The organism is Streptomyces sp. NPDC127108 (assembly GCF_042677545.1).
Taxonomy (GTDB): Bacteria; Actinomycetota; Actinomycetes; order Streptomycetales; family Streptomycetaceae; genus Streptomyces.
The window spans coordinates 115510-167964 of sequence record NZ_JBHXTE010000022.1 but is presented as its reverse complement, the minus strand read 5'-3'; the positions used below and the strand labels follow the sequence as shown (position 1 = coordinate 167964).

Sequence of the window (52455 nt, the reverse complement as noted above, 5' to 3'; positions counted from 1 at the left end):
GCGGGGACAGGATTTGAACCTGCGACCTCTGGGTTATGAGCCCAGCGAGCTACCGAGCTGCTCCACCCCGCGTCGGTGAACCCAACAGTACGCCAGGCCCACGACCAGCGCAAATCGCTTCCTGAACCTACGCCGTGAGCTCCTGCCGCAGCGCCTCACGCAGCCGCGCGGCGCGCTCGGCGACCTCCGCGGGCCCGAGCTCCACGGCCCGCGACGCCCACCGCTGCCCCTCGGTGAGCTGCCCCCGCCGCGCGTACAGCAGCGCGAGCCGCAGCGCCGCCCGCCCGTGCCCCGCGTCGGCGGCCCGGGTCCACCACAGCGCGGCCTCGGGCTCACTGCCCTCCCTGGCGAGCAGCAGCCCCAGGTTGAACGCCCCGTTCCGGCTCCCCGCCTCCGCGGCGAGCCGGTACCAGCGCGCGGCCTCGACCACGTCGCCCCGGCCCGCGGCGAGCATCCCGACCCGCACCTGGGCCCGCCGGTGCCCCTGCTCGGCCGCGCGCTCGTACCACTCCTCGCACTCGGTCTTCTGTGCGGCGGGCTCCCCGAGCGCGGGCGGCCCGGCGGGCGGACGCCGCGCGTCGAGCACGGTGCCGAGCCGGTACGCCGCCTCCGCGCTGCCGCCGCCCGCCGCGCACCGCAGGTGCCGCTCGGCGTCCCGCTCGTCGCCGTCGCGCAGCCGCGCCGTGCCGACCTGGAGGGCGGCCTCGGTGTGCCCGGCCGCGGCGGCCCGCTCGTACCACTTGAGGGCCGCGGTGTCGTCACCCCGACTCGCGTACAGGATCCCGAGGTTGAACGCCGCGTCCACGCTGCCGGCCTCCGCGGCCTTGGAGAACCACGGCTCGGCACCGGCCGCGTCGCCGCCCTGGAGCAGCAGCACGGCGAGCGCGTTGGCCGCCTCGCGGTGCCCCGCGTAGGCGGCGCGGCGGTACCACTGGTCGGCCTGCGCGGTGCGCTTCTGCTCGGCACAGAGCAGGCCGAGGTTGTACGCGCCGTTGTTGTCGCCCGCGTCCATGGCCGCGCGGTACCAGCGCTCGGCGGTCTGGGTCTCGCCGCGCTCGGCGTGCAGCGCGCCCAGGGCGTTGGCGGCGTTCCCGTCGCCGTCCTGGGCGGCCCGCAGCCACCACACGGCGGCGTTCTCCTCGTCGCCCGCGTCGCGAAGCAGGAAGCCGAGCGCGCAGGCGGCGCGCGCCTCGCCGTCCTTGGCGGAGGTCAGGTACCAGCGCCCGGCCTCCTTGAGGTCGCCGCGCCGCTCCAGGATCGCGCCGAGGTGCAGGGCCGCCCTGCGGTGTCCGCGCGCGGCCGCCTGGCGGTACCACTGCTCGGCCTCGTCGGTGAGCGAGAGGCCGCGGTCGCCGCCGCGCCGGGCGTCGGCGCCGCCCGCCCGGACACCGTCCTTGCGTCCGTTGTCAGAGCGCGCGTCACCGGAGCGCGCACCACTGGCAGGGCGCATGTTCCCGATGCGCGCCCCCATGTCGGGGCGTACGAGACCGGGCTTCGAGCCGTCGATCCGCCCACCCGCGCCGGGGCGCGCGGACTGACCCGGCTGACCCGGCTGACCGGAGACCGCGGACAGCGCGGGGCGCAGACCGGTCCCGGTCCGGACACCGGACTCCCCCGGCCCTTCCCGCTCCGCGCGCTTGTCGAGCACCCGCGCCAGGCGGTACGCCGCCTCGCGGTGGCCGCGCTCGGCCGCCGTGCGCATCCAGCGCTCCGCGCCCACGTCACCGCGGTGTTCCAGGAGGTCGGCGAGGGCGTACGCCCCCAGCGTGTGGCCCTGCTCGGCGGACTGCCGCAGCCAGTACTCGGCGGCGGGCTCGTCGCCGCGCTCGCGGTGGTGGCGGCCGAGCGCGTGCGCCGCCGCGGCGGAACCGGCGACGGCGGCGATGCGCCACCATCCTGCCGCTTCATCGACATATCCACGCTGATGCAGAAGGACGCCGAGGTTGTTGGCGGCGGCACGGTCACCGGCCGCGGTCGCGGCCCGCAGCAAGGATTCGGCACCGTCGAGATCACCGCGGCGCAGCAGCAGGCTGCCGAGAACGCTCATCGCGTCCACGTCTCCGGCCTCGGCCGCGAGCCGGTGCCGCATCTCCTCAGCGGCCGACCCGGGATCCTCCCGTTCGGCCGGCTGCGCAAACCGCCCACTCTCCAACAGAGTTGCCTTGTCCCCCATAACGTCCATCGTCGCACCACCTGCAACCTGGGTACACCTGGTATACCGCAGCCATTGAGGTCACTTCAGCGTTTTGTCGACATGCCCACAGAGAGATAAGTGAAACACAGCTTTGCTCAACTCCCCCCGCCCGGACCACTCTTCGCACGAACCCCACACCGATGGCATGGGCCACGGGTATAGGCACTGATCGCGCCGGGACCGGACCGGCACATGACGAAGGCCCGGATCCTCTAGAGGATCCGGGCCTTCGTTTCAGTAGCGGGGACAGGATTTGAACCTGCGACCTCTGGGTTATGAGCCCAGCGAGCTACCGAGCTGCTCCACCCCGCGCCGTTGTGTGGCAACCGTACCACGGCGCGAGGTGGGGCCCGTGCGCTGCCCGCGCGCTACGACTTGGTCTGGGCGTCCTCGGCCCGCTGCAAGGCGTCCTGCAGCTTCTGCTGCGCCTTGCCGTAGGCCTCCCAGTCGTCGTTCTTGAGGGCCTCCTTGCCTTCGTCGATCGCCTTCTGGGCGTCGTCGATGGCCTTCTGGAGACTGGCGTTCCCGGTCTTCGGTGGCTTCTCCTTGTCGGGCTTGTCAGGATCCTCGCCCTTGTCCGGTGGCTCGGTGGGCGTCTTGGCATCCGTACCGAAGACCACGTTGAGCGCCTTGTCCAAGGTGTCCTCGAAGGCGATCTTGTTGCCGTAGGTGACGAGGACCTTCTTCAGGAGCGGATACTTCAGCCCGCCGCCCTTGACGTAGACGGGCTCCACGTAGAGCAGTCCTCCGTCCAACGGCACGGTGAGCAGATTTCCGTAGTCGACTTCGGAGTCGCCGCCCTTGAGAAGTCTGATCTGTTCCGCGATCGCTTCATTGGAGTTGAACTTGCTCTGGACCTGTTTGGGTCCGTCGACCGTCGTACTCGACGGCATCTTCAGGATTCTGATCTTGCCGTAGTCATCGGTCCCCGCCTCGGCGTTGACCGACATGAAGGCACTCAGGTTGTCCCGGCCGTTGGGATTGAAGGACGTCGTCAGCGAGAAGTCCTGCTGCTTCTGGCCGGGCATCTTCATGCTCAGGTAGTACGGCGGGACGGCGCTCGACGTCTGGTTCGTCGGGTCGTCCGGCACCTGCCACACCTCGCTGCCGCTCAGGAACGTCTCGGCGTCCTTCACGTGGTAGCGGGTGAGCAGTTCGCGCTGCACCTTGAACAGGTCCTGCGGGTAGCGCAGGTGGTCCATCAGGTCCGCGGAGATCTCGCTCTTGTCCTTGACGGTGTCCGGGAACGCCTTGCGCCACGTCTTGAGGACGGGGTCCTTGGTGTCCCACTCGTAGAGCTTGACGTCTCCGGTGTAGGCGTCGACGGTCGCCTTCACCGAGTTGCGGATGTAGTTGACCTGGTTCTGCTGGGCCACCACCGCGCGCTGGTTGTTCTTCGCCGTCAGCGAGTCGGCCGTGGTGTCGCCGAGCGTGGTCCGCGAGGCGTACGGATAGCCGTTCGTCGTGGTGTACGCGTCGACGATCCACTGGATCTTGTTGCCGACGACCGCCGGATAGGCGTCGCCGTCGATGGTCAGCCAGGGGGCGACCGCTTCGACGCGCTCCTTGGGCGTGCGGTTGTACAGGATCCGCGAGCCCTCGCCGATCGCTCCGGAGTACAGCATCTGCGGTTCGCCGAACGACACCGCGTACGCCGCCCTGTTGAGCGGGTTGGAGAGGTTGACGCCGCTCTTGCCCTTGTAGCTGGTCGTCTTCTCGCCGTCGTCGTCGGAGTAGTCGATCTCCTTCTGGGGACCGCCGACGATCGAGTACTGCGTGGTCTTCTCGCCGTAGTAGATCCGCTGCTGGTACTTGCCCAGGTTGCCCTTGGACGGCAGATCGGACTCGGTGAACTTCGGCCGGCCCTGCTCGTCGGCCTCGGTGCCCTTGGCCGCGACCACTCCGTACCCGTGGGTGTAGCGGAAGTGGTCGTTGATCCAGTTGTTCTTCGGGATGCCGTCCAGGTTCAGCTCGCGCAGACCGATGACGGTGTCCTGCTCCTTGCCGTCCTTCGACTTGTACCGGTCGACGTCCAGGTTCGACGGGAAGCCGTAGTAGTTCTTCATCTGCTGGAGCTGCTGGAACGTCGGCGAGACGATGTTCGGGTCGAGCAGGCGCAGGCTCGCCGCGCCCGCCACGTCGTCGCGCAGCTTCGTCTTGTCGGTGGTCCGGCTGACGCCGGGGTACTCCGTGACGTCGGTGCCGCCGATGCCGTACGCCTTGCGGGTCGCCTCGAGGTTCTTCTCGACGTACGGCGACTCCTTGGCCTGCTCGTTCGGCTGGACCTGGAACTTCTGCACGATGGCCGGGTAGAGACCGCCGATGAGGATCGCGGAGAGCACCATCAGGCCGAAGCCGATGACCGGCAGCTGCCAGGTGCGGCGCCACAGCGTCGCGAAGAACAGCAGCGCGCAGATGACGGCGATGCAGAACAGGATGGTCTTCGCCGGGAGGTAGGCGTTCGCGTCGACGTAGCGCAGACCGGTCCAGTTGCCCGTGGCCTTGAAGTCACTGGACTTCACCGCGAGGCCGTACCGGTCGAGCCAGTACGCGACCGCCTTCAGGGCCACGAAGATGCCGATGAGCACCGAGAGGTGACCGGTGGCCGCGGCCGTGGCCCGCCCGCCGGGGCTGGTGATGCGCAGCCCGCCGTACAGGTAGTGCGTCAGGGCGGCGGCGATCACCGAGAGCACCGCGGCGGCGAAGCCGAAGCCCAGCAGGAAGCGGTACCAGGGCAGGTCGAAGGCGAAGAAGGACACGTCCAGATGGAACTGGGGGTCCTTCTGGTGGAAGGGGACGCCGTTGACCCACATCAGCCAGGTGCGCCACTGGCCGGCTGCGGACGCGCCCGCGATCAGGCCGACGAGAGCGGTGATGCCGATCAGCAGCCACTTCTTGTAGGGCGCGATCGCCATGCGGTACCGGTCGAGGCTCTGCTGCTCCATCGACATGGCGCTCAGCGGCGGGCGCAGCCGGTGCGCCAGCCAGATGTTCACGCCGACTGCGGCCGCCATGATCAGACCGAAGACGAAGAACAGGCCGATCTTGGTCCACAGGGTCGTGGTGAAGACGGAGGAATAGCCGACGGAGCGGTACCAGAGCCAGTCCGTCCAGAATCCCGCGAACATGACGAACGCCATGGCAAGGACGGCCAGGACGCCGAGCGTCATGAGCAGGGTCCGGACACGACGGGACGGTCGGCCCACTCTGATCCGTGGCCCCGTCGGGCCTCCGCCGCGGTCCGGCATCTGGAAAGCCAAGGTGCGCACCTCGAAGTTCGCTGTAGCTGTTGCTGTGGCTGGCTGAAACGGGCCCCGCGATCGTAGAGCCCACTCATGCAACTTACCGACGCTTTACTCAGTTCCCGTTCCCGGGTCCGAACGAGGCAGGATATTGGGCATGCCCAACGTTTCCTCCTCCGGCCCACCGATGGCCGCGAGTCCCCTCACCCGTGCAGTGCTCGAAATCGACGACTATGTGGCCGGTCTCGGCTGGGATCAGCCCGCGCGGCTCTTCGCGCTCGTCGACACCGCCCGGCTCCGCGTGCAGGAGCCGACCCTCGCGGACCGCCTCGGCCTTGCCGACGCCGCTGCCGCCGCGCCCCTGACCCCCATCGAGCAGGAGGAGCTGCCCGCGGGCTCCCCCCTCGACGAGTTCCTCGGCACCATCGCCTGGCCCGACTCGGTCGCCGGCTGCGCCCTGAGCGTGGAGCGCCTGATGCTCCCGCCATCCGCGGAGGCGTCCGTTCCGGACGGTATGAGCGAGAAGCAGCTCGCGAAGTGGGTGGCCAAGCACCCCGAGCGCCAGGAGGTCCGCATGACCGTCGCGGTGCTGCGTGACGGCGCCCGCGAGTCGGCGCTGCGGCTGCGCGAGAAGGACGCGGCGACGGACGTCCTCACGGGCTCGGACCTGGTGCCGGGTCTCGCGGAGGCGCTGGCGGCGACGTTCGCGGAGTAGCTTCCTGATCCTGTTCGCACGTCACGTGGCCGGGGCCGGCGTCCGCCGCCCCGGCCGCGGCCGTCGGTCAGCTCTTCGTGGTGCACTTCGGCAGGTCGGCGGTGTCGCCCTTGCTGATGGCCTTCAGTGACTTCACGGCGTCCTCGATGGTGTTCACCTTGACCAGCGTGAGCCCGTCGGGGACGTCGCTCGCGGCGGACGCGCAGTTGTCCTTCGGCGTCAGGAAGTACTCGGCGCCCTTGTCGCGCGCGCCGACGGTCTTCATCTCGATGCCGCCGATGGGACCGACCTTGCCGTTGTCCTCGATGGTGCCGGTGCCCGCGACGAACTTGCCGCCGGTGAGGTCGCCCGGCGTGAGCTTGTCGACGATGCCGAGGGCGAACATCAGCCCGGCGCTGGGCCCGCCCACGTCGGCGAGCTTGATGTCGATGGTGAACGGGTACGTGTGGTCGGTCCCGGCCTTGATGCCGACCATCGCGACCTTCGGGTCGTCTTCGGCCTTCGTCGTGGTGATCTTCACTTCCTCGGTCGCGGCCGGCCGCTTGTCGGCCTTCTCCGCGGCGGCCGCCTCCTTGACGGGGACGATGCCGAACACGACCTGCTCGCCCGGCTTGTGCTTCCTGACGAGCTGGGCGACGTCCGTGAACTCCTTCACGGGCTTGCCGTCGACGCTCCTGATGACGTCACCGGCGTGCAGCCTGCCCTCGGCCGGGCTGTCCTTGTAGACGGTGGAGACGACCACCTGCGACTTCACGGGGATGTTCAGTTCCTTCAGGGCGGCGACCTTGGCGCTCTCCTGGGACTGGCTGAACTCCTCCGCGTTCTCCTGCGTCGACTGCTGCTCGGTCTTGCCGTTCGGGTACAGGGTGTCGTGCGGCACCACGATGTTGTCGTGCGCCAGCCAGCCGTACACGGCCTCCGGGAGGTTCATCTTGTAGTCGGCGCTGGTCACCCTGACCGTCGTCATGTTCAGGTGACCGCTCGTCGGGTACGTCTTGCGGCCCGAGATCTGCAGCACCGGCTCGCCGTCGTGGTCCCCCAGGGTGTTCACCGTCGGCCCCGGTGACATCTCCGAGTACGGCACTTTGATGAGCACTCCGGCGCAGAGCAGCGCGATCAGCATCAGGGTGGAGGCGAGCATCGTCGCAGTGCGGCGTGGCATGGAACGACAGTACGGGACGGTCCTGTGGGTGTATCCCTGGGGCGTCCGTACGGGATCGGGCACCGGGTCCGTACGGAATCAGGCAGGGGTGTCGGAGCCCGAGTGGGACTTCTCCATCGCCTCGCGGAAAGCCGCGTAGCCGTTCAGCTCGCTGATGTCACCGGTTCTGCCGCTCTTGCGGTTCCGATTGGCCCAACCGGCCCACAGACCGGCCCCGACCGCCGCCAGAAGCGGAATCAGCAACCAGGCAAGCGACGCCATGTCGACCTCCCGACCCCATGAGCGACCAAAACTGACTGATCAGCAGATTAACCATCCGCTCCGTCAACGCTCACGGCAGGGGTCGGGTTACGCAACCGGAGCCCCTTGGCCTACGCCTCATCTACGCTGTCGCACCCACCCACTCCTCCTGGCCGTCGGAGAACCGCTGATGCTTCCAGATCGGCACCTCGTGCTTGAGGTCGTCGATCAGCTTGCGGCAGGCGGCGAAGGCCTCGGCCCGGTGCGGGCAGGACACCGCGACCACGACCGCGAGGTCTCCCACGGCGAGATCACCGACCCGGTGCACGGCGGCCAGGGCGCGCACGGGGAAGTCGGCGACGACCTTCTCTGCCACCCGGCGCAGCTCGTCCTCGGCGCTGGGGTGGCTGGAGTACCCCAGCTCGTCGACGTCCGCGCCGCCGTCGTGATCGCGAACCGTCCCGACGAACAGCGCCGTCCCGCCCGCGGAGGCGTCCCCGACGGCCTGGAAGACCTCGTCGAGCGAGAGCGGGGTGTCCCGGATCGCCAGCAGCCGAATCGGCTCGGCAGCAGCCTGCTCACCGGGGTGGTCCATCGGATTACGCGCCATGACCCCATCGTGCCGCACACCACTGACATCCAGGAATAGCCGTTTCCCCCGTCCCCGCCACCCTCCACTTGGACGTCCCTACAGACTGCCGGTGCCGCTACCGCTGCGGGCACCGGGGGCGGCGCCCAGAACCAGCGGAGCGCTAGAGCCGTCGCCGAGCCTTCCGAGCCCGCCGCACCAGGGCGGCCGTACCCAGCAGGGCGACCGTCGCCCCCGCGGCCCCCGCGGCGGTGGCGTCCTTGCGCCCGAGTCGCCGCCCCGCGACGGTCCGCCGCCCGGCGACCTCCTCGAGCAGCTCCGCGAGCACCTCCTCGTTGGTCCACTGCGGCCGCCACCCGGCGTCGTGCAGCCGGCTGACGCTGACGACCCACGGGTACATCGTGTAGGCGAGGTCTCCCGCCGGGGACGGCGTGAGCCCGATCCGGTGGAGGCGGGCCGCGGCTCCGAGGGCGACGGCGGACGGCAGCTCCATGCGCCGGATCCCGCTCAGCTCCTCGACCTCCTCCTGCTCCAGCCACCCGTCGCACCCGACGGCCAGATCCCCGTCGACCTTCTCCACGACGGCGTACTCAAGGGCGCTGCACAGATCGTCGACGTGGCAGAACTGCCACGCGGGCCGCGACCCGGCCACGACCAGAAGCCGCGGCGACTCGAAGTACCTGGTCAGCGCGGTGTCGGTGCCGCCGACGAGGATCGCGGGCCGCACCACGGTGACGTTCAGACCGGGATGCGCGCGGGGCGCGCGGCGGGCGAGCCGCTCGATCTCCAGGAGGTCGCCGACACCCGTCGCCTCGGCGGTCGCCCGCAATTCGGCGTCTTCGGAGAGGGGCAGCTCGTTGTCGGACAGTGCTCCGTAGACCATCGCCGAGGTGCACAGGACGACCCGGTGCACGCCCGCGGCGGCGGCCGCCGTGAGGACGGTCTGTGTGCCGCGCACGTTGTACGCGGTGCGGGCGGCGGCGTCGGTCTCCAGGTCGAGGTCGAGCGCCAGGTGCACGACGACGTCCACGCCGCGCAGCTTCTCGGCGATCGCCGGGTCCCGGACGTCGAGGATGTGCCACTGCGCCCGCGCGCACTCACCGCGGCGCTCGTCGATGGCCACGACCTGCTTGATCTCCTCGGACGCGGCCAGGCGCTCGGTGAGCTGCGCGCCCACGCCCGTGGCCGCGCCGGTGACGGCGACGACGGGGCCGCGCGAGGAGGCGGACGAGGAGCCCTCGCGCAGCGGCGCCACCGAGGGTGGTGCCTCCTCCGCCGGCTCGGAGTCCGGCCCTCCGCCCGTCTCGGGCGGCGTCGGGTCTTCGGGGTTTCGCGCTGCGCGAACCTGTGGATCTGGGGAACTCACCGGGCGTCTCCAGCGGTTGTCTTCAGTACAGACGCACACTGACGCGTACGTACCAGGTGGCACCATCCTGCCGCAGCCCCCGAGGCGGCGGAGCACCGAGGCCCGAACCCGCCGCGGTGTCTACGCTGGGTGGTGTTGTCGGGCAGCCGCCGCCGGACCCAAGATCCGGTGGCCTTACGAGCCGAGGAATCCCGTGAGTGACACCCCATTCGGATTCGGCCTTCCGCCGGAGGAGCCGGAGAACGGCGACGAGGGCAAGAAGAAGGACACCCCCGGAGGGGGACAGGGTTCCGGTGGCCCTGCCAACCCGTTCGGCTTCGGGCCGCTGGGAGCGGGCGGCGCGGGGGGTGACAACCCCTTCGCCGCGATGTTCGGATCGATGAATCCGAACGACCTGGGCGCCGCGTTCCAGCAGCTCGGCCAGATGCTCTCGTACGAGGGCGGTCCCGTGAACTGGGACATGGCCAAGGACATCGCCCGCCAGACCGTCTCGCAGGGCACCGCCGACGGCACCAAGGACGCGAGTGTCGGCCCCGCCGAGCGCTCCGCGGTCGAGGAGGCCGTGCGCCTGGCGGACCTGTGGCTGGACGACGCGACGTCCCTGCCGTCCGGCGCGGGCAGCGCCGTCGCCTGGAGCCGCGCCGAGTGGGTCGAGGCGACCCTCCCGGCCTGGAAGGAGCTCGTCGACCCGGTCGCCGAGCGGGTCGGCCTCGCCATGGGCGACGTCCTGCCCGACGAGATGCAGGCCATGGCGGGCCCGCTGATCGGCATGATGCGCTCCATGGGCGGCGCCATGTTCGGCCAGCAGATCGGCCAGGCCGTCGGCGTCCTCGCGGGCGAGGTCGTCGGCTCCACGGACATCGGCCTGCCGCTCGGCCCCGCGGGCAAGGCGGCGCTCCTGCCGGTGAACGTGGAGGTGTTCGGCAAGGACCTGGGCGTGCCGATGGAGGAGGTGCGCCTGTATCTGGCCCTGCGTGAGGCCGCCCACCAGCGGCTCTTCGCGCATGTGCCGTGGCTGCGCTCGCATCTGTTCGGCGCGGTCGAGGGCTACGCGCGCGGGATCAAGGTCGACACCTCCAAGCTGGAGGACGTCGTCGGCCAGTTCGACCCGCAGAACCCGGAGCAGCTGCAGGAAGCGCTCCAGCAGGGCATGTTCCAGCCCGAGGACACGGCCGAGCAGAAGGCCGCCCTCGCCCGCCTGGAGACCGCTCTCGCGCTCGTCGAGGGCTGGGTGGACGCGGTCGTGCACGCGGCGGCCAAGCCCCGCCTGACGTCCGCGGACGCCCTGCGCGAGACGCTGCGCAGGCGCCGCGCCACCGGCGGCCCCGCCGAGCAGACCTTCGCCACGCTGATCGGCCTTGAGCTGCGCCCCCGCCGCCTGCGGGACGCCTCGCGCCTGTGGGCCTCGCTCACGGACGCGCGCGGTGTGGACGGCCGCGACGGCCTGTGGGCCCACCCGGACATGCTGCCGACGGCGTCGGACCTGGACGACCCGGACGGCTTCGTGCACCGCGAGCAGCTGGACTTCTCCGAGCTGGACAAGATGCTCGGCGAGGCGGCGAGCGGCGGCGCGGACGGCAAGCCGGACCTCAAGAAGGGCGACGCCGAGGACGGCGGCCCGGCCGGGGGCGGCTCCGGCGAGGGCAAGGACGACGACAGCAAGTGAGCCTGCACGACGACGCGGTCCTCGTACTGAAGGCCTACGACGGCCGGGACGACCGGGACGCCGCCCAGGAGGAGCTGCGCCAGTACTACCTGGACCACCTGTCCGCGCACCCCGAGGACGGCCTCTGGAAGGCCTGCACGGACGGGCACGTGACCGCCAGCGCCCTGGTCGTCGACCCGGTGCGCGGGCGCGTGCTGCTCACGCTGCACAAGAAGCTGCGGATGTGGCTCCAGATGGGCGGCCACTGCGAGCCGGGCGACACGACGCTGGCCGGGGCCGCGCTGCGGGAGGCGACGGAGGAGTCCGGCATCCCCGGTCTGACGCTCCTGGCGGGCGGTCCGGTCCGCCTGGACCGGCACCCGATCCCCGGCCCGTGCACCCAGCACCTGGACGTGCAGTACGCCGCCCTGGCCCCGGCGGACGCGACCGAGGCGATCAGCGACGAGTCCCTGGACCTGCGCTGGTTCACGTACGACGAGGTGGCGGACGTGGCGGACGAGTCGGTCGTGCGCCTCGTAGAGGCAACGAGGGCACGCCTGTAACCGGCGTGCCCCTGAAAGGGGCGCGGGGAACTGCGCGACCAGCCACAACGGGCCCGCAGTTCCCCGCGACCTGCTCTCGTCCCCCCCCTCCCGGGGAGGGAAGCACTCAGTTCCAGACGTTGCCCTGGTTCTGCCCCCGGGCACCCTGCTGCCCCATGCCGAACTGGGCACGCGCGCCCTGACCGATGTTGGCGTGCTGCGGCGGCAGCATCTCGCTGGGCTGGACGAGGGCGTAGCCCTGCCCCATGAAGCTGAGCTCCCAGCCCTCGCCGGTGTTGCCGCGGCGCCGCCACACGCCCGAGGAGTGCGTCTGGGCCTGCATCTGCACCCGCAGCCCGTTGGACCAGGCGACGATCGCGTCCGCGTCGGCGTTGACGTACCGGTCCGGGGTGACCTGGAGCATCAGCGGCTGGCCCGACGTCATCAGGGCGACCTTGCCGCGCCCGGTGATGTTGAGCTGGTACTTCCCGGAGCCGGAGATGCCGTACTGGCTGTCCACGGCGATGACCTGGTGGGTGAGGGACGAGTCCATGGCGAGGACGTAGGCGCTGTCCACCGTCAGGCCGTCCTGGTCCACGTCCACCAGGTGGATGTACTGCGCGAGGTTCGCCAGGTAGACGGTGCCCTGCCCGTGGCAGCGCATCAGGTCCAGGCCCTCGCCGGTGTGCGCGCGGGCGCGCTGCTGGCCCCGGCTCTGGTACTCGGCGTCGAACTCGATGAGCCCTTGGTAGGCGACCATCGAGCCCTTGCGGGCGAGCACGTCGTCGTGACCTTCGAGGGCGACCCGCAGGAGCTGCGGGTTCTGGACGGAGTAGCGCTCCTGAGTCTGTTGCTCAGCATGCGCGAAAAGCGAGCTCTGCATGGTGTGTTGCTCCCCCTCAGCTCCGGATCCGGAGGCGGTCGGTGCTGTCCTCACTGGGCTGTACGACGACGATGCCCTCTCCGGAGAAGCCCATCTGGTAGGCCTCGCCGCTGCCGCGCCCGATCAGGGAACCGGCCCTGAAGCTGCGCTTGCCCTTCACCTTCAGGTTCGGCGACCAGGCGATCAGGGCGTCCGGGTCCACGTACGTCTCGTCCTCGCCGCGGCCGCAGTCGACGACGATCGGCGTGCCCCGGGAGGTCAGCGCCACCCAGCCCTGGCCGGAGACCTTGATGTTCCACAGGCCCTGCCCGGCGAACTTCGCCAGGCCCTTGACCCGCTCGACGCCCCACTGGAGGCTCGCGTCGAAGGCGAGCAGGTTGGTGCCGTTGACCGAGAGCGAGTCGCCCGCCAGGTTGATGACGACGACGTCGGCTCCGTAGTCGGCGAGGTAGAGCAGGCCGTCTCCGGAGCACTTCATCAGGGGGGCGCCCTCGCCGGTGATCCAGTCGCGCGCGATCTGGCGGACGGCGGGCGGGTTCGGCTCGTACTGCACGAAGCCTTCGTAGGCGACCATCGACCCCACGCGCGCGAGGAGGTCGTTCCCGGTCTGCATGGCGACCTTGACCATGTGATGGCCGTGGTTCTCCATGCGGGCGGCGACGGGTGCCGGGGCAAAGCCCGCGAGCTGCTGGTTCATGACGGGCTCCCTCAGACCTCGAACGGCTGGACGACGATGAAATTGCCGGGCGCGCCACGGAACTGGAGGTTCACGCTCTCCCCCGTGGAGCCCGCGGAGGCGTTGCCGCGCAGCCTGACCTGGCTGGAGACGATGGCCTGGGCGGCCGCCGACCACGCGACCACCGCGTGGCAGTCGGCGAACGTCGTCGGCGTGACCGGCAGCACGACGGGCATGCCGTGCGTCTTCACGACGACCGTGCCGGTCCCCTGGAACTGCATGACGAACAGCGCGCCACCGGGAATCCCGTGGCCCTCGATGCGGCGCACCTCGTGCTGGAGGGACTCGTCGAAGGCGAGGACGTTCTCGGCGGAGACGCAGATCGCGTCGCCCTGGAGCTCGATGGGGTGCAGGTGCGTGCCTTCCTCCGCGAGGAAGACCTGGCCGCGTCCGGAGCAGCGCATGAGCTGCATCTCCTGGCCGGTCGCGTTGCCGACGATGCGGCCCTGGAAGCCCGCGCCCTTGTAGCCGAACTCGACCTTGCCCTGGTACAGGACCATGCTGCCCTGGCGGGCGAGCACCGGCTGGTCGCCGACGCCGAGGTCGACACGGACCAGCTTCTCGTTCTGCTGCGTCCAGCGCTGTCCTGTGGCCGCCTCGCGGTACTTCTGGAGCGCGGCGGCCACACCGGCGGCCTGCGGTGCGCCCTGCGGGACTCCGCCGGGGGCGGCCTGGCCGAACGAGGCCGGGGCCTGGCCGGGGATCTGGCCGGGCATCGGGGCCTGCGGCGGCTGGCCGTAGCCGGGCGGCGCGGGCGCGGCGGCCTGCTGGCCGTAGCCCGGAGGCAGGGGGGCCGAGGGCTGCTGCTGGTCATAGCCGGGCGGGGGTGGTGCCGAGGGCTGGCCGTAGCCGGGCGGCATGGGTGCGGACGGCTGCTGGCCGTAGCCCGGCGGCGGGGGCGGCGTCTGGCCGAACTGGGGCGGCTGGCCCGGCTGGGGCTGGCCCTGCTGGCCGTACGGGCCCGGGGCCTGCGGGGGCGGCACGGCGCCGCCTGGCTGGTTGAGCGGCGCGACGATGGTCTGCGCGGCGTGCACCGAGGGGTCGGCGGGGGCCGGGGCGGGCGGTGGCGTGGCGGCGGCCGGGGGCGCGAAGTGCTGGGCGGGAGCGGGGTCGGGCGCGGGGGCCGGAACCGGCGCCGGGGACGGCGTGGCGGGACCGGCGGGCGCGCCGAACGCGGGCGGCGCCGCGGCGGCGGGGGCGGCACCACCGGCGGGCGGCGCGAAGCCGGGGGCGGCCTGCGGCTCGGGGGCCGCGGGCTCCTCCTCGGCGACCTCGCCGCCGAAGTTCCTGATCAGCGCGTCGAGGCCACCGTCGAAGCCCTGCCCGATCGCGGCGAAGCGCCACACGTCCTTCAGATAGAAGTCGCCCAGCATCAGGGCGCGCTCGGTGGAGAACTCCGAGCCGTTGAAGGAGTACCGGGCCACTTCCTCGCCGCCGGCCACGATCCGGATGTACCCGGAGGCGAGCTGCGACATCTGCCCGGCGCCGTCGATGGCCGCGGTGAACGACAGCTTCTGGATCTGCGGCGGGATCCGGTCCAGCGTGACGCGGAAGGACTCGTCGTCACCGGCCTGGGCGCCCAGGAGCTGAAGCGACTCCTCCGGAGACTTCGGCTGGTTGAAGAAGATGAAGTAACGGTCGTCCGACAGCCGCTCGCTCGCGTCGAGGCCGAAGCAGCTGATGTCGAAGGTCACCCCTGGGGCAGCGATGTGCACGCCTACGTACAGATCGGTCCCCGCGGTGAGGTCACTGATCTTGGCCTTGTGGCCGCGTTGGAATTCCCTGGCCATACGTAACGACCGTCCCCCATCCCGAGTGGTTGCGTCGCGCCAGGCTAACCGCTCCGTCGGACAGTGGACGACGTCGGTACAGACCCGGTACACAACCGGCGCACCAGGCGCCCCTCACTCCTCGCGGGCGGCCGGAAGGTGCGGCAGCCGGTCCGCCGCGACCACCCCTTCGAGGTAGCCCCGGGCCCGCTCGGTGCGCGGATACGCGTCCAGGAGGCGCCAGAACCTGGGCCCGTGCCCGGGCACGAGGAGGTGCGCCAGCTCATGGAGGAGTACGTAGTCCACCACGTACTCGGGCATGCCCTGCAGCCGGTGGGAGAGCCGGATGCTGCCCTCCGACGGAGTGCACGAGCCCCATCGGGTGTTCTGGTTCGTCACCCAGCGCACGGAGCTGGGCCGGGCCCGGCCCTCGAAGAACTGCTCGGACAGCCGCTGGGCCCGCTCGGCCAGCTCGCTGTCGCCCAGGACCCGCTTGCTCTCCTGTGCCGCCAGCTTGTCCAGCATGACGCCCACCCAGCGCTGCTCCTCCGCCTCGGACATCCGGGCGGGGATGAGGACCACGGTCCGGTCGCCCTCGCGGTACGCCGAGACCGTTCTGCGGCGGCGGGCGCTCCTTCGCACCTCGACCGCGCTCGCCGCCGAGCCGGATGACGGCGGGCTGGTCGCGTTGCGCTGTGGGCTTCCGCGATGCAGTGGGTCGGCGGGCACGCCGACGACGTTACCCGCTTGGCGTGGGGGAAGTCCCGCCTCCGGGACGGTTCGGTCCCGATCCACTCCCCATGCGCTGCATTAGTACGACAAGTACTCACCGCCTGTGGACAACCGCGCGCACGTCCGGGCCGGGCCGGGCATTCTGGCAATCGAGCGGCCGGACCGACGACGACCACGACGTCCGGCCGGACCGACGGGGGGCCGACCATGCATCCGATCCTGAAACCGAGCCTGCGCCGAGGCTGGCGCGACCTGAACACCGTCCAGTTCGGGGCGACGCCGGCGCACGCCCGGGTCCTTGGCCCCGTGGACACCGCGACGGGCAGCTTCCTCACCCTCCTCGACGGCACCCGCGGGCTGCCCCTCCTGCGCGCGGAGGGACAGCGGATAGGACTGCCGGAAGGCCATGTGGACCGGCTCCTGCACCGGCTGGCCCGAGCCGGACTGCTCGACGACGCGACCGGCGGGGGCGCGGCGGCCGACGCCCTGCGCGCCCGCACGGACGTCATGGACCGGCTGCGCCCCGACCTCGCGGCCCTGTCCGTCGTCACCCCGGAGCCGAACCAGGGCATCCGCACGATGGCCGCGCGCCGGGCCACCCGCGTGCGCGTCCAGGGCGGCGGCCGGGTGGGAGCGGTCGTCGCCTCGGTCCTGTCCGGGGCGGGGATCGGGGAGGTCGACGTGATGGACGGCGGCTGCGTCGAGCCGTGGGACGTCGCTCCGGGCGGGGTGCCGCCGGATTCCGTGGGACAGCGGAGGGACGCCGCCGCGAGAACGGCCGCACGGCGCGCGGCTCCCGGACGCCCGCCTCGCCACCCCGAGGACCGGGGCGACGGTGAGCGCGCCTGGTCCCTGGTCGTCCTCGCCCCGCGCGACGGCCTGGACGCCTTCGCCCCCGACCCGGCCGCCGCCGAGCCCCTGATCGCCGCGGGAACCCCGCATCTGTACGCCGGGGTGATCGAGGGCACAGGCCTGGTCGGCCCGCTGGTCCTGCCCGGCACGACCGCCTGCGCCGGGTGCCTCGCCCTGGACCGCGCCGACGCCGACGCGGCCTGGCCGCGGATGCTGGCCCAGTGGCGCTCGGGCCGTCGCCGCCAGGTCCCGGCCTGCGACCTGGCCCTCGCGACGACGGTCGCGGGACTGGCCGCGGCGCACGCCCTCGCCTTCCTGGACGGGGCGGAGCCGGCCCTCGCGGGGGTGCGCTGGGAGGCCTCGACGCCCGGCTTCGACTGGCGCGGACACCCCGCGCGGGCACACCGGTCGTGCCCTTGTGGGGCAAGTGAGCAAGTAAAGGGGGAGCACACCTCCGTGGATCGGGAGCCGCACGAGACAATGGCCGAGTAACCGCCTGAAAGGGCGCGGCTGTCTGGGATTTGGAGGGGCGCATGTCTGATCTTCCCCGGAAGGCGGTCACCCGTACCGCCAAGCTGGCCGCGCTGCCGCTCGGCTTCGCCGGGCGGGCGACCTGGGGGCTCGGGAAACGCATCGGCGGCAAGTCGGCGGAGATCGTCGGCCGGGAGCTGCAACAGCGCACGGCGGAGCAACTGTTCAAGGTCCTCGGCGAGCTGAAGGGCGGCGCCATGAAGTTCGGGCAGGCGCTGTCCGTCTTCGAGTCGGCGCTCCCGGAAGAGGTGGCGGGACCCTATCGGGCGGCGCTGACGAAGCTTCAGGAGGCGGCGCCGCCGATGCCGACGCGTACGGTGCACGCGGTGCTCGCGGAGCGGCTCGGCGCGGACTGGCGCGAGCGCTTCCAGGAGTTCGACGACAAGCCCGCGGCGGCGGCCTCGATCGGCCAGGTGCACCGGGCGGTGTGGGAGGACGGGCGCGCCGTCGCGGTGAAGGTGCAGTATCCGGGCGCGGGCGAGGCACTGCTGTCGGACCTGAACCAACTGAGCCGCTTCGCCCGGGTCCTCGGCCCCCTGATCCCGGGCATGGACATCAAGCCGCTCATCGCCGAGCTGCGCGACCGCGTCTCCGAGGAGCTGGACTACGGCCTGGAGGCACAGGCCCAGCGCGCCCACGCCGAGGAGTTCGCGGACGACCCTGATGTCGTGGTGCCGGACGTGGTGCACCAGAGCGAGCAGGTCCTGGTGACGGAGTGGATGGACGGGGTGCCGCTGTCGGAGGTGATCGCGGAGGGGACGCAGGAGCAGAAGAACCGCGCCGGCCAGCTCCTGACCCGCTTCCTCTTCTCCGGACCGGCCCGCACAGGCCTGCTGCACGCCGACCCCCACCCGGGCAACTTCCGCCTGCTGACCGGCGAGAAGGGCGAATGGCGGCTCGGTGTCCTGGACTTCGGCACGGTGGACCGGCTGCCCGGTGGGCTGCCGCCGACGATCGGCGACTCGCTGCGGATGACCGTCGAGGGCGAGGCGGACGCGGTCTACGACATGCTGTGCGAGGAGGGCTTCGTCAAGGAGACGGTCGATCTGGAGCCGGAGGCCGTCCTGGACTATCTGCTGCCGATCATCGAGCCGGCGGTGGCGGAGGAGTTCACCTTCACCCGCGGCTGGATGCGCAGCCAGGCGGCCCGGGTGGCCGACCCCCGCTCCCCCGCCCACCAGTTGGGCAAGCGGCTGAACCTCCCCCCGTCGTACCTCCTGATCCACCGCGTGACGCTCAGCACCATCGGGGTCCTGTGTCAGCTGGGTGCGACGGTGCGGATGCGGGAGGAACTGGAGGAGTGGCTGCCGGGGTTCGTCGCTCAGGAGGCCGAGGAGGAGGCCGACTTGGCGGACGGCCCGGCGGACGACGGCGTGGAGGAAGCGGTGGCGGAGGCATGACCGTGCGCAGAACGCCCCGTCGCGCGGCGCGGGTTGCGGTGATCGCCCCGGACGACGCGGTCTTCCTCTTCGGGTACGACAACGAGGAAGTGGGTGTCCACTGGGCCATGCCCGGCGGTGGCCTGGATCCTGACGAGGCGCCGCGGGAGGGAGTGCTGCGCGAGCTGCGTGAGGAGACCGGCTGGACGGACGTGCGACCCGGGGCCCTGCTGTGCACGTGGGAGCACGACTTCACCCGCGCGGGTGTGCCGGTGCGTCAACACGAGCACATCTATCTGGCCCACGGGCCACGGCGCGCGCCCACACGCGAGGCCGCCGCCGCGCACGCCGAGGACGGCATCCTGCGCTGGCGCTGGTGGACACCGCGGGAACTGGCCGACGCCCCCGAGCCGCTGTGGCCGCCACAGCTCCCGGAGCTGCTGGCCGCGCTGCCCGCCGCGGGTGTGCCGCGAGCCGTCGATCTCGGGTACCAGCCCCATGTGGCGGCGCACCAGGGCTGACCCCCGGGCAGGCGGGTCCACGACCGGGCCGGGGGCGACTCACCACCGGGCGCCGGGCGCGGCTCACCACCAGGCGGAGTCGAGTCGTCCCTCGATCGCCCGGATGTTGTCCCGGGAGCAGGTGTCGCAGAAGTAGTGCCGGGCGCCGTTCTCCACGGAGCAGATCCATGTCGGGGGCCGGCCGTCGACGACCGTGCCGCAGCGGGAGCACACGACGTTCTCGGTGTCGTTCTTGACGTCGTGCCCGGCGTCCGCAGGTTCAGGAGGCTGCTGGTCCACGCGGTGACCTTATCGCCGCCACCAGGGGTTCGGCGCGCACAACGCACCGCGGGGGCCGGTCCGTTCGGACCGGCCCCCGCGGGGTACTGCCGTGAAGCTCACCGGGAGCTTCGGCTGTGCGTGTGCCACGGGCGCTGCGTGCGCCGCGGACCGCCGTGCGTGTCGTGCCTGTCGCGGCGGCCGTGGATATCACGGCCGCCGCGGTTCTCGCGGGCTCGCGGAACTACTGCATGACCGCGATGGCGAGGGCGCGCCGCGCGCGCAGGGACGCGCGCTCGGCGCGGCGCTGCATGCGGCGGGCCGCGATCAGGCGCGCGGCCGGGCGGTGCTCTTCGGCCTCACGCAGGCGTTCGTGCATATGCGCACGGGCCAGGGCTTCTGGGATGAGTTGCATTTCGCGGGTCCTGTTCTGGCGCGAGCCGGTCGCGCCGGTGGTGGTGAAGTCTGGGGTGGCGGAGCCACTGGGCTCGCTCGTGGGTGCCTTCATCGGGGCCTGCTTCTTGGGGTCGTGCGTCACGGGGCGATCGATCGTTCCGGCGGTACTCATGCCACGACCGGGTTCTTCCGCGGACGGCCACGCGGCCGCTTGCGGGCCACGACCACGCCCTGGACGAACAGCTCACCGCCCCAGACGCCCCACGGCTCACGCCGCTCCTTGGCGCCGGCCAGGCAGGCCTCCATCAGCGGGCAGGTACGGCAGAGGGACTTGGCGTACTCGACGTCGGCCGGGGACTCGGCGAAGAAGACCTCCGGGTCGTAGGCACGGCAGGGGACGGGTACGCCGAGGTTCTCGATGGCGTCGTCGAGCGCGGTGAGCGCGGTGAGGGGAGTCAAGGTCGGGTCCTCCGTGGGTGCGGGCGGGGGGAGAGTGTCTGAAGGCGGTACGGACGGGGCGTGCGCTTCGAGTTGCACGGTGGTGTTTTCCTCGTCTGGTCGTGCCGGCCTGGGTCGGCCGGTTGGCGGCTGGTACCGGGTCTTGCTCAGCCCCTTCGCTCTGTCTCCCGGTTTTGGGGAAAACAGAAGGGCCGCGGATCCCGGGTGGGGTTCCGCGGCCCTGAAGGCGCCGGTCTGATCGAGATCAGACTGGATCACTCCAGGGTTCGAGCCCACGGAAGGCCCACATCGTGTGGTGCTGCTGCTGCGTCTGGTGCTGCTGCGTCGTCTTGTTCCGGAATCCGGCACCGGCTGCCGCGAAGACATAGGCCTGCGCCTGTGCCGTCGCTACTGCTTCCGATGCCTTGGTCGGTCGCTCATTGCCCTCACGGATCTCAAGACCCGACAGAGGCAGGGCGGGGGCGGCCGGACGCACGGCGGCGGTGCCGAGAGACAGAGCGGCATTGCCGACGGACAGACCGGTGCCCTGGTTCGAGAAGCCGAGCAGGCAGGAAGCGACGACCGAGCGATCGGTCATTTTGGCGGTGCTGATGAAGCTCTTGTTGGTGCTGATCACTGGAATCGCCTCCTCTCGGCGTCTAGGGGAGCGGCCGAAACCGTTCCTCGGACTGACAAGTACAGCACGGGACCAGGGCTTCGGAGAAGCCGCCGTTCCCGTGCTTAAGAACCTATGGGTCTTCCTTGCGCATGCGCAAACTATTTTTTCGACGAGTTTGAATCAGTTCGCCTCGTCGTCCTCCGCAAGCTCCTGACCTGCACAGATAGCGAGGACGTCGGCACCGAAGTGACGCAGCTTGCGCACCACGACGCCCGGGATGCGGGCCAGCTCGCCCTCGTCCTCCGGCACGGCCTCCGCGATGGCGATCAAGGTTTTGTCCGTGAACACGCAGAACGGGGGCTGTCCCAGGCGCCGCGCCTGGCCCGATCGCCACTCGAGGAGCCGCTCGTAGAGCCCTTCGTCCATGTCCGACGGGCAGTCCTCACACCGCATGAGCTTCATCTCACCGGCGTCGGTCAGGGTGCGGCCGCAGACGCGGCAGCGAGCGGGGCTGCGGCTGCCGCGGCGGCGCTCCCGGGGCGCTCCGCCCTCGCCGGGCTCACTGCCGCGGCCGGTTCCGCGCTCGATGCCGCCGGGCCCGCCCGCCGCGCGCGCCCCTGCGGCCGTGCCCGAGCCGGGGCGCAGGCCGTCGAGGAAGCGGCTGGCCCGGCGATTGGGGCGGCCGCCCGGAGACCGTGAGAGGGCCCAGGACAGGGAGAGGTGGACGCGGGCGCGGGTCACGCCCACGTACAGGAGCCTGCGCTCCTCCTCGACCTGCTCGTCGGTCTTGGCGTACGTGATCGGCATCATGCCCTCGGCCAGGCCGACCAGGAACACGGCGTCCCACTCCAGGCCCTTCGCGGCGTGCAGGGACGCGAGGGTGACGCCCTCCACGGTGGGCGCGTGCTGCGCGGCGGCGCGCTCGTCCAGCTCGGCCACGAGGTCGGCCAGGGTGGCCTCGGGCCGGGCGGCGGCGAAGTCCTCCGCGAGGCGCACCAGGGCGGCCAGGGACTCCCAGCGGTCGCGGACCGCGCCGGAACCCGCGGGCGGCTTGGTCGTCCAGCCCTTGGTGGAAAGGACGGCCCGCACCTGCGAGGGCAGGTCGACCATGTCGTCCAGGAGGGTGTCGTTGGCCCCGAAGCGGGCGGCGCCGCGCAGGGCCGCCCCCGCCTCGCGGACCTCGGTGCGCTCGAAGAAGCGCTCCGCCCCGCGCAGCAGATAGGGGATGCCCAGGTCGGCCAGGGCCTGTTCGTAGATCTCCGACTGGGAGTTCGTGCGGAACAGGATCGCGATGTCGCCGGCGGGGACGCCGTCGGCGATCAGGGCGCGGATGCGGCGGGCCGCGCCCTCGGCCTCGGCGGGCTCGTCCGCGTACTCCGCGTAGACGGGGTCGGTGCCGCGCTCGCGCTGCGAGACCAGTTCGAGGCGGTGGTCGGCGGCGCGGCCGACGGCCTGGGCGAGGAGGCCGTTGGCGAGGTGGACGACCTGGGGCGTCGAGCGGTAGTCCCGGACGAGCTTGACGAGCGTGGCGCCCGGGTGGCGGGTGCGGAAGTTCAGCAGGTGGTCGGGGGTCGCGCCGGTGAAGGAGTAGATCGTCTGGCTGGCGTCGCCGACGACGCAGAGGTTGTCGCGGTCGCCGAGCCACAGCTCCAGGAGGCGCTGCTGGAGGGGGCTCACGTCCTGGTACTCGTCGACCACGAAGTGCTGGTACTGGGAGCGGACCTGGTCGGCGATGTCGTGGCGGTCCTGGAGGATGCCGACGGCGAGGAGCAGGACGTCCTCGAAGTCGATGACCGCGCGGTCGCGCTTGAGTGCCTCGTACGCCGCGTAGAGCTGGGAGATCTCGGCGGGGTCGCGGGGGGTGTCGCGGCCGGACTTGGCGGCGACGGCCGCGTAGTCCGCGGGGACGGTCTGGGTGACCTTGGACCACTCGATCTCGCCGGTCACGTCCCGCAGTTCGTTGCGGTCGAGGCGGACGCGGCAGGCCGCCGCGGCCTCGGCGACGAGCTGGACCTTGCGCTCGACGAGGCGGGGCAGCGAGCCGCCGACGGCCTTCGGCCAGAAGTACTGGAGCTGGCGCAGGGCGGCGGAGTGGAACGTGCGTGCCTGGACGCCGGTGGCGCCGAGCTGGCGCAGGCGGCCGCGCATCTCCCCGGCCGCGCGGTTGGTGAACGTGACGGCGAGCACGCTGCTGGGCTGGAGGATCCCGGCCCGCACTCCGTAGGCGATGCGGTGCGTGATGGCGCGGGTCTTGCCCGTGCCCGCGCCCGCGAGCACGCACACCGGCCCGTGCAGGGCGGTGGCGACCTCGCGCTGCTCCGGGTCGAGCCCGTCGAGCACCGCGTCGGCCGTGTCCGGGACCCGGGGGAAGAGGGTGGAGTGCGTTGCTGCTGTCACCCCGCCATGCTGCCAGGTCTCACGAGGCGGCCGCGCCGGTTGTCCACAGGGGGGTGCCCGCAGTCGTACTAATGCGGGAATGGTGACCGCATCACGTACGTTCGACTCAGTGCGGCTACGCACACGACGTGCGGTGACGCACCCCGAGCCTTAAGGAGCGCGAGAGACATGCCGGGCACTGTGACGATGTACAGCACCACGTGGTGCGGCTACTGCCGCCGGCTGAAGAGCCAGATGGACCGCGAGGGCATCACGTACGAAGAGATCAACATCGAGCAGGACCCGGACTCCGCGGCCTTCGTCGAGAAGGCGAACGGCGGCAACCAGACGGTTCCCACCGTTCTCTTCCCGGACGGCTCGACGCTGACCAACCCCTCGCTGGCCCAGGTGAAGCAGAAGCTCGCCGCCTGACCCACGGGCCGGTCGGCGCGCCCGGATCAGCCGAGCGTGCCGGGCCTCGGCAGGGGCTTGCCGTACCAGAGCTCGATCAAGCGGGCCGCAATCGAGATGCCGTAGGGAGGCAGGACCTCCCCGGACTCGAAGGCGGCCCGCAGGTCGTCGCGGGAGAACCAGCGCGCCTCGTGGATCTCCTCGCCGTCGACGTCGATCTCCGAGGACGTGGCGTTCGCCATGAAGCCCAGCATCAGGCTGGAGGGGAACGGCCAGGGCTGGCTCGCGACGTACTCGACGTCGCCGACCGTGACGCCCGCCTCCTCGAAGACCTCGCGGCGCACGGACTGCTCGATCGACTCGCCCGGCTCCACGAAGCCCGCGAGGGTCGAGAAGCGGCCCTCGGGCCAGTGCACCTGGCGGCCGAGGAGCGCCCGGTCCTCGCTGTCGGTCACCAGCATGATCACGGCCGGGTCGGTGCGCGGGTAGTGCTCGGCTCCACAGGCCTGACAGCGGCGGATGTGCCCGGCCGCAGCGATGACGGTGCGCTCGCCGCAGCGCGAGCAGAAGCGGTGCATGCGCTGCCAGTTCTCCAGGGCCACGGCGTGCACCATCAGGCCCGCGTCGCGCGGGGAGAGCAGCAGACCGGCCTCGCGCAGCCCGGCCGCGCGCGCGGACGCGTCCATGCGCCCGGGCAGCGAGTCCTTCTGGAGCGCGAAGTAGCTGACGCCGTCGTCGTCGGTCCCCAGGAAGTAGCGGTGCGCCTCGGTGAGGGGCGCCTCGAACGACGGGGTCATCACGAGTTCCGTGCGGCCGTCGGGGGTCTCGTCGATGAGCACCTGGCCGCCGGACACCACGAAGACCCGCGTCGACGGGTGGCTCCACGCGGCGGCGAGCCAGGCCTCGTCGAGACGGTGGTGGGCCGCGCGGTCGATGCCGCTCGGCGCGGTGAGCGAGACGGGACGGTCAGCTGCGCGGTCGGTCCAGGTGGTCACTGGTGCTTCCAACTCCCCCGGTGGAATGGGTGGTTCAGCGAGCGGGTCTCTTCAGTGTGCATCGCGGTGCGCGAGGCGTTTCGCCTGTTCAGCGGGCGCCGCGCCAGTGCTCCGCGAGGTCGCCCCACAGATAGGCGCTTGTCTCCGCGCCCTTGAGGAGCAGGTCGAGCTCGACCTTCTCGTTCGGCGCGTGCCAGCCGTCCGAGGGAATGGAGATGCCGAGGAACAGCACGGGCGCCCCGAGGACGTCCTGGAGGTCGGCGGCGGGTCCCGAGCCGCCCTCCCGGGTGAAGCGGATGTCCTGCTCGAAGGCGCGGCCCATGGCGCGGACGACGGACTGCAGCGCCGGGTGGTCCAGCGGCGTCAGGCACGGGCGCGTGGCGCCGCTGAAGGTGATCGTGTGCCCGATGCCGTCGGGCAGCCGGTCGGCCACCCACGCGCGGACGGCCTTCTCGACGTGCTCCGGGTCCTGGCCCGCGACCAGCCGGAAGGAGAGCTTCAGGAAGGCGCTCGACGGGATGATCGTCTTGCCGCCGGGGCCTTGGTAGCCGCCGCCGATGCCGTTGACCTCGGCGGTCGGGCGGGCCCAGATGCGCTCCAGGGTGCTGTGTCCGGCCTCTCCGTAGGGCGCGTGCGACTTCGCCGTACGCAGCCACTCGGCCTCGTCGAAGGGCAGCTCGGCGAAGAGCTCCCGCTCGCGGTCGGTCAGCTCGACGATGCCTTCGTAGAAGCCGGGCACCGCCACGCGCGCGTGCTCGTCGTGCAGGGCGGCCACGAGGCGGGCGGCGGCCGTCGCCGGGTTGGGCACGGCGCCGCCGAAGGAGCCGGAGTGGATGTCCTGGTCGGGCCCCGAAAGCTCGATCTCGCACTCGGCGAGCCCCCGCATGCCCGTGCACACCGTGGGGGTGTCCTTGGACCACATGCCGGTGTCGGAGACGATCACCGCGTCGGCGGCGAGGCGCTCGACGCGCTCCTCGACCAGGGCGCGGAAGTTCGGGGACCCGGACTCCTCCTCGCCCTCGACGAGCAGCTTCAGGTTCACCGCGGGCGCGCCGCGGCCGGTGACGGCGAGGTGGGCGCGGACGCCGAGGGTGTGGAAGAAGACCTGGCCCTTGTCGTCGGCGGCCCCGCGCGCGTAGAGGCGGTTGTCGCGGACGACGGGCTCGAAGGGGTCGCTGTCCCAGCCGTCCTCGAGGGCGGCGGGCTGCACGTCGTGGTGGCCGTAGACGAGGACGGTGGGCGCGTCCGGGTCTCCGGACGGCCACTCGGCGAACACCGCGGGGGCGCCCGCCGTCTCCCACACCTCGACCGTCGGGAAGCCGGTCGAGGTGAGCCGCGCGGCGAGCCAGTCGGCGCTGCGGCGCACGTCGGGCGCGTGGTCGGGCTGTGCCGACACGGACGGGACGCGCAGCCACTCGGCGAGGTCGTCGAGGAAGGCGGCTCGGTGGTCGTCCAGGTACGCGCGGACGGCGCTGACGACACTGTCAGAGCTGTTGACGGTCTTGCTCATGGTCACGAGCCTATCGGCCCGCGGGGGTGCTCCGGTCGGGCGGCCGGTCACCCCGCTGTCCGGCGGCCGCGGCGGCCTCGCCGAGCAGCATCCGCTCCAGCTCGGCCCGGCCCGGCAGATCCGTCGGGCGGACGGTCTCGCCGCTGCGTACGTAGAGGAACGCGGCCCCCACGGACTCGGGCGGCACGCCGTGCTGCTCGGCCCAGGCGACGCGGTAGACGGCTAGCTGGAGGGGGTCGGCGTCCTGGGTGTGGCCGGTCTTCCAGTCGAGGATCTCGTACGTGGTGTCGTCACCGTCGCCGTTCTTGTAGACGGCGTCCATGCGGCCGCGGATGACGCGGCCCGCGAGGGCGATCTGGAAGGGGTACTCGACGCGGTGGGGGGTGCGACGGGCGTACTCGGTGCGCTCGAAGGCCTCCTTGAGCGTCTCCAGGTCGCGCTCGTCCGCGATCTCCGCCTCGCCGGGGCCGCCGCCCGGCAGCTCGTCCGGGCCGAGCATGGGCAGCCGCAGCTCCTCGAAGCGTGCCTCCACCCAGGCATGGAAGCGGGTGCCGCGGCGGGCCCCGGGCTGCGGCGGCCGGGGCATGGGCCGCGCGAGCTCCTGCGCGAGGCCGTCCGGGTCACCGGCGAGACGAAGGAGCTGGGAGGCGGTGAGCGTGGTCGGCAGGAGGACGTCGCGGACGCTCTCGCGGGCCCGAAGGAGCTCGCCGGTGAGGGCGTCCAGGTCGCGGTCCCAGGAGGCGAGGGTGCGGGATTCCTCCGGGGTGAGGCGCGGGGGCGTCCGGGGGGTGCGGGCGTGCGGGATGGCGTCCCTGGCGGGGGCCGTCTCGTCCGATGTGGTGTGCCTCGGGTGCGGCGGGGTTGGGTGCTGTGTGGGCGTCGGGTGCTGTGTGGACGTTGGGTGCTGCGGGGAGGTCGGGCGCTCCGTGGGGGTCGGGTGCTGCGGGGACGTCGGGCGCTCGGTGGACCAGGAGTCCCACTCGGAGGGGTCCTCGGCGACGGTCTCCTGGGGGACTTCTCTGCTGTCTTCGTAGGCAGCGTCTCCGTAGACGTCGCCTTCGTAGACATCGCCCTCGTAGACGTCGAGCTCGTCGTCGTCCGGCGGGGGCGGCCAGTCCGGGTCCGTCGCGTACTCCGGGGGCTCGGCGGCGTACGCGGAGACGGGGCCGCCCGCGGCGGGATGGGGCTCCTCGTGGGAGCGGGCGTCGTCGGTCGTGAGGCGGTCCAGGTGGGCGAGGACGGTGTCCGCGGCGGCGCGGCGGCGGGTCAGGGAGGCTGCGTCGAGCGGCAGCGGCCAGGCGTGGTCGGCCGTCTTCTCGTGCAGCGCCGGGTTCTCCTCGTCCTCGTCCGGCTCGTCCGCCCAGGCCTCGATCTCGCCGTGGCCCGCCACGCAGTGGTCGTACAGGGCCGTGAGGAAGTCGGACGGGCCGCGGGGCTTCTTCTGGGTGGGGCCCCACCAGTGGCCCGAGCCGAGCAGGAGGCTGCGGGGGCGGGTGAACGTCACGTACCCGAGGCGCAGTTCCTCGGTGTGCTGGTGGTCCTTCATCTCGGCGTGGAAGGCCTTCATGCCCTTGGCGTCCCACGCGCCGACGTCGGGGAGAGTGTCGGCGTCCCCGCGCAGGGCGTGCGGGACGACCTTGGCCTGGGCCGTCCACTTCTCGCGGCCCTGCGTGCTCGGGAACGTGCCGGTGACCAGGCCGGGCACGGCGACGACGTCCCACTCCAGGCCCTTGGACTTGTGGGCGGTGAGGACCTTGACGGTGTTCTCGCCGCCGGGCAGGGCGTTGTCGAGGCCCTTCTCGTACTGGGCGGCGGTGCGCAGGAAGCCCAGGAAGGCGAGCAGGGAGGCCGAGGGGTCGTTGGCGGCGAAGGACGCGGCGATGTCCAGGAAGTTCGACAGGGTCTCGCGGCGGCGGGCGGCCAGGGCGTGCGGGGACGCGGAGAGCTCGACCTCCAGGCCGGTGACGGCGAGCACCCGGTGCAGGACGTCGAGGAGCGGGTCGGCCAGGGAGCGGCGCAGGTCGCGCAGTTCGGTGGCGAGGCGTGCGAACCGCACCCGGGCCTCGGCGGAGAACGGCAGCCCGTCCTCCCCGGAGCCGTCGCCTGGGGTCTCCAGGAACGTGTCTAGCGCGTCCGCGAGCGATATCACCTCGGACGGGTCGACGCCCTCGACGGCCTCGGCGAGGCGCCGGTCGGCGTCCTCGGGGCCGTCGGGCGCGCTGTGCCGCACGAGGAGGCGGGCGCGGCGGCCCAGGAGCGCGAGGTCGCGCGGGCCGATCCGCCAGCGGGGGCCGGTCAGGAGCCGCACCAGGGAGGCGTTGGCGCCCGGGTCCTGGAGGACCTCACAGACGGCGACGAGGTCGGCGACCTCGGGCAGGTGCAGCAGGCCGGACAGGCCGACGACCTCGACGGGGATGTCGCGGGCGACGAGGGCGCCCTGGATCTCGGCGAAGTCGCCGGCCGTGCGGCACAGGACGGCGATCTCCCCCGGGGCCTTGCCGGTGGCGACGAGGTGGGCGAGGGAGTCGGCGATCCAGTCGATCTCCTCGCTGTGGGTGCGCAGCAGGGCGCAGCGCACGCTGCCGTCGCGCTCGGCGCCCGGGGCGGGCCGCAGGGCCTCCACGCCCGCGTGCAGGGCGCGCAGCGGCGCCGCCAGGCCGTTGGCGAGATCGAGGAGGCGGCCGCCGCTGCGGCGGTTCTCGCTGAGGGCGTGGCGCGCGGCGGGGCGGCCGTCGGCGTGCGCGAAGTGGTCGGGGAAGTCGTCGAGGTTGGCCACGGAGGCGCCGCGCCAGCCGTAGATCGCCTGGCAGGGGTCGCCGACCGCCGTCACGGGATGGCCGGTGCCGCCGCCGAACAGGCCCGCGAGGAGGACGCGTTGGGCCACCGACGTGTCCTGGTACTCGTCGAGGAGGACGACGCGGAACTCCTCGCGCAGGATCTCGCCGACCTCCGGGCGGGTGCGGGCGAGGGTCGCGGAGTGGGCGATCTGGTCGCCGAAGTCGAGGAGGTCGCGGGTGCGCTTCGCCGCGCGGTACCGGTCGACGAGTTCGGCGAGCTGGAGACGGGCGGTGGCCGTCTCGGGGACCTTGCGCAGGTCGGCGTTGGTGAGCTTGGCGCCCGCCAGGGTGCGGAGCAGCTCCACGTCGTGCGCCCGGAGGCGGTCGGGTGCCACCAGGTGCTCGGCCAGCTCGCCGTCGAGCGTCAGCAGGTCGCTGACGAGGTCGGGGAAGGAGCGGGTCAGCGCGGGATACGGGCCGGGGGCCTCGCGCAGGACGCGGGCGGCGAGCTGGAAGCGGGTGGCGTCGGCGAGGAGGCGGGCGGTGGGCTCCAGGCCGATGCGCAGGCCGTGGTCGGTGAGGAGGCGGCCCGCGAACGCGTGGTACGTGGAGATGACCGGCTCGCCCGGAGGGTTGTCCGGGTCCACGGTCTCCGGGTCGGTGACGCCCGCCTTGATCAGTGCCTTGCGCACCCGCTCGGCGAGCTCGCCCGCCGCCTTGTTCGTGAACGTCAGGCCGAGCACCTGCTCCGGGGCGACCTGCCCGGTGCCGACCAGCCACACCACGCGCGCGGCCATCACCGTCGTCTTCCCCGACCCGGCTCCGGCCACGATCACCTGCGGGGCGGGCGGCGCGGTGATGCAGGCCGTCTGCTCCGGGGTGAACGGGATGCCGAGGAGCTCTTTGAGCTGCTCGGGGTCGGTGAGGCGAGGAGACACGTCAGAGAGGCTAGCGGCGGCCACTGACATCGGGGGCGAGGCGGGTTCGTCCGTCGCCGTTGCGCGAGTGGCCGCCGCTCCTGGCGCCTGTGACGGGCGCCACTGGTGACGGTCAGGAACCCATCAGGTCCTTCTGCTCGACGACCTGGTCGGCCGGCGGGGCCTTGACCGTGACGGTGGACCCGTAGTCGGTGAAGGTCATCTTGGCCGGGCCATCGCTGTCCTTCTTGTCGATCCGCAGGAAGTACGGCTTGCCGTCCATGGCGACGTAGTACGTGACGATCTTGCCGTTCTCGGCCCGGGAGAGGACGGCCGCCTTCTCGCCGTCGACCTCGGCGTCCTTCTCACGCTTGAGGCCCTTGAGCTTCGTGGACTCGAACATCACGTCCTTGTCGCACGTCTTGTTCTTCTGGCCCTCGGGCAGCTTCATCCAGCGGCCCTTGACCTTGTCGCCCATGGAGGAGCCGCGCGTGGCGCTCTCCCAGAACTTGTCGTCGCCCTTGATGTACGAGGTGCCGCCGGACACGATGATCTCGCCGGTGCCCCCCGCTGCGGAGCGCGTCTTGCCCTGGCAGTCCTCGGACTTGGCGACCGCGAAGTCGACCTTGACCGCCTTGCCGTTCTCGTTGCCCGTTCCGGACACCTTGAAGGAGCCAGCGCCCTTCGAGGCGGTGATGGCCTTCTGCGCAATCTTGTCGGCGCTCATCCCCTTGAAGGGGTCCTTGTCGCCGTCGTCGTTGCAGCCCGTGATGCCGACGACCGCGACGGCACAGGCGGCTGCCGCTGCCAGAAGGTTCCGGTTGGCTGCCATGTCTCTTGTCTCCTAGGAAGGGTGTTCAGCTTGACGGCGACTCTAGAAGGCCGGTGCGGCTGCTATGGGTGTGTCGAACGGGACGTGAGGTCGGCCACTCGTAGCCCTTCCGAGTGGTCGGTCACTCCACGACCTGCTTGCCCTCCGGGCGGGCGCTGCACGAGGCGCGGAAGGCGCAGTGCGTGCAGTGCTGGCCGGTGACGGGTGTGAAGCGTTCGTCGAGGACCTTGCCCGCCGCCGTGGCGAGGAGGTCGCCGACCCAGTCGCCGGACAGCGGCTCCTGGGCCTGGACCTTGGGCAGCGCGTCGCCGCCGTCCTTTTTGGCGGCGCCCTGGCGCAGCTGGACCAGTTCCGCGCCGCCCACGTCGGGGCGTACGCCTTCGAAGACGTCGTCCGCGGCGCCCTCGCGCACGGCGAGCTGGTAGACGGCCAGTTGGGGGTGGCGCTCGACGTCGGCGGCGCTCGGGGACTGCTTGCCGGTCTTGAAGTCCACTACGTAGGCGCGGCCTTCGCCGTCGCGCTCGACGCGGTCCATGGAGCCGCGTACGCGTACTTCGTAGGGGCCCGCTTCCAGCGTCACGTCGAAGTCGTGCTCACTGGCGACCGGGGTGCGGCCCGTGTGAGCGCCGCTGACGTGCCACTGGAGGAAGCGTTCGAGCGCCACGCGCGCGTGCTCCTTCTCCTGGTCCGACTTCCAGGGGGCGTCGAAGACGAGGGCGTCCCAGACAGATTCGAGGCGTTCCATGAGGACGTCCAGGTCGGCGGGCGTGCGCCCGGAGGCGACCTCGTCGGCGAGGACGTGCACGACGTTGCCGAAGCCCTGGGCCGCCGTCGCGGGCGCGTCGGCCTTCACCTCGCGGCCCAGGAACCACTGCAGGGCGCAGGTGTTGGCGAGCTGGTCGAGCGCGCTCCCGGAGAGCGCGACCGGCTTGTCGCGGTCCCGCAGGGGCACCGCGCTCGCCGTCGGCTCGAACATACCCCACCAGCGGTGCGGGTGCGCGGACGGCACGAGGGGGCGCTCGTCGGCGTCGCTGAGCGCGGCGAGGCGGGCCAGGCGCTGGGCGGCTGCCTCGCGCAGGGCGTCCGACACGTGCGGGTCGACGGTGGTGGCGCGCAGCTCCGCGACGAGCGCGGAGACCGAAAGCGGGCGGCGCGGACGACCGGTCACGTCCTTCGGCTCGACGCCGAGTTCGGTGAGGAAGCGGGAGGGCTGGTCGCCGTCGTCGGCGGGCGCCTTCACGGCGGTGACGACGAGACGCTCCCGCGCGCGCGTGGCGGCCACGTAGAACAACCGACGCTCTTCGGAGAGGAGTGCTCCGGGGGTCAGCGGTTCGGCGATGCCGTCGCGTCCGATGCGGTCCGCCTCCAGGAGGGAGCCGCGGCGGCGCAGGTCCGGCCAGAGTCCCTCCTGGACGCCCGCGACCACCACGAGCCGCCACTCCAGGCCCTTGGAACGGTGAGCCGTCATCAGGCGTACGGCGTCGGGGCGCGCCGCGCGGCGCGTGAGCGTGTCGGCGGCGATGTCCTGGGCCTCGATCTCGTCGAGGAAGTTGAGGGCGCCGCGCCCGCCGGTGCGCTCCTCGGCACGGGCCGCGGTCGCGAACAGGGCACACACCGCGTCGAGGTCGCGGTCCGCGTTGCGGCCCGCCGCGCCGCCGCGCCGCGCGGCCCGCTCCAGGCGCCGCGGCCAGGGCGTGCCGTCCCACAGGTCCCACAGCGCCTGCTCGGCGGTACCGCCGTCCGCGAGGCGCTTCCTGGCCCGGCTCAGGAGCTCGCCGAGGCGCTGGGCTCCCTTCGCGTACGAGGGGTCGTGCGCTGTCAGCCGCTCCGGCTCGGCGAGGGCGCGGGCGAGGAGTTCGTCGGAGGGCGGCGGGACGTGGTTGCCCGCGGCCCGCTCCTCCTCGCGCAGGGCCCGGCCCAGGCGCCGCAGGTCGGCGGCGTCCATGGCCGCGAGGGGGGAGGTGAGCAGGGTGAGGGCGGTCTCGGTGTCGAGCCAGGCGGGGGCGGTGGGCGCGGTTTCGGCCTCCCCCTGCCCGTCCGGCTCCCCTGGCGTCTCCTGCTCCCTTGGCTCGTCCGACTCCTCAGTCTCGTCGGGCCCGTCCGACTTCCCTGGCTCGTCCGACTCCCCTGGCTCGTCCGGCCCGTCCGACTCCCCCGGCTCGTCCAGCTCACCCAGTCCGTCCAGCGCACCCGGAACCCCAGGCTCACCCGGAACCCCAGGCTCACCCGGAACCCCAGGCTCACCGGGAATCCCGGGCTCCCCCAACGCCGCGCCCTCCCCCGACTCCGCCCGAGCCACCGCCCGCAGCGCCGTCAGCAGCGCCGTCACCGCGGGCTCGTGGCGCAGGGCGATGTCGTCGCCGTCTATGTCCAGGGGGACGCCCGCCGCGGTGAGGGCGCGGCGGAGGGACGGGATGGTGCGGGCGCCCGCGCGGACGAGGACGGCCATCTCGTTCCAGGGGACGCCGTCCTCAAGGTGCGCGCGGCGCAGGATGTCCGCGATGTTGTCCAGCTCCGTGCCGGCGGTGGGATACGTGAGGACGTCGACGCGGCCGCCGTCCCTGACGGCCGTCAGCTCCCGGTGGGCGCGCACCTTCTCCGCGGGCAGGCGGGTGAGCGGCATGCGGGCGGTGACGAGGCGGGTGGCCGCGAGGAGCCGCGCTCCGGAGCGCCGGGACGACGTCAGGACCTCGACCGGCGCCTCGGTGCCGTCCGCGCGCGGGAAGTCCGACGGGAACCGGAGGATGCCGTTCACGTCGGCGCCCCGGAAGGCGTAGATCGACTGATCGGGGTCTCCGAAGGCGACGAGGTCGCGCCCGCCGCCCGCGAGCGCGTGCAGCAGCCGCACCTGCGAGGGATCCGTGTCCTGGTACTCGTCGACGAACACCGCGTCGTACTGGGCGGCGAGCGCCCGGGCGACCTCGGGCCGACGGGCGAGCAGCACCGCGCGGTGCACCAGCTCGGCGTAGTCGAGCACCCCTTGGAGGTCGAGCACCTCCAGGTACTCGGCGAGGAAGGCCGCCGCCGCGCGCCAGTCCGGCCTGCCGCCGCGCCGGGCGAAGGCGTCCAGGGCGGCGGGGCCGAGGCCCAGTTCGCGGCTGCGCGCGAGCACCGCGCGGACCTCGTCGGCGAAGCCGCGCGTGGTCAGGCAGGCGCGCAGATCGTCCGGCCAGCGCACCCGCGCGAGGCCGTCGCGCGCCAGGTCGGTCTGGCCCGCGAGGAGTTCGCGCACCGCCACGTCCTGCTCGGGTCCCGAAAGGAGTCGCAGGGGTTCCACGAAGAGGTCGGCGTCCTGGTGGGCGCGGACGAGGGCGTAGCAGAACGAGTGGAACGTGGTGGCCTGCGGGGCGTCGGCCGCGCCGATGCGGTGCGCCATGCGGTCACGCAGCTCGACCGCCGCCCGGCGGCTGAACGTGAGCACCAGAACGCGCTCGGGATCGGTCCCCTTGGCCACCCGCGCGGCCACCGCCTCCACCAGGGTGGTGGTCTTGCCGGTGCCCGGACCTGCGAGAACGAGCAGCGGACCGCCCGTGTGGTCAACCACGGAGCGCTGCCGTGCGTCCAGCTGAGGGGGATCCACGAGGACCGGCGGGGTACGCACCAGCCGATAGGCACCCGGGGTCCCCTGTCGTACCCGAGGGTGCGACGGGTGCCGGGAGTGCCGGGCGGATGAAAGGGAGCTCACGTGGATCGCCGGTCCTGGTGGGTGTACGGGTCGAGGTGCGGCTGCGTGTCAGCTGCGGGGTGAGTGTGAATGCGTGCTGTCGACGCTACGCCAGCGGATGAGCGGGGCGCGTGGCTTCCCCCGTACGGGCCTCGGGGCCGCCGCCCGGCCCGCGCGTGCCGGAAGCTGTCAGGTGTGAGCCTCCGGAGCCGCGTCTGTCACGGCAGCCGCGTCTGTCGTGTCCGTCACGTCCGCCGCGGCCACCGCGCCGCCGTCCCAGCGCGCCCTGCGCATGTCCAGGCGCGGCATGCTCCGCTCGGACGCCCGGCCCGCCTCCCGCAGCGGCGTGCCCTCCGCGCGGTAGGCCTCCAGGGCCCGCAGTTCGTGACCGGGCAGCAGCACGCCGTCCGAGCGCACCACGCGCCACCACGGCACCGCGCCGCCGTAGAGCGCCATCACCCGGCCGACCTGGCGCGGGCCGCCCTCCTCCAACCACTCGGCGACATCGCCGTACGTCATCACGCGGCCCGGCGGAATGCGCTCCGCCACATCGAGGACCCGTTCCGCGTACTCGGGGTACTCGGGTACGTCGGGGTGGTCCACCAGCTCCGGTTCCGGTCGGCTCTCCTCGCTCATCCGGCCCATCCTGCCGCATGGCACCGACATGGTGACGGCTCCGCGACAGAGGGTGCGGTAGGGCGTGCGACGAGGGACGAAGTGGCAAATCGTGACCGTTTCGCGCCCCCGGATTGCCCCCTGATGACCCCCGTTGTCAGCGTGGCATGCCACCATCGTGCGGGCGGTGACTGGTGATACGAGATCAAGAAGAGGCGACGGAGCAGCAGGGCGTGCATTCCGACAAGACGGCTGGCACCTCTGCGGACACCGCGCGCCCGGACGCCGATGAGCTGGTCGTGAAGCCCCACGACGAGTCTCCCGGCACGTCCCACGACTCTCCCGGCACGTCCCACGACGCGTCACCGGAGCCCACCACGCACCTCGACTGCGTCGAGGTCGACGAGGACGCCCACTCCGAGCGCGTGGAGGGCGACGAACCCCTCCTCCCCGCGCGCGTGCACCGCCCCTCCGACCTCATGCGGCTGCTCGTCGGCATCCTGGCGATCGCCGCGCTGCTCCTGATCTCCGCGTTCGCGCACGGCACCACGTCGGGCCTGGAGCAGGACATCAACGCGGGCACGGGCGAACCCCCGGACCTCCTGATGAAGCTGGCGGGGCTCACCGCGAGCATCGGGGTGCTGCTCGTCCCGGTGGCGTTCGCGATCGAGCGCCTGATCAAACGCGACGGGCTGCGCATCGCCGACGGGGTCCTCGCGGCCGTGCTCGCGCACGGCGTGACCCTGGCCACCGACCTGTGGGTGGCCAAGGCGGCCCCGGAGTCCATCCAGGACGCCCTCACCCAGCCCTCGCCGGGTGACATCAACTCGCTCACGGACCCGGTGCACGGCTATCTCGCGCCGGTCATCGCGTACATGACGGCCGTGGGCATGTCCCGCAGGCCGCGCTGGCGCGTCGTCCTGCTCGTGGTGCTGCTGCTCGAAGCCTTCACGATGCTGGTGTCGGGCAACACGACACCGTTCTCGATCATCCTGACGGTGCTCATCGGCTGGACCGTCGCCTACGGCACGCTGTACGCGGTCGGCTCGCCGAACGTGCAGCCCACCGGCCAGACGCTGCTCGCGGGCCTCAGGCACGTCGGCTTCCGGCCGGTGAGCGCGGCCCGCGAGGAGTCCGGCGACGCCTCCGACCAGGACAACCGCGGCAGACGCTACTTCGTGACCCTGGAGGACGGCCCACCCCTGGACGTCACGGTCATCGACCGCGAGCAACAGGCGCAGGGCTTCTTCTACCGGGTGTGGCGCAGGCTCACGCTGCGCGGCATCACCCAGCGCCGCAGCCTCCAGTCGCTGCGCCAGGCCCTGGAGCAGGAGGCCCTGCTCGCGTACGCGGCGATCGCGGCCGGGGCGAACGCGCCCAAACTCATCGCCACCTCCGAGCTGGGCCCCGACGCCGTCATCCTCGTGTACGAGCACACGGGCGGCCGCTCCCTGGACTCGCTGCCGGACGCGGCCCTCACCGACGAGCTGCTGTGCGACACCTGGCGGCAGGTCAAGGCGCTCCAGTCGCGCCGGATCGCGCACCGCAGGCTCGCGGGTGACGCGATCCTGGTGGATCGTTCCGGCACGGTGATCCTGACGGACCTGCGGGGCGGTGAGATCGCGGCCGGTGACCTGGTCCTCCGCATGGACATCGCGCAGCTCCTGACGGCGTTCGGCCTGCGGGTCGGCGCGGAGCGCGCGGTCGCCACGGCCGTCGAGGTCCTCGGCCCGGACGCCGTGGCGGACTGTCTGCCGCTGCTCCAGCCGATCGCGCTGACCCGCTCCACGCGCGGGACGCTGCGCAAGCGGGCCCGCGAGCGCGCCCAGCGGGAGCGGGACGCCGTCCTGGAGGCCTCGCGCAAGGCGAAGGCGGCCCGCACGGAGGCCGAGAGCGCAGAGGGCGCAGAGGGCGCAGAGGGCGCAGAGGGCGCACAGAGCGCGGAAGCCACACCCGCAGCCACCACAGCCGCCGCGACCACCGCAGCCACAGCCCCCGCGACCTCGGCAGCCCCCGCGGCCGAGGGCACAGAAGCCACCGTCACCCCCGACCCCGCCACCACCCGCGCCGACGACCCCATCGCCGTCCGCAAGACGGAACCGATCGCCGCCCGCACCGCGGACCCGACGGCCGCCCGCAGGACCGAGACGGTCCATCCCCGCAAGTCCCTGCGCGCGGAGAAGCAGGCCGAGAAGCAGGCCATAGACGAGGCCCTGGAGCAGGCGCGCGAGGAGGACCTGCTCACGCAGATCCGCCACCAGGTGCTGCTGATCCGGCCGACGGCCCCCGTGGAGCCGGCGCAGCTGGAACGGATCAGGCCGCGCACGCTGATCAGCTTCATCGCCGGTGCCTTCGGCGCGTACTTCCTGCTGTCGCAGCTCACGCACATCGACTTCGGCACCATCTTCGGAGAGGCCGAGTGGGGCTGGGTCGCCGCCGCGGTGGCGTTCTCGGCGCTCAGCTACTTCGCCGCGGCGATGAGCCTGCTGGGCTTCGTGCCGGAGCGGGTGCCGTTCCTGCGGGCCGTGTCCGCGCAGGTCGCCGGGTCGTTCGTGAAGATCGTGGCGCCCGCGGCGGTGGGCGGCGTGGCGCTCAACACCCGCTTCCTCCAGCGCTCGGGAGTGCGCTCGGGGCTCGCGGTGGCGAGCGTCGGCGCCTCGCAGCTCTTCGGCCTCGGCTCGCACATCCTGCTGCTGCTGATCTTCGGGTACGTCACCGGCACGCAGAAGACGCCGACGCTGACGCCGTCCCGTACGGTCATCGCCGGCCTGCTGACGGTCGCGGTGCTCGTCCTGGTGGTGACCGCCATCCCGTTCCTGCGGAAGTTCGTCGTCACGCGCGTGCGGTCGCTGTTCGCGGGTGTCGTGCCGCGCATGCTCGACGTCCTGCAGCGGCCCCAGAAGCTGCTCACCGGCATCGGCGGCATGCTGCTCCTGACGTTCCTCTTCGTGCTCTGTCTGGACGCCTCGGTGCGGGCCTTCGCCAGCGAGGAGATGGGCACCCTGAGCCTGGCCAGCGTCGCGGTGGTGTTCCTCGCGGGCAACGCGCTCGGCTCGGCGGCACCCACCCCGGGCGGCGTCGGCGCGGTCGAGGCGACCCTGACGTTCGGCCTGATCGCGGTGGGCGTGCCGAAGGACGTGGCGGCGCCCGCCGTGCTCCTGTACCGCCTGCTCACGCTGTGGCTGCCGGTGCTCCCCGGGTGGCTGTTCTTCAACCATCTGACCCGTAAGGGCCTGTTGTAGGCACAGCTGAGGGCCTGTCGCGGGCACAGGCCTCCGTGGCGGGCCGCACCCCGGCAGGTCACCCGCACGGCCCGCGTCCCGAGCGCCCTGCCCGCCGTCCCCGCAGGATGGAGCCATGCCCAAGCTCCCGCCGCGCGCCAAGGCCATGGCCGCCACCGCCGTCCTGCTGACCGCCGCCCTCGCGGCGTGCGGCGACTCTGACTCCGACTCCGGCTCCTCGGGCGCGGCCCTGCCGGACCAGAAGCTCAGCTGGAAGGACTGCCCGGCCCCGTCCGCCGCGGAGGGCGGCGGTGAGGCGCCCTCGCCGCTGCCCGGCGGCGCCGAGTGGCAGTGCGCCACCATGAAGGCGCCGCTCGACTGGGACGAGCCCAAGGGCGACACCGTCGACATCGCGCTGATCCGGGCGAAGGCCAGCGGCGACAAGGACCGGCGCATCGGCTCGCTGATCTTCAACTTCGGCGGTCCCGGCGGCTCGGGCGTCACCACGCTGCCCGCGTTCGGCACGGACTACGCGAAGCTGCGCACCCGCTACGACCTGGTGAGCTTCGACCCGCGAGGCGTCGGCCGCAGCGCGGGCGTGAAGTGCGAGGACGACGAGCAGCTGGACGCGTACTACCAGCAGGACGCGACCCCCGACGACGCCGCCGAGCGCAAGAAGCTCATGGACAACGTCAAGAGCTTCAACGGGGCGTGCGAGAAGAACTCCGAGAAGGTGCTCCCCCATGTGCGCACCACCGACGCGGCCCGCGACATGGACCTGATGCGCCAGGTGCTCGGCGACGACAAGCTGTACTACTTCGGCATCTCCTACGGCACCGAACTCGGCGGCGTGTACGCCCACTTGTTCCCCAAGAACGTGGGCCGCGCGGTGTTCGACGCGGTCGTCGACCCCACCGAGACGCCGGAACAGGGCTCGCTCGGACAGGCCAAGGGCTTCCAGCTGGCGCTCGACAACTTCGCCGAGGACTGCGCGTCGCAGGTCGAGGACTGCCCCGTCGGCGACGACGAGCAGGACGTCAAGGACCGCATCGCCAAGCTCCTGAAGGACCTCGACCGCAAGCCGCTGCCCGCCCTGCCGCCGCGCGAGCTGACCCAGACCGCGGCGACGAACGGCATCGCGCAGGCCCTGTACTCCAAGGACTTCTGGCCCTATCTCACCCAGGGCCTCGAGGACGCCTACGACGGCGACGGCAAGATCCTGATGGTCCTGTCCGACTCCATGAACGGGCGCAGCGAGAACGGCGAGTACAGCAACATCCAGGCCGCGAACGTCGCCATCAACTGCGCCGACGACAAGCCGCGCTACACCCCCGAGGACGTCGAGAAGAAGCTGCCCGAGTTCCGCGAGGCCTCACCGCTGTTCGGCGACTACCTGGCCTGGGGCATGGTCAACTGCGCCGACTGGGCGGTCGAGGGCGCCGCCGACCACCCGGACGTGAGCGCGTCGGGCGCCGCGCCCGTCCTCGTCATCGGCAACACCGGCGACCCGGCCACGCCGTACGAGGGCGCGCGCAAGATGGTCGACTCGCTCGGCGAGGGCGTCGGCGTCGAGCTGACGTACAAGGGCCAGGGGCACGGGGCGTACGACAGCAAGAACAAGTGCGTGCGGGGCGCCGTGGACGGCTATCTCCTGAACGGCACGGTGCCCAAGGCGGGCACGGTCTGCTCCTGACCGGCCGCGACGCGTCGAGGCCGCCCGCACGAGGGCTCGGGACCGCCCGCCCGAGCCCTTGTCAGTGGCCGTGCCTACTATGGCCTGACTGCCTTCCGAGGGGGGAAGCGTCATGCCGCGTTTCGTACGGTCAGCAGCTCTGGCCGCCGCAGGGGTTCTGGTGGCCGGGCTCGCCGTGGGATGCGGTGGCTCCTCCGACGACGACAAGGACGGGTCCGACGGGAAGCGGCCGGGGCCCACGAGGGCCGACCCGGCGCCGCGCCCCGACCCCTCCTCCACGCTGCCCGCCGCCGTCACGACGCAGAAGCTCGACTGGGGCGGCTGCAAGGCCTCGGGCAGCGACCCGGCGCCGGGCGACGAGTGGCAGTGCGCGACCCTCAAGGTCCCCCTCGACTACGAGAAGCCGGACGGCGAGACCATCGGCGTCGCGCTGATCCGCGCCAAGTCCACGGGCGAGGGCGACCGCATCGGCTCGCTCCTGTTCAACTTCGGCGGCCCGGGCGGCTCCGGCGTCTCCATGCTGCCGTCCTTCGCCGACTCCTACAGCAAGCTGCGCGAGCGGTACGACCTGGTGAGCTTCGACCCGCGCGGAGTGGGCGCCAGCGAGGGCGTGCGCTGTCGCAGCGACAAGGAGACGCAGGCCGCGGAGCGGACCGACCTGACCCCGGACACCCCGGCCGAGGAGAAGGCGTACTTCAAGGACGCCGCGGACTTCGGCGCGGGCTGCGCGCGCTCCGCGAAGAAGCTGCTCCCGCACGTCTCCACGGCCGAGGCCGCCCGCGACATGGACGTGATGCGCCAGGTCCTCGGCGACGCCAAGCTGCACTACTTCGGCATCTCGTACGGCACCGAACTCGGGGGTACGTACGCCCACTTGTTCCCCAAGAAGGTCGGCCGTCTCACGCTCGACGCGGTGGTGGACCCGACGGCGGGCGGGGTCGGCCACGCCGAGAACCAGGCGCGCGGCTTCCAGCGCGCCCTCGACAACTACCTGAAGGCCAACGGCCAGGACCCGAAGGCCGGCACGAAGAAGATCGTCGACCTGCTGCGCCGCATCGACGCGAAGCCGCTGCGCACGGACACCCCCGGGCGGAAGCTCAGCGAGTCCCTGGCGACGACCGGCATCACGGTCACGCTGTACAGCAAGCAGACCTGGCCCGCGCTGACCAACGCCCTGGAGGAGGCGGAGAAGGGCAACGGCACGGCCCTGCTGCAGCTGGCCGACGCGTACAACGAACGGGACGCGTCCGGGCGTTACAGCACGCAGGCCCATTCGCAGCGCGCGATCTCCTGCCGGGACGGCAAGGAGCGGCCGACGCCGGAGCAGGCGAAGGCGAGCCTCGACCGGTTCCGCGAGATATCCCCGCTGTTCGGCACGTTCATGGGCTGGGACACGGCGGGCTGGTGCCACGAGTGGCCGGTGGCCGGGCTGCACGACAGCCCGGAGGTGAGCGCCCCCGGCGCCGACCCCGTCCTCGTCGTCGGCAACACCGGCGACCCGGCGACGCCGTACGAGGGCGCGCGGAAGATGGCGGACGAGCTGGGCAAGGGCGTCGGCGTGCACCTGACGTGGAAGGGCGAAGGCCACGGGGCGTACGGCAACGGCAGCGACTGCGTGGACGGCACGATCAACGACTACCTGCTCGACGGCAAGGTCCCGGACGACAACAAGGTGTGCGAGTCCTGAGGCCTCGGGGCCCGGCTGCCCGGCCCTCGCCCGGCGCCCGGGCAGCCGAAGGCCCCGCCCACCCGAGGGTGAGCGGGGCCCGGAGGAACTGCTCCAACTGCTCTAGCAGACCGGCTGCTCTAGTAGACCGGCTTCTCGGGCTCGATCTGGTTGACCCAGCCGATCACGCCGCCGCCGACGTGCACCGCGTCCGCGAAGCCCGCGGACTTCAGCACCGCGAGGACTTCCGCACTGCGGACACCCGTCTTGCAATGCAAGACGATCTTCTTGTCCTGGGGCAGCGTCTCCAGGGCGGTGCCCATGAGGAACTCGTTCTTCGGGATCAGCTTGGCGCCCGGGATGGAGACGATCTCGTACTCGTTCGGCTCGCGGACGTCGATGATCTCGATCTTCTCGTCGGCGTCGATCCACTCCTTGAGCTGCTTGGGAGTGATCGTCGAACCGGCAGCGGCCTCCTGGGCCTCCTCGGAGACGACGCCGCAGAAGGCCTCGTAGTCGATGAGCTCGGTGACGGTGGGGTTCTCGCCGCAGACCGCGCAGTTCGGGTCCTTGCGGACCTTGACCTGGCGGTACTGCATCTCCAGGGCGTCGTAGATCATCAGGCGGCCCACGAGCGGCTCGCCGATGCCCGCGAGGAGCTTGATGGCCTCGTTGACCTGGATGGAGCCGATGGAGGCGCAGAGCACGCCGAGCACGCCGCCCTCGGCGCAGGACGGGACCATGCCGGGGGGCGGGGGCTCCGGGTACAGGCAGCGGTAGCAGGGGCCGTGCTCGGACCAGAAGACCGAGGCCTGGCCGTCGAAGCGGTAGATCGAGCCCCAGACGTAGGGCTTGTTGAGCAGGACGCACGCGTCGTTGACCAGGTAGCGCGTGGCGAAGTTGTCCGTGCCGTCGACGATCAGGTCGTACTGGCTGAAGATGTCCATCACGTTCTCGGCCTCGAGCCGCTCTTCGTGGAGGATCACGTTCACGTACGGGTTGATGCCGAGGACCGAGTCCTTCGCGGACTCGGCCTTGGAGCGGCCGATGTCGGCCTGGCTGTGGATGATCTGGCGCTGCAGGTTCGACTCGTCGACCTCGTCGAACTCCACGATGCCGAGGGTGCCGACGCCCGCCGCCGCGAGGTACATCAGCGCCGGTGACCCGAGGCCGCCGGCGCCCACACAGAGCACCTTGGCGTTCTTCAGCCGCTTCTGCCCGTCCATCCCGACGTCGGGGATGATCAGGTGGCGGGAGTACCTGCGGACCTCGTCGACGGTGAGCTCAGATGCTGGCTCGACCAGGGGTGGCAGCGACACGGGGACTCCGTTGGTCGGAAGTGCGATCGGGGTCCCCCGACCCCGCCGCGGCCGGGCTGGGGGACATCAGTTCTCCTGGTAACACTGCCACGGCCATCTTCATTCCGAGACACCAGGTCCGACCCGCGAGACGATCTCGTCCCAGTAACCGGGCAGCGACTCCCAGGGGTCGCCGACCGGGCCGGTGTCGGTGCGGTCGGTGAAGTAGATCGTCGAGGCTCCTTGCCAGCGGGCGACGCGCAGGGCCTCGTCGAGGTGGCCGCGCGGCATGCCGTGGACGAGGTGACAGAAGCGTTCGGGTGGGTGGTCGGCGGTCCACTCGGCGACCTGCGACCAGCGGTAGTCGCTCCAGGGCCCGGCGAAGGTCACCAACTGGTCGGCGGTGTCGGCGTATCCGGGGTGCGGGTGGCTGCCGTGGCCGAACACGATGTGGCCGTCGTCGGACCCGTCCCGCAGCAGGGCGCGCAGGGTGGCGACCGTGCGCGCGACCTCCGGGAGCGCGGTGCGTTCGGTGGGGCAGCGGCCGAGGAAGAAGCCGTCGACGAGGTACCAGTCGAGGTAGCGGTGGGCGTCGGAGACCAGCTCGCCGAAGCCGCGTGCGCCGTACGTCACATCGAGCTGGCCGAGGACTCGGACTCCGGCGTTCCGCAGCCGTCCCGCCGCGTCCAGGCAGTGCGGGTCGGGTCGTTCACCGGGGCCATTGTCGACATTCAGGACGACCCAGTGCAAAGGGGTGCCCGGGCGGGTGAGTTCGGCCCATTCGGTGGGCGCGAGCAGGGGGTGGGCGAAGCCGGGGACGCCGAATCCGACGCGCAGGTCGGTCTGGGCGACGCCGGCGGCCGTGCTGCTCAGATGCGGCATGCCGCCTCCATCCAGATGTCGGCCAGGGACTCTTCGAGGTTGATGCGGGGCCGCCAGCCGAGCCGGTCGCGCGCGGTGCGCACGTCGGCCTGCTGCCAGCTGCCGCAGCCGTCGGGGTAGGGGTACGCGGTCGGGCCCGCGTGGTCCGGATCGACGCGGGGGTGGCCGATGACGGGCCGGACGGAGGGCTGGTCGAGTTCGTGCAGCGCTCCGCCGTATCCGGCGACGCGGGCGAGGACGGCCGCCGCGTCCCGCAGCCGCACGGCACGACCGGAGCCGATGTTGACGATGCCCTGGGCGGCGGAGAGGGAGGCGGCGTGCACGGCGCGGGCGATGTCGCGTACGTCGATGAAGTCCCGCTGGACGCCGAGTCCGCCGAGTTTGAGCTCGCCGTCGCCGGACTGCATGGCGCGCCGCATGGCCTCGGCGAGGCGGCCGAGCGGTGATCCGGCGGGGGTGCCGGGCCCGGCGGGCGAGAACACCCGCAGGACGACGGCGTCGAGGCCGGAGCCGAGGACGAGTTCGGTGGCGGCGAGCTTGCTGACGCCGTACGGGCCGCCGGGCCGGGGGACCGCGTCCTCGGCCGTCGAGGAGCCGGGCTGGCTCGGGCCGTACTCGGCGCCGCAGCCGAGCTGCACCAGGCGGGCGCCGCAGCCGCTGCGGCGCAGGGCCTCGCAGACGGTGGCGACGGCGACGGTGTTGTGCCGGGTGAGCTCGCGGGCGCCGCCGCGGGTGGCACCGGCGCAGTTGATGACTACGCCCGGGTGCACGGCGTCCAGGAAGCGGGTGAGCGCGCCGGGGCTGCCGTTGGCGAGGTCGAACCGTACGTCCGAGTCGTCGCCCCGGCCGAGCGCGGTGAGCTGGACGGCCGGGTCGGCGAGCAGCCGGTCGGCGACGAAGCGGCCGAGGTATCCGTTGGCTCCGATCAGCAGCACCCTCATCGGACGGCTCCCGGGACGGACGCTCGGAAGGTGGGGGTGGTCATCTGTGCTTCTCCTTCGGGGTGTTGCCGGGTGCGTGGAAGTGCGTGGTCCTACGGCATGGGCGGGCTGGGTGGGCCGGATGGGCTGGGTGGGCCGGATGGGCTCGGTGGGCCGGATGGGCTGTGTGAGCCGGATGGACTCGGTGAGCCGGACGGGCCGTGTGCTCTGGACAGGCTGGGTGAGCCGGACGGGCCGTGTGCCCCGGACGGGCTGCGTGAGCCGGATGGGCTGGGCGGGCCCGGCGGGCTCGGTGAGCCAGGCGGGGCTGAGGGCCGGGGCAGCGGGGGTGGTGGGGCTGGTGCGGCCACGGGACCGGGTGGGGCCGGTAGGGCGGGTGGGACCGATGGGGCGCTCACAGGACCCCCTCCGCCGCAGCATGGGCGGAAGCCCGCCCCAGGACCCGGACGGCACGGGCCAGCAGCACCGTGGCGCCCATGGCGCACGTGAGCGCGGCGAGCGCCCCCGTCCCCGCCGCGTCGACCAGGCCCTCCACCGGCGCCGCCAGGAACCCGCAGCCCGGCAGGCGGCCCGCGAACAGCAGGGCCACGGCCGCGGCCTGCGCCGCGCCGACCGTCGCGTACACGAGGGCGGGCGCGCGCCGCGAGCCGTGGGCGCGCAGCATCCGGCCGAGCCACAGCAGCGCGGCGAGCGCACCGGCCCCGACCGCCGCGAGTGCCGTCCCCGGGCCCGGCACGGGCAGCGCCCGGACGCCGGTGACCAGTGCGCCGACCGCGCCCAGGAACAGCGCGAACACGACGATCAGCAACGGCCTTACGGAGGCGGCGAATTCGGCGAGGCCGCGGCTCGCGCCGAGCCTGCCGCCCGCCCGTACCGCGAAGATCCGTGCGCACCACGCCCCGGGGGCGACGGCGCCCGCGAGGACGAGGGCCGCTGCGGCCGACGGCGCCCAGGGCCCGTCGGGACCGCCGGACACGGCCGCCCGCAGCAGTCCGTCGCCGAGCAGGGCGTACGCGAGAAGCCAGCACGCCCACGAGTGCGTGGGCCGGGTGGCGGGGAGCGCGGCGCGCAGCGGGCCGTGCCGCAGGGCGATCCCCGCGGCCGCCGCCACGGCGAGGGCGCCGCCGAGGACCACAGCGAGGCGCGGGCGCCCCTCGACGAGGCCGAACCCCGCGACGGCGAGCGCGCAGGCGGCGCCGGGCAGCAGCGCGAACATGGCCCACCCGGGCGGTACTTGAGCAGTGGCATCACCGCGTACGCGGGTGTCGTCGGCGAGGGCGTCCCACTCCGCGCTGTCCTGCGGCACGCGCGCGTACATCTCCTCCGCGAGCGCGAACACGTCGCGGTGCCGGAACCGCGCGGCCGTCCGGTCGGTGACCCCGTGCGCCTCCAGGCCCGCCGCGATCTCCAGCGGGTCCACGGCGCGCTCGCACAGGTCGCGGTGCCGGTGCATCAGCGCCTTCACCGGGTCGACGGGGGCGCGGCGAGGGCCTGTCGTGGGTGGTTGAGCAGGGGATGCGGGGGGCGGTGCGGGATCCTGTACGGGATTCCGTACGGGGGTCACTGCGGAATCCCGTACGGGAACCGTTCCGCCGCTCGCGCCGGGCATGCCCTCCCCCGCTCCCGCACCCTCCGCCGCCCCGCCCGCCAACTCCGCCGACCGCGCGTCCCAGCCCCCCGCGCCACCCGGCGCCCGAGGCACGTCCACCGACCGTTCCGGCCGTCCCGTCATGACAGCGCCTCCCTGAACCCGAGTCCCAACCCGGGCCGTCCGCCGCCCTGTTGTCGGGGTTGGCGCGCCGCGACCCAGCTCGGGGCGGGCGCGGGAGCGGCTGCGGGCACACCGGAGGCGGCGCCCGGCCAGGGCGCCCCGGACACACCGGCAGCTCCGCCCGTCCCGCTCGCCCCGCCCGTCTCGCCCGTCCCGGTGTTCACCGAGCCGCCCGCGGCCCACCGCCCCGGCACGTACGCCTCGGCGGGGCGCGCGAACGGCACGGGCTCGCCCGCGGCGTTCACGGCCTCACGGCGGGCTGGGCAGTGCGAGACGATCTCCAGGTAAATGCCGTTAAATGCTGCGAGGTTCTGCTCGACGGTGAAGAGTTCCAGGGCCCGTGCCCGCGCCGCCGCCCCCAGGCGCGCACGGCGCTCGGGGTCGCGCAGGAGCGCCACGCAGGCCTGAGCGAGCGCCCGCGGATTGCGTGGCGGCACCACGAGCCCCGTGCCGCCGATGACCTCGACCACGGCGCCGACGTCCGTCGAGACGGTCGCGCGCCCGCAGAGCATCGCCTCGATGAGGCTGATCGGGAAGCCCTCGACGACGCTGGACAGGACGACCACTCCGGCCGCCGCGTACGCGTCCGGGAGGTCGGGCAGCTCCGGGCCGCCGATCTCCTCGAAGGACACGGGGTTGTGGCCGACCGCGTGCGCGCCGTCGGCCTCGTCGGGGAAGAGCTGCGCGGCGAGGGCGCGGCAGTGCGCGAGGTAGGCGGCCGCCTCGGGACCGTCCGCGAGGGCGCCGACTATACGCAGGCGCGCCTTGGGCTCCTCCTTGCGGACCTCGGCGAAGGCGTGCAGGAGCGAGATCAGGTCCTTCGCCGGTTCGACGCGGCCGACCCAGATCAGGGTCTCGGGCTCGCCCGGGTCCTCGCGCTCGCCGACCTCGCCGAAGCGGGCCGCGGGCAGCCCCGGGTAGACCGTGCGCAGCTTGGCCCGGTCGGCGCCGCACCGTTCCTGCCAGCGGCGCGCGTGCGCGTTGCCGGGGGTGATGAGGGCGGCCTGCCGGTACACCTCGGCGGCGAGGCGGCCGTGGAAGGAGGCGAGCAGGGCGCGGGCGGGCGCGGCAAGCCCCGCGTCACCGCCACCACCGGTCCCACCACCAGCCCCGGCCGAACCACCGACACCGGCCGAACCAACCGCACCGGAGCCGACACCACCGGCACCGACACTGCCCCCGGCACCGGACCCGACACCAGAACCCGCACCCGCACCCGCACCCGCACCCGCACCCGCCAAATAGTGCGCCCGAAGCTGCACCCCGTACTCGGTGACAAGGAGCGGCACCCCCGCGAAGTGCTTGGCGAGCAGCCCGGGCAGCGCGGCGCCGCCGCCCGCCGTGGCGTGGCAGACGTCGACCGCGCCGAGGTCGTCGTCCCCGTACCAGTCGAGGGACAGCGGGCGCAGCACACGCTCCAGGCGGTCCGCGACGGCGAGGAGATCCGGCACCCGGGCGGCGCGCGCGACGCGCAACGCGCCCGGCGCGCGGCAGGCGCCCTCCAGGGCGCGAACGGCGGCCTCGGAGCGCAGGGCACCGCCGAGGCCTCCGGTGTCCCGGGCGAGGTCGGCGAGCTCGTACAGGGCACTGCCGAAACGGTCCGCCAACTGGGCGGAGCCATCCTGCTCCCCCGGGCCCGCCCCGCTTCCCGGCTCCGTCCCGGCCCCCGAACACACCGCCCGCGCCAGCTCACCGAAGCTGTCGGCGAACCTCCGCCGGGCCCTCCACCCGAGCCCGAACCCGGAACCGGAGCCGGAGCCGAACGCGGAACCGGAGCCGAACGCGGAGGCATGGGACCCGAAGCCACCGGCCCCGGACCCACCACCGGCGCCCGACCCGCCACCGACCCGCACCGCACCCCCGGCCGCCGAACCCCCCACTCCCCACAGCGGAGCGCTCCGCACCCGTCGCACCTGCGGCGGCAGCGCCACCCACCCGCGAGCCTCCTGCCGCTCGCTGCGGCTCAGTGCGTACACGTCGAACTCGTGCTGCCCGAGCCCGCGCACGAGCCGGTCGCACCAGAGCCTGGCCTCACCGTCCACATACGGATAACCACCCTCCGTAAGCAGTCCTATGCGCACGCGTGCACCCCCGATCTGCCATATGGGGAGCCGCCGTTGGGCCGACGGCTCGCAGCGGGACGAACGTATGCGGACATGACGGTGGCGCGACGGACGGTTGTCCATCGCGCCACCAGAAGGGGTGAAGAGCCGTAACTTTCCCGCGCCGGTAGCGTTCCGTCGCGCTATAGCGGACGTACTACTGGCTTACAGCGCAGCAAAAGCCGCAAGAAACCAGAATCCACCCGGCATGCCCTCACGGAGTGTCACGCTGCGGCCAGCTCCTTGCCGGTGCCGCCGCCCTCGCCACCCTCCGCGCTCTCTGCGCCCTCCGTGCCCGCCGCGCGCGCCTCCCGTGCGGCGGCCGCCACGCTCCGACGCGCCGCCCGTCGCTCCTGCGCGGCCGCCGGGTCGAGCGCGGGCACGGCGGCGAGCAGCTGCCGGGTGTACGGGTCCTTGGGCGCTCCGTACACCTCGTCCACGGAGCCGTACTCGACGATCCGTCCGCGCCGCATCACCGCGACCTTGTCGCTGACCTGACGTACCACCGCCAGGTCGTGCGCGACGAAGACGAGGGCGAGCCCCAGCTCCCGCTGCAGTTCGGCGAGGAGCGCCGTGACCTGCGCCTGCGTGGTGACGTCCAGGGCGGAGACCGGTTCGTCGCACACGATGAGGCGGGGCTCGGCGGCGAGCGCCCTGGCGATGCCGACGCGCTGGCGCTGGCCGCCGCTGAACTCGTGCGGGTAGCGGCCGTAGTGCGCGGGGTCGAGCCCGACCCGCGTCATCAGGTCGCGTACGCGGGTGCGGATCGCGTCCTCGTCGCGGTCGCCCCGCGCCCTCAGCGGATCGGCGATGGACTCGCCGACCGAGCGGCGCGGGTTGAGCGAGGAGACGGGGTCCTGGAACACCATCTGCACGCCCGGCACGACGCCCTTGGCCTGCTTCTCCGCACCCCCGTAGCGGAGTTGCCCGGCCGTCGGTTCGAGAAGGCCGACGAGCATCCGGCCGAGGGTCGTCTTGCCGCTGCCGCTCTCGCCGACGACGCCGAGCGTCTCGCCGCGCCGCACGCTGAGCGACACCCCGTCGACGGCCGCGAAGGCACGCCTGCCGCGGCCGAACTCGCGCCGCAGCCCGTCGGCCTCGACCACCACCTCGCCCTCGGCGTCGTCGGCGCCGTCCGCGGGACGCCTCCCGCGGGCCGCGTCCACCCGTGGCACCGCGCTCAGGAGGTCCTTGGTGTACGCCTCCCGGGGCGAGCCGAGCACCTGCGCGACGCCCCCGCGCTCCACCACGCGGCCGTGGCGCATGACGAGCACGTCGTCCACGCTCTCCGCGGCGACGCCCACGTCGTGGGTGACCAGGAGCAGACCCATGCCGGTCTCCTCGCGAAGGCCGTGCAGCAGGTCGAGGATCTGCGCCTGGACGGTCACGTCGAGGGCGGTCGTGGGCTCGTCGGCGATGAGCAGGTCGGGTTCGCAGGCGAGCGCCATGGCGATCAGGGCGCGCTGGCGCATGCCGCCGCTGAACTCGTGCGGGCGGGACCGGGCGCGGCGCGGCGCGTCGGGGATCCCGACGCGGTCGAGCACCTCGACGGCACGGGCCCGGGCGGCGCGCCGGGAGGCCCTGGAGTGCGTCCGGTACACCTCGGCGATCTGGTCGCCCACCGCGTAGTACGGGTCCAACGAGGACAGCGGGTCCTGGAAGACCATCGCGGCGACCGGGCCGCGCAGTCGGCGCAGTTCGGCGTCCGTGGCGGCGCCGACGTCGGCGCCGCCGACGCGTACGGAACCCGTCACGCGGGCGCCCGTGTCCCGGTGGAGCCCGAGCAGCGCGGACGCGACGGTCGACTTGCCGGATCCGGACTCGCCGACGAGACCGAGGGCCCCGCCGCGCTCCAGCGTGAAGGAAACCGAGTCCACGGCGCGCACGTCGCCGAACTCGACGCTCAGACCGTCCACGTGCACGAGGCTCTGGTCGGGGCTCATGACAGCACCACCCGTCGGTCGGCCACCGCGTACAGCACGTCCGCGACGGCGTTGGCGAGGACCACGAAGAATCCGGTGACCATGACCATGCCGACGACCACCGGCAGGTCGACGACCCGGACCGCGTGCACGAGTTCGCGCCCGAGCCCGGGCAGGCCGAACAGCGTCTCGGTGAGCAGCGCGCCGCCGAACATCGACCCGAAGTCGTTGGCGCTGAGCGCGATCACGGGGGCGAGCGCGCCGCGCAGGGCGTGCCGCCCGACGATGGACCGCTCCTTGACCCCGTACGCGCGGAAGGTGCGCACATGGTCCTCGGCGAGCGTCTCCAGCATCGAGGCGCGGGTGAGCCGGGCGTACTTGGCGGCCTCGATGAGCGCGAGCGACACCCAGGGAAGCAGCAGGTTCCACGCCCACTGCTGGGGGTCTTCCGTGAACGGCACGTACTGCGGGAACGGCAGCCACTGCAGCTGGCCGCAGACCAGGATCATCAGGAGCAGGCCGATCACGAACACGGGCGTGGCCGTGCCCGCGAGGGTGACGGCGGTCAGGACGCGCTCGGTCGGGCGGCCGCGCCGCCAGGCGGAGAGCACGCCGGTGCCGACGCCGAGGATCAGCCACAGCACCATCGCGCCGAGCGCGAGCGACGCCGTGACGGGCACCTTGTTCAGGATCAGCTCGGTGACCTGCTGGTCGGTCTGGTACGACAGGCCGAGGCAGGGCGCGTCGCAGTGCAGCACGCCCGTTCCTGTGGAGTAGTCGTGGCCGACGAGGATGCCGCGCAGGAACTCCAGGTAGCGCGTGTACAGCGGGTCGTCGAGCCGCAGTTGGTCCGAGACCTGCTGCACCTGGGCGGGCGAGCAGCGCGGGCCGCAGGTGATCTGGGCGACGTCGCCGGGCGCGACGTAGAAGACGGCGTAGATGAACGCCGACAGCACGAAGAGCGTGACGAGGACGCCGAGGAGACGGCGCAGGACGAAGCCGGTGAAGCCGCCGCCGAGCAGACCGCCGAGCGAACCACGGGCCTTGGTGGCCACGGAGGCGGAGAGGGTTGCGGTCACGACGCGCCCTCCCGCTTCCGGCCGGTGCCGATCCGCAGCCGGGACGCCGCCCGCGGGTCGAGGGCCGTGCGCACCCCGTCGCCGAGGACGGTCAGCGCGAGCACGGTCACGAACAGGGCGGCGGCGGGCAGCAGCAGGTACTGCGGGGCCGCCTGGTACCAGACGTCGGCCGAGGTGAGCATCTGTCCCCAGGACGCGGTGGGCGGTTTGACGCCGACGCCGAGGAAGGACAGGGCCGCCTCGACGGTGATGTTCGTGGGGACGAGCAGCGCCGCGTACGTGATGACGGGCGCGGCGAGCGCGGGCAGCAGCTCGCGGCGGGCGATCCGCGCGCCGCCCCAGCCGCTGAGCCGGGCCGCCGCCACGTGGTCGAGGGACTTCAGCGAGATGGTCTTGGCGCGCACGACCTTCGCGATCCCGCCCCAGCCCACCAACCCGACGACCAGCGCGACGAGCACCGGCCGCGGGAAGCCGCTCGGCACGACGGCGAGCAGCGCGAGCGCGAGGACCATCAGGGGCAGTGCCACCATGACGTCGGTGGCGCGGCTGAGCGTCTGGTCGAGCCAGCGCCCGCCGAGGCCGCTGGCGAGCCCGACGACGACGCCGAGGGCGACCTGGAGGAGCGTGGCGACGACGGCGACGCCGAGGGACACCCGGGCGCCGTACACGAGCCGTGCGAACAGGTCGCGGCCGGTCTGCGGTTCGACGCCGAGCCAGTGGTCGGCGCTGATCCCGCCGAACGAGCCGACGGGCACGCCGCCGCGGGCGGAGTCGACGAGGCCGGGGTGGTACGAGGTGGGGTCCTGGCCCTCCAGGGCGGTGAGCAGGGGCGCGGCGAGCGCGACCAGGACGAGCAGCGCGACGACGGCCGCCGCGACGAGGGCGGCGCGCTGCGTGCGCAGCCGCCGCCAGAACTGACGGGCTCCGGAGGCGGGGGCGGGGGGGGGGGTGGGCCCCCCCCCCCCCCCCCCCCC

The 52455-nt window shown here is 72.6% G+C and carries 39 protein-coding genes and 1 tRNA gene; 10 read left to right on the top strand and 30 right to left on the bottom strand.

Going from position 1 to position 52455, the window contains the following annotated elements; genetic code table 11:
• Positions 1–127: 127 nt before the first annotated feature.
• The 3 genes from ACFVHO_RS20515 to ACFVHO_RS20505 form a co-directional block, all read right to left on the bottom strand.
• Entirely contained in the window at positions 128–2089 is a 1962-nt protein-coding gene (locus tag ACFVHO_RS20515) for a tetratricopeptide repeat protein (RefSeq protein WP_385716281.1), read from the bottom strand.
• A gap of 343 nt (positions 2090–2432) precedes the next feature.
• Positions 2433–2506 (bottom strand) — tRNA-Met (locus ACFVHO_RS20510).
• Positions 2507–2562: 56 nt separating this feature from the next.
• Positions 2563–5442, bottom strand: a complete 2880-nt coding sequence (locus ACFVHO_RS20505) for a UPF0182 family protein (protein WP_385716317.1) — start codon at positions 5440–5442, stop codon at positions 2563–2565.
• A 151-nt stretch (positions 5443–5593) separates the two neighbouring features.
• On the opposite strand from ACFVHO_RS20505, the gene ACFVHO_RS20500 reads away from it, so the two are divergent.
• On the top strand, positions 5594–6151 hold the full coding sequence (locus ACFVHO_RS20500) for a PPA1309 family protein (RefSeq protein WP_385716279.1): 558 nt from the start codon (positions 5594–5596) through the stop codon (positions 6149–6151).
• Between the two features lie 67 nt (positions 6152–6218).
• On the opposite strand, the gene ACFVHO_RS20495 is transcribed toward ACFVHO_RS20500, so the two are convergent.
• The 4 genes from ACFVHO_RS20495 to ACFVHO_RS20480 form a co-directional block, all read right to left on the bottom strand.
• Positions 6219–7313, bottom strand: a complete 1095-nt coding sequence (locus ACFVHO_RS20495; RefSeq protein ID WP_385716276.1) for a PDZ domain-containing protein — start codon at positions 7311–7313, stop codon at positions 6219–6221.
• Positions 7314–7391: 78 nt separating this feature from the next.
• Positions 7392–7574, bottom strand: a complete 183-nt coding sequence (locus tag ACFVHO_RS20490) for a hypothetical protein (protein ID WP_289946054.1) — start codon at positions 7572–7574, stop codon at positions 7392–7394.
• Between the two features lie 121 nt (positions 7575–7695).
• Positions 7696–8163: a molybdenum cofactor biosynthesis protein MoaE gene (locus ACFVHO_RS20485; RefSeq protein WP_385716273.1), complete on the bottom strand. Its 468-nt coding sequence runs from the start codon at positions 8161–8163 to the stop codon at positions 7696–7698.
• Positions 8164–8305: 142 nt separating this feature from the next.
• Positions 8306–9508 carry an SDR family oxidoreductase gene (locus ACFVHO_RS20480; protein ID WP_385716270.1) on the bottom strand — a complete coding sequence of 401 codons (1203 nt, stop codon included), beginning with the start codon at positions 9506–9508 and terminating at the stop codon, positions 8306–8308.
• Positions 9509–9701: 193 nt separating this feature from the next.
• Between ACFVHO_RS20480 and ACFVHO_RS20475 the strand changes: the two genes are divergently transcribed.
• Both ACFVHO_RS20475 and ACFVHO_RS20470 read left to right on the top strand, forming a co-directional pair.
• Positions 9702–11174: a zinc-dependent metalloprotease gene (locus ACFVHO_RS20475; protein WP_385716267.1), complete on the top strand. Its 1473-nt coding sequence runs from the start codon at positions 9702–9704 to the stop codon at positions 11172–11174.
• On the top strand, positions 11171–11716 hold the full coding sequence (locus ACFVHO_RS20470) for an NUDIX hydrolase (RefSeq protein ID WP_385716264.1): 546 nt from the start codon (positions 11171–11173) through the stop codon (positions 11714–11716). The genes ACFVHO_RS20475 and ACFVHO_RS20470 overlap by 4 nt, the downstream gene beginning before the upstream one ends.
• A gap of 106 nt (positions 11717–11822) precedes the next feature.
• Here the strand turns inward: ACFVHO_RS20470 and ACFVHO_RS20465 are convergent, their stop codons facing one another.
• From ACFVHO_RS20465 to ACFVHO_RS20450, 4 genes are all read right to left on the bottom strand, one after another.
• Entirely contained in the window at positions 11823–12578 is a 756-nt protein-coding gene (locus ACFVHO_RS20465; RefSeq protein WP_385716262.1) for an AIM24 family protein, read from the bottom strand.
• Between the two features lie 16 nt (positions 12579–12594).
• Entirely contained in the window at positions 12595–13275 is a 681-nt protein-coding gene (locus ACFVHO_RS20460; RefSeq protein WP_058849678.1) for an AIM24 family protein, read from the bottom strand.
• Between the two features lie 11 nt (positions 13276–13286).
• Complete coding sequence (locus ACFVHO_RS20455; protein ID WP_385716259.1) at positions 13287–15104, bottom strand: TerD family protein; 1818 nt, start codon at positions 15102–15104, stop codon at positions 13287–13289.
• A gap of 114 nt (positions 15105–15218) precedes the next feature.
• Positions 15219–15812, bottom strand: a complete 594-nt coding sequence (locus ACFVHO_RS20450; RefSeq protein WP_385716256.1) for a M48 family metallopeptidase — start codon at positions 15810–15812, stop codon at positions 15219–15221.
• 210 nt (positions 15813–16022) lie between these two features.
• On the opposite strand from ACFVHO_RS20450, the gene ACFVHO_RS20445 reads away from it, so the two are divergent.
• Genes ACFVHO_RS20445 through ACFVHO_RS20435 form a run of 3 tightly spaced genes read left to right on the top strand, consistent with a single transcriptional unit; the run spans position 16023 to position 19098 of the window.
• A complete protein-coding gene (locus tag ACFVHO_RS20445; protein WP_385716253.1) occupies positions 16023–17159 on the top strand; it encodes a TOMM precursor leader peptide-binding protein in 1137 nt (378 codons plus the stop codon).
• A gap of 41 nt (positions 17160–17200) precedes the next feature.
• Positions 17201–18598, top strand: a complete 1398-nt coding sequence (locus ACFVHO_RS20440) for an ABC1 kinase family protein (protein WP_385716251.1) — start codon at positions 17201–17203, stop codon at positions 18596–18598.
• Positions 18595–19098, top strand: coding sequence for an NUDIX hydrolase (locus ACFVHO_RS20435; protein WP_385716248.1), 504 nt, complete (start codon positions 18595–18597; stop codon positions 19096–19098). The genes ACFVHO_RS20440 and ACFVHO_RS20435 overlap by 4 nt, the downstream gene beginning before the upstream one ends.
• Positions 19099–19161: 63 nt before the next feature.
• On the opposite strand, the gene ACFVHO_RS20430 is transcribed toward ACFVHO_RS20435, so the two are convergent.
• The 5 genes from ACFVHO_RS20430 to ACFVHO_RS20410 all read right to left on the bottom strand — a co-directional run bounded on the left by ACFVHO_RS20430 (position 19162) and on the right by ACFVHO_RS20410 (position 23287).
• The gene (locus ACFVHO_RS20430; RefSeq protein ID WP_385716246.1) at positions 19162–19377 is read right to left on the bottom strand and encodes a hypothetical protein; all 216 of its coding nucleotides are present in this window, start codon (positions 19375–19377) and stop codon (positions 19162–19164) included.
• 223 nt (positions 19378–19600) lie between these two features.
• Positions 19601–19924, bottom strand: a complete 324-nt coding sequence (locus ACFVHO_RS20425) for a hypothetical protein (RefSeq protein ID WP_385716244.1) — start codon at positions 19922–19924, stop codon at positions 19601–19603.
• Positions 19921–20289 (bottom strand): WhiB family transcriptional regulator, encoded by a 369-nt coding sequence (locus ACFVHO_RS20420; protein WP_030359819.1) that lies wholly within the window; start codon positions 20287–20289, stop codon positions 19921–19923. Before ACFVHO_RS20420 ends, ACFVHO_RS20425 begins: the two co-directional genes overlap by 4 nt.
• Positions 20290–20455: 166 nt before the next feature.
• Positions 20456–20827 (bottom strand): hypothetical protein, encoded by a 372-nt coding sequence (locus tag ACFVHO_RS20415; protein ID WP_385716241.1) that lies wholly within the window; start codon positions 20825–20827, stop codon positions 20456–20458.
• A 162-nt stretch (positions 20828–20989) separates the two neighbouring features.
• On the bottom strand, positions 20990–23287 hold the full coding sequence (locus ACFVHO_RS20410) for an ATP-dependent DNA helicase UvrD2 (RefSeq protein ID WP_385716314.1): 2298 nt from the start codon (positions 23285–23287) through the stop codon (positions 20990–20992).
• Between the two features lie 87 nt (positions 23288–23374).
• Here ACFVHO_RS20410 and ACFVHO_RS20405 point away from each other — a divergent pair, with 87 nt between their 5' ends.
• Positions 23375–23617: a mycoredoxin gene (locus ACFVHO_RS20405; protein WP_380857533.1), complete on the top strand. Its 243-nt coding sequence runs from the start codon at positions 23375–23377 to the stop codon at positions 23615–23617.
• A 26-nt stretch (positions 23618–23643) separates the two neighbouring features.
• Here the strand turns inward: ACFVHO_RS20405 and nudC are convergent, their stop codons facing one another.
• From nudC to ACFVHO_RS20375, 6 genes are all read right to left on the bottom strand, one after another.
• On the bottom strand, positions 23644–24591 hold the full coding sequence (gene nudC, locus ACFVHO_RS20400) for an NAD(+) diphosphatase (protein WP_385716238.1): 948 nt from the start codon (positions 24589–24591) through the stop codon (positions 23644–23646).
• A gap of 88 nt (positions 24592–24679) precedes the next feature.
• Entirely contained in the window at positions 24680–26101 is a 1422-nt protein-coding gene (locus ACFVHO_RS20395; protein WP_385716235.1) for a dipeptidase, read from the bottom strand.
• Between the two features lie 10 nt (positions 26102–26111).
• Entirely contained in the window at positions 26112–29816 is a 3705-nt protein-coding gene (locus ACFVHO_RS20390) for a UvrD-helicase domain-containing protein (RefSeq protein ID WP_385716233.1), read from the bottom strand.
• A 112-nt stretch (positions 29817–29928) separates the two neighbouring features.
• Positions 29929–30627 (bottom strand): hypothetical protein, encoded by a 699-nt coding sequence (locus ACFVHO_RS20385; protein ID WP_385716231.1) that lies wholly within the window; start codon positions 30625–30627, stop codon positions 29929–29931.
• Between the two features lie 121 nt (positions 30628–30748).
• The gene (locus tag ACFVHO_RS20380) at positions 30749–34228 is read right to left on the bottom strand and encodes a UvrD-helicase domain-containing protein (RefSeq protein WP_385716228.1); all 3480 of its coding nucleotides are present in this window, start codon (positions 34226–34228) and stop codon (positions 30749–30751) included.
• Between the two features lie 252 nt (positions 34229–34480).
• Positions 34481–34927: an MGMT family protein gene (locus tag ACFVHO_RS20375; RefSeq protein ID WP_385716225.1), complete on the bottom strand. Its 447-nt coding sequence runs from the start codon at positions 34925–34927 to the stop codon at positions 34481–34483.
• Positions 34928–35385: 458 nt separating this feature from the next.
• On the opposite strand from ACFVHO_RS20375, the gene ACFVHO_RS20370 reads away from it, so the two are divergent.
• From ACFVHO_RS20370 to ACFVHO_RS20360, 3 genes are all read left to right on the top strand, one after another.
• Complete coding sequence (locus ACFVHO_RS20370) at positions 35386–38148, top strand: YbhN family protein (RefSeq protein ID WP_385716311.1); 2763 nt, start codon at positions 35386–35388, stop codon at positions 38146–38148.
• Between the two features lie 115 nt (positions 38149–38263).
• Positions 38264–39820, top strand: coding sequence for an alpha/beta hydrolase (locus tag ACFVHO_RS20365; protein ID WP_385716222.1), 1557 nt, complete (start codon positions 38264–38266; stop codon positions 39818–39820).
• Positions 39821–39932: 112 nt separating this feature from the next.
• Positions 39933–41507: an alpha/beta hydrolase gene (locus ACFVHO_RS20360; protein WP_385716220.1), complete on the top strand. Its 1575-nt coding sequence runs from the start codon at positions 39933–39935 to the stop codon at positions 41505–41507.
• A 119-nt stretch (positions 41508–41626) separates the two neighbouring features.
• On the opposite strand, the gene moeZ is transcribed toward ACFVHO_RS20360, so the two are convergent.
• The 8 genes from moeZ to ACFVHO_RS20320 all read right to left on the bottom strand — a co-directional run.
• Positions 41627–42805 carry an adenylyltransferase/sulfurtransferase MoeZ gene (gene moeZ / locus ACFVHO_RS20355; protein WP_087885769.1) on the bottom strand — a complete coding sequence of 393 codons (1179 nt, stop codon included), beginning with the start codon at positions 42803–42805 and terminating at the stop codon, positions 41627–41629.
• A 99-nt stretch (positions 42806–42904) separates the two neighbouring features.
• Positions 42905–43666, bottom strand: coding sequence for a spherulation-specific family 4 protein (locus ACFVHO_RS20350; protein ID WP_385716217.1), 762 nt, complete (start codon positions 43664–43666; stop codon positions 42905–42907).
• A complete protein-coding gene (locus ACFVHO_RS20345) occupies positions 43654–44607 on the bottom strand; it encodes an NAD-dependent epimerase/dehydratase family protein (RefSeq protein WP_385716215.1) in 954 nt (317 codons plus the stop codon). Before ACFVHO_RS20345 ends, ACFVHO_RS20350 begins: the two co-directional genes overlap by 13 nt.
• 394 nt (positions 44608–45001) lie before the next feature.
• A complete protein-coding gene (locus ACFVHO_RS20340) occupies positions 45002–46060 on the bottom strand; it encodes a hypothetical protein (RefSeq protein ID WP_385716212.1) in 1059 nt (352 codons plus the stop codon).
• 275 nt (positions 46061–46335) lie between these two features.
• Entirely contained in the window at positions 46336–48459 is a 2124-nt protein-coding gene (locus ACFVHO_RS20335; RefSeq protein WP_385716210.1) for a glycosyltransferase, read from the bottom strand.
• 245 nt (positions 48460–48704) lie between these two features.
• On the bottom strand, positions 48705–50423 hold the full coding sequence (locus ACFVHO_RS20330) for a dipeptide ABC transporter ATP-binding protein (RefSeq protein ID WP_385716208.1): 1719 nt from the start codon (positions 50421–50423) through the stop codon (positions 48705–48707).
• The gene (locus ACFVHO_RS20325; RefSeq protein WP_385716308.1) at positions 50420–51457 is read right to left on the bottom strand and encodes an ABC transporter permease; all 1038 of its coding nucleotides are present in this window, start codon (positions 51455–51457) and stop codon (positions 50420–50422) included. The genes ACFVHO_RS20330 and ACFVHO_RS20325 overlap by 4 nt, the downstream gene beginning before the upstream one ends.
• A 20-nt stretch (positions 51458–51477) precedes the next feature.
• A partial coding sequence (locus ACFVHO_RS20320) for an ABC transporter permease (RefSeq protein ID WP_385716205.1) occupies positions 51478–52455 on the bottom strand: 978 nt, incomplete at its 5' end.

Excerpts from the sequence above, each read along its gene's own strand:
- ACFVHO_RS20425 (WP_385716244.1), bottom strand. The coding sequence starts at position 19,924 with ATGAGTACCGCCGGAACGATCGATCGCCCCGTGACGCACGACCCCAAG.
- ACFVHO_RS20455 (WP_385716259.1), bottom strand. The coding sequence starts at position 15,104 with ATGGCCAGGGAATTCCAACGCGGCCACAAGGCCAAGATCAGTGACCTC.
- ACFVHO_RS20370 (WP_385716311.1), top strand. The coding sequence starts at position 35,386 with ATGCGGCTGCTCGTCGGCATCCTGGCGATCGCCGCGCTGCTCCTGATC.
- ACFVHO_RS20440 (WP_385716251.1), top strand. The coding sequence starts at position 17,201 with ATGTCTGATCTTCCCCGGAAGGCGGTCACCCGTACCGCCAAGCTGGCC.
- ACFVHO_RS20405 (WP_380857533.1), top strand. The coding sequence starts at position 23,375 with ATGCCGGGCACTGTGACGATGTACAGCACCACGTGGTGCGGCTACTGC.
- ACFVHO_RS20385 (WP_385716231.1), bottom strand. The coding sequence starts at position 30,627 with ATGGCAGCCAACCGGAACCTTCTGGCAGCGGCAGCCGCCTGTGCCGTC.
- ACFVHO_RS20445 (WP_385716253.1), top strand. The coding sequence starts at position 16,023 with ATGCATCCGATCCTGAAACCGAGCCTGCGCCGAGGCTGGCGCGACCTG.
- ACFVHO_RS20395 (WP_385716235.1), bottom strand. The coding sequence starts at position 26,101 with ATGAGCAAGACCGTCAACAGCTCTGACAGTGTCGTCAGCGCCGTCCGC.
- ACFVHO_RS20490 (WP_289946054.1), bottom strand. The coding sequence starts at position 7,574 with ATGGCGTCGCTTGCCTGGTTGCTGATTCCGCTTCTGGCGGCGGTCGGG.
- ACFVHO_RS20330 (WP_385716208.1), bottom strand. The coding sequence starts at position 50,423 with ATGAGCCCCGACCAGAGCCTCGTGCACGTGGACGGTCTGAGCGTCGAG.
- ACFVHO_RS20495 (WP_385716276.1), bottom strand. The coding sequence starts at position 7,313 with ATGCCACGCCGCACTGCGACGATGCTCGCCTCCACCCTGATGCTGATC.
- ACFVHO_RS20460 (WP_058849678.1), bottom strand. The coding sequence starts at position 13,275 with ATGAACCAGCAGCTCGCGGGCTTTGCCCCGGCACCCGTCGCCGCCCGC.
- ACFVHO_RS20485 (WP_385716273.1), bottom strand. The coding sequence starts at position 8,163 with ATGGCGCGTAATCCGATGGACCACCCCGGTGAGCAGGCTGCTGCCGAG.
- ACFVHO_RS20500 (WP_385716279.1), top strand. The coding sequence starts at position 5,594 with ATGCCCAACGTTTCCTCCTCCGGCCCACCGATGGCCGCGAGTCCCCTC.
- ACFVHO_RS20360 (WP_385716220.1), top strand. The coding sequence starts at position 39,933 with ATGCCGCGTTTCGTACGGTCAGCAGCTCTGGCCGCCGCAGGGGTTCTG.
- ACFVHO_RS20435 (WP_385716248.1), top strand. The coding sequence starts at position 18,595 with ATGACCGTGCGCAGAACGCCCCGTCGCGCGGCGCGGGTTGCGGTGATC.
- ACFVHO_RS20515 (WP_385716281.1), bottom strand. The coding sequence starts at position 2,089 with ATGCGGCACCGGCTCGCGGCCGAGGCCGGAGACGTGGACGCGATGAGC.
- ACFVHO_RS20350 (WP_385716217.1), bottom strand. The coding sequence starts at position 43,666 with ATGCCGCATCTGAGCAGCACGGCCGCCGGCGTCGCCCAGACCGACCTG.
- ACFVHO_RS20340 (WP_385716212.1), bottom strand. The coding sequence starts at position 46,060 with ATGCACCGGCACCGCGACCTGTGCGAGCGCGCCGTGGACCCGCTGGAG.
- ACFVHO_RS20345 (WP_385716215.1), bottom strand. The coding sequence starts at position 44,607 with ATGAGGGTGCTGCTGATCGGAGCCAACGGATACCTCGGCCGCTTCGTC.
- ACFVHO_RS20505 (WP_385716317.1), bottom strand. The coding sequence starts at position 5,442 with ATGCCGGACCGCGGCGGAGGCCCGACGGGGCCACGGATCAGAGTGGGC.
- ACFVHO_RS20375 (WP_385716225.1), bottom strand. The coding sequence starts at position 34,927 with ATGAGCGAGGAGAGCCGACCGGAACCGGAGCTGGTGGACCACCCCGAC.
- ACFVHO_RS20465 (WP_385716262.1), bottom strand. The coding sequence starts at position 12,578 with ATGCAGAGCTCGCTTTTCGCGCATGCTGAGCAACAGACTCAGGAGCGC.
- ACFVHO_RS20365 (WP_385716222.1), top strand. The coding sequence starts at position 38,264 with ATGCCCAAGCTCCCGCCGCGCGCCAAGGCCATGGCCGCCACCGCCGTC.